The sequence below is a fragment of the Streptomyces triculaminicus genome, from assembly GCF_017349075.1.
Lineage (GTDB): Bacteria > Actinomycetota > Actinomycetes > Streptomycetales > Streptomycetaceae > Streptomyces > Streptomyces triculaminicus.
Window position 1 is genome coordinate 800,398 of the sequence record NZ_JAFMOF010000004.1, and the last position, 57,671, is coordinate 858,068.

The 57,671-nt window shown below is 73.0% G+C and carries 25 protein-coding genes and 1 pseudogene (1 of these 26 running past the window's edge); 8 read left to right on the top strand and 18 right to left on the bottom strand.

Features of this window, described 5'->3' with window-relative positions; translation table 11 throughout:
- Positions 1 to 45: 45 nt before the first annotated feature.
- On the top strand, positions 46 to 1,266 hold the full coding sequence (locus J1792_RS27160; RefSeq protein ID WP_207248390.1) for a cytochrome P450: 1,221 nt from the start codon (positions 46 to 48) through the stop codon (positions 1,264 to 1,266).
- 67 nt (positions 1,267 to 1,333) lie between these two features.
- Here the strand turns inward: J1792_RS27160 and J1792_RS27165 are convergent, their stop codons facing one another.
- The 4 genes from J1792_RS27165 to J1792_RS27180 form a co-directional block, all read right to left on the bottom strand.
- Positions 1,334 to 2,788, bottom strand: a complete 1,455-nt coding sequence (locus tag J1792_RS27165) for an MFS transporter (protein WP_207248391.1) — start codon at positions 2,786 to 2,788, stop codon at positions 1,334 to 1,336.
- A gap of 147 nt (positions 2,789 to 2,935) precedes the next feature.
- Positions 2,936 to 3,760: an SDR family NAD(P)-dependent oxidoreductase gene (locus J1792_RS27170; RefSeq protein WP_086568619.1), complete on the bottom strand. Its 825-nt coding sequence runs from the start codon at positions 3,758 to 3,760 to the stop codon at positions 2,936 to 2,938.
- A 75-nt stretch (positions 3,761 to 3,835) separates the two neighbouring features.
- Complete coding sequence (locus J1792_RS27175) at positions 3,836 to 4,480, bottom strand: antibiotic biosynthesis monooxygenase (RefSeq protein WP_086568621.1); 645 nt, start codon at positions 4,478 to 4,480, stop codon at positions 3,836 to 3,838.
- Positions 4,477 to 5,418 (bottom strand): MFS transporter, encoded by a 942-nt coding sequence (locus tag J1792_RS27180; protein ID WP_307843105.1) that lies wholly within the window; start codon positions 5,416 to 5,418, stop codon positions 4,477 to 4,479. The genes J1792_RS27175 and J1792_RS27180 overlap by 4 nt, the downstream gene beginning before the upstream one ends.
- A 307-nt stretch (positions 5,419 to 5,725) precedes the next feature.
- On the opposite strand from J1792_RS27180, the gene J1792_RS27185 reads away from it, so the two are divergent.
- From J1792_RS27185 to J1792_RS27195, 3 genes are all read left to right on the top strand, one after another.
- Positions 5,726 to 6,694 carry an NAD-dependent epimerase/dehydratase family protein gene (locus J1792_RS27185; RefSeq protein ID WP_207248392.1) on the top strand — a complete coding sequence of 323 codons (969 nt, stop codon included), beginning with the start codon at positions 5,726 to 5,728 and terminating at the stop codon, positions 6,692 to 6,694.
- Between the two features lie 99 nt (positions 6,695 to 6,793).
- Positions 6,794 to 7,783: a DUF1648 domain-containing protein gene (locus J1792_RS27190; RefSeq protein WP_207248393.1), complete on the top strand. Its 990-nt coding sequence runs from the start codon at positions 6,794 to 6,796 to the stop codon at positions 7,781 to 7,783.
- Positions 7,784 to 7,785: 2 nt separating this feature from the next.
- Positions 7,786 to 8,151 carry a GntR family transcriptional regulator gene (locus tag J1792_RS27195; RefSeq protein WP_086568643.1) on the top strand — a complete coding sequence of 122 codons (366 nt, stop codon included), beginning with the start codon at positions 7,786 to 7,788 and terminating at the stop codon, positions 8,149 to 8,151.
- Between the two features lie 27 nt (positions 8,152 to 8,178).
- On the opposite strand, the gene J1792_RS27200 is transcribed toward J1792_RS27195, so the two are convergent.
- Positions 8,179 to 8,856: a macro domain-containing protein gene (locus J1792_RS27200; RefSeq protein WP_207248394.1), complete on the bottom strand. Its 678-nt coding sequence runs from the start codon at positions 8,854 to 8,856 to the stop codon at positions 8,179 to 8,181.
- Between the two features lie 108 nt (positions 8,857 to 8,964).
- Here J1792_RS27200 and J1792_RS27205 point away from each other — a divergent pair, with 108 nt between their 5' ends.
- Positions 8,965 to 10,587, top strand: a complete 1,623-nt coding sequence (locus J1792_RS27205) for an ADP-ribosyltransferase domain-containing protein (protein WP_086568630.1) — start codon at positions 8,965 to 8,967, stop codon at positions 10,585 to 10,587.
- A 29-nt stretch (positions 10,588 to 10,616) separates the two neighbouring features.
- On the opposite strand, the gene J1792_RS27210 is transcribed toward J1792_RS27205, so the two are convergent.
- From J1792_RS27210 to J1792_RS27220, 3 genes are all read right to left on the bottom strand, one after another.
- On the bottom strand, positions 10,617 to 11,216 hold the full coding sequence (locus J1792_RS27210) for a 2'-5' RNA ligase family protein (protein ID WP_242705303.1): 600 nt from the start codon (positions 11,214 to 11,216) through the stop codon (positions 10,617 to 10,619).
- Between the two features lie 119 nt (positions 11,217 to 11,335).
- Complete coding sequence (locus J1792_RS27215) at positions 11,336 to 11,524, bottom strand: hypothetical protein (RefSeq protein ID WP_086568633.1); 189 nt, start codon at positions 11,522 to 11,524, stop codon at positions 11,336 to 11,338.
- A 212-nt stretch (positions 11,525 to 11,736) separates the two neighbouring features.
- The gene (locus J1792_RS27220; protein ID WP_086568635.1) at positions 11,737 to 12,573 is read right to left on the bottom strand and encodes an AfsR/SARP family transcriptional regulator; all 837 of its coding nucleotides are present in this window, start codon (positions 12,571 to 12,573) and stop codon (positions 11,737 to 11,739) included.
- A gap of 665 nt (positions 12,574 to 13,238) precedes the next feature.
- On the opposite strand from J1792_RS27220, the gene J1792_RS27225 reads away from it, so the two are divergent.
- Both J1792_RS27225 and rfbB read left to right on the top strand, forming a co-directional pair.
- Positions 13,239 to 14,306, top strand: a complete 1,068-nt coding sequence (locus J1792_RS27225) for a glucose-1-phosphate thymidylyltransferase (protein WP_086568639.1) — start codon at positions 13,239 to 13,241, stop codon at positions 14,304 to 14,306.
- A complete protein-coding gene (gene rfbB / locus J1792_RS27230) occupies positions 14,303 to 15,280 on the top strand; it encodes a dTDP-glucose 4,6-dehydratase (RefSeq protein WP_207248395.1) in 978 nt (325 codons plus the stop codon). The genes J1792_RS27225 and rfbB overlap by 4 nt, the downstream gene beginning before the upstream one ends.
- Before the next feature lie 100 nt (positions 15,281 to 15,380).
- Here rfbB and J1792_RS27235 read toward each other — a convergent pair whose 3' ends face one another.
- Positions 15,381 to 16,145 (bottom strand): thioesterase II family protein, encoded by a 765-nt coding sequence (locus J1792_RS27235; protein WP_207248396.1) that lies wholly within the window; start codon positions 16,143 to 16,145, stop codon positions 15,381 to 15,383.
- A 267-nt stretch (positions 16,146 to 16,412) separates the two neighbouring features.
- Between J1792_RS27235 and ccrA the strand changes: the two genes are divergently transcribed.
- Positions 16,413 to 17,759 (top strand): crotonyl-CoA carboxylase/reductase, encoded by a 1,347-nt coding sequence (gene ccrA / locus J1792_RS27240; protein WP_179198889.1) that lies wholly within the window; start codon positions 16,413 to 16,415, stop codon positions 17,757 to 17,759.
- 175 nt (positions 17,760 to 17,934) lie between these two features.
- On the opposite strand, the gene J1792_RS27245 is transcribed toward ccrA, so the two are convergent.
- The 9 genes and pseudogenes from J1792_RS27245 to J1792_RS27305 all read right to left on the bottom strand — a co-directional run.
- The gene (locus tag J1792_RS27245) at positions 17,935 to 18,318 is read right to left on the bottom strand and encodes a hypothetical protein (RefSeq protein ID WP_179198890.1); all 384 of its coding nucleotides are present in this window, start codon (positions 18,316 to 18,318) and stop codon (positions 17,935 to 17,937) included.
- A gap of 214 nt (positions 18,319 to 18,532) precedes the next feature.
- Positions 18,533 to 19,729 carry a cytochrome P450 gene (locus J1792_RS27250; RefSeq protein WP_179198891.1) on the bottom strand — a complete coding sequence of 399 codons (1,197 nt, stop codon included), beginning with the start codon at positions 19,727 to 19,729 and terminating at the stop codon, positions 18,533 to 18,535.
- Positions 19,713 to 20,999 (bottom strand): macrolide family glycosyltransferase, encoded by a 1,287-nt coding sequence (locus tag J1792_RS27255; RefSeq protein WP_207248397.1) that lies wholly within the window; start codon positions 20,997 to 20,999, stop codon positions 19,713 to 19,715. The genes J1792_RS27250 and J1792_RS27255 overlap by 17 nt, the downstream gene beginning before the upstream one ends.
- Position 21,000: 1 nt before the next feature.
- The gene (locus J1792_RS27260; RefSeq protein WP_086569986.1) at positions 21,001 to 21,735 is read right to left on the bottom strand and encodes a hypothetical protein; all 735 of its coding nucleotides are present in this window, start codon (positions 21,733 to 21,735) and stop codon (positions 21,001 to 21,003) included.
- Between the two features lie 56 nt (positions 21,736 to 21,791).
- Positions 21,792 to 22,715, bottom strand: coding sequence for an ABC transporter ATP-binding protein (locus J1792_RS27265; RefSeq protein ID WP_086569987.1), 924 nt, complete (start codon positions 22,713 to 22,715; stop codon positions 21,792 to 21,794).
- Between the two features lies 1 nt (position 22,716).
- Entirely contained in the window at positions 22,717 to 24,075 is a 1,359-nt protein-coding gene (locus J1792_RS36115) for a thioesterase domain-containing protein (protein ID WP_443742780.1), read from the bottom strand.
- Positions 24,076 to 24,159: 84 nt separating this feature from the next.
- Positions 24,160 to 40,349: pseudogene (locus J1792_RS36120) on the bottom strand (type I polyketide synthase); the annotation flags it as partial.
- A 54-nt stretch (positions 40,350 to 40,403) separates the two neighbouring features.
- Positions 40,404 to 51,158 (bottom strand): type I polyketide synthase, encoded by a 10,755-nt coding sequence (locus tag J1792_RS27300; protein ID WP_207248399.1) that lies wholly within the window; start codon positions 51,156 to 51,158, stop codon positions 40,404 to 40,406.
- Positions 51,158 to 57,671: the 3' portion of a type I polyketide synthase gene (locus J1792_RS27305; RefSeq protein WP_207248400.1), read on the bottom strand. It continues 3,008 nt past the right edge of the window; only the last 6,514 of its 9,522 coding nucleotides appear in the window; the start codon falls outside the window, past its right edge; its stop codon occupies positions 51,158 to 51,160. The genes J1792_RS27300 and J1792_RS27305 overlap by 1 nt, the downstream gene beginning before the upstream one ends.

A 57,671-nucleotide genomic window follows, 5' to 3' on the forward strand; every position in this document is an offset into this window, starting at 1 on the left:
TGGCAGACGGCCAACGGCCCGAATCGCCGAGGAGGCACGCAGCAGATGACCGCCCCACACCCCGGTACCTGCCCTTTCCACGCCGCGGATTTCTCCGCCGAACGCCTGGACATGGATCCGCGATACGCCCGGTTACGGCTGACGGAACCCGTGGCGAGGGTGACGATGCCCTACGGCGGCGACGCCTGGCTGGTCACCCGCCACGAGGACGCCCGGACCGTCCTCGCCGACCCCCGCTTCTCCCGCGCCGCCGCGGCGGGCCGGGACATTCCGCGCAGCACCCCGCTGCCCGACCAGCAGAACGCCTCGCTGCTGAGCCTGGACCCGCCGGAGCACAGCCGGCTGCGACGGATGGTGACCAAGGCCTTCACCCACCGCAGGGTGAGCGCCATGCGGCCGCGCGTCCAGGAGATCGTCGACGGCATGGTCGACCGGATGACCGAGACCGGGCCGCCCGCCGACCTGGTCTCCGCCCTCGCCTGGCCGCTGCCCCTCACCGTGATCTGCGAGATCCTCGGCGTCCCGGCGGAGGACCACGGGCTGTTCCGGGACTGGATCGACCGGTCGGTGGCCCTGTCCGCCGACGACCCGGAGACCATCAAGGAAGCCGACAACGCCCTCTTCTCCTACATCTCCGGCCTCGTCGAGCGGCGCCGGGCCGCCCCCGCCGACGACCTGCTGGGACAGCTGGTGGTCGCGCGGGACGAGGGCGACCGGCTCAGCGAGCTCGAGCTGGTCGTCTTCGGGGTCAACCTGCTCATCGCCGGGCAGGAGACCACCGCCAACGAGCTGGGGAACTTCCTGCACACCCTGCTGAGCCGCCGGGAGCACTGGGAGGCACTGACCGCCGACCCGTCCCTGATCCCCTCGGCCGTCGAGGAGTTGCTGCGTCACATCCCGCTGGAGGCGAGCGTCGGCGGGCTGGGGTTCCCCCGCGTCGCCCTCGAGGACGTCGGGCTCGGCGGCCGGACCGTCCGCGCGGGAGACACCGTCGTGGTTCCCAACGCCTCGGCGAACCGGGACGGAAGCGTCTTCGACCGGCCGGACGAGCTGGTGCTCGACCGGGAGCGCAACCCGCATCTGACCTTCGGGCACGGCGCCCACCACTGCCTCGGCGCCCCGCTGGCCCGGCTGGAGCTCCAGGTGGCCCTCGAGACGCTGGTCCGGCGCCTGCCGTCGCTGCGCCTGGACGTCCCGGCGGACGAGGTGGCGTGGAAGGCGAACCGGATGATGCGGGGGCCCGAGGCGCTTCCGGTGGTCTGGTAGCCCCCGCCACGGGCGCCGGACGGGCTCGGGGAGCCCGTCCGGCGTCACGCTCGCCATCGGGCGGGCCTCAGGCGGCGGTCCTCTCCCGCGGGGCCAGGGCCAGCGCCAGGATCGCGCAGACGACCAGCGCCGTGGCGGTCGCGGCGGCGATCACCGTGAAGGCCGACCGGTAGCCGCCGTCCAGCGCGGAGAAGAACACCGAGCCCATCACGGCCACGCCCAGCGACCCTCCGAACTGCTGGGTCGTGCTCCAGATGCCCGAGGCGGTGCCCACGTGCCGGGGCGGCACCGCGGAGGTGAACAGCGTCACCAGCGGCGGGATGATCAGGTTGAGCGCGGCGCCGAGCACGACCAGGCCGGGTACGAGCGACCAGGACGAGACCGTTCCGCCGGCCGCGCGGGCGGCGACGAGGACGCCGAGCGTGCCCAGGGCGAAGAGCAGGCAGCCTGCCATCACCACGCCCCGGCCGAAGCGGGCGGTCAGCCGGCCGGCGACCACGGCGGTGAACAGGCTCCCCACGCAGAAGGACACCGTGACCAGGCCGGCGCGCAGCGGGCTGTAGCCCTGCCCGTCCTGGAGCCAGAGGGTGAGCACGAGCAGGAAGCCGTTGTAGCTGGCGAAGGCGAGCAGCAGGACGGCGCGTCCTCCGCTGAAGGAGCGGTCGCGGAAGAGCCCGGCCGGCAGCAGGGGCGCGTTGCGCCGCCCTCCCCCGCGCTCCTCGGCCAGGGCCAGCGCCACGATGGCGACGACCCCGGCGGCCAGCGACAGCCAGCACCAGACGGGCCAGCCGTACTGGCGCCCCTCCATCAGCGGGAAGACGACGGCGACCAGGCCCACGGTGAGCACGGCGGCGGACAGCAGGTTGGGACGGGTGCCGCCGGGCACCTTCGTCTCGGGCACAAGCCAGATGCCGAAGGCGATCACCAGTGCGGCGACGGGCACGTTGACCAGGAACAGGGTGCGCCATCCGAGGTCGCCGACGTCGGCGGTGATGAGGACTCCGCCCACGACCAGGCCCAGCGCCTGTGCCATGCCGGCGACGATGCCGAACAGGCCGAAGACGGTGGCGCGTTCGCGCCCCTCGAAGGTGCTCTGCAGGGTGCTCATGACCTGCGGGGCGATGCCGGCGGCGGCCAGGCCCTGGACGACGCGGGCCACGATCAGCTCCGTCGGGCTGTCGGCGAAGCTGCACCAGAGGCTGGCCAGGCCGAAGAGGGCCACCGCGTAGAGGAAGATCCGTTTGCGGCCCCACACGTCCCCCAGCCGGGCCGTCGTGATCAGCGCGACGGCGAAGGCCAGCAGGTAGGAGGCGGAGATCCACTCCAGCTGGGTCGGACTGGCGTCCAACTCCCGCTGGATGGTGGGTAACGCGACGTTGACGATCGTGACGTCCAGCAGGTCCATCAGGAAGGCCACCGTCAGCACGGCCGCCGCCGCCCACCGGCGCGGGTACGGCCCCGCGGCTCCCGGCTCGGTCACGGCTTCGGCGGATACGGCGGGGGAGGCCGGTTCGACGCTCACAGCAGGTCTCCAACTCGGCTCGGTACACTGGAGTTGTCTGAACTAGTGGGTTCAATTTAGTGACCGAGCCGGTAGCCCGCAAGGCTGGTTGGAGGTCGTGCCGATGTCCAAGGTCGTTTCAGGACAGGCCCGTTGACGCGGGCGCCGTCAGCGCCCCAGCATCGTCTCGGTCGCCTCGTGCAGCCGGGCCGCGTCGCCCGGATCGAAGGACGGGTGCCCCAGTCCGATCGGCCGGCTCTCCGCGTACGCGCTCAGCCGCGCCGCGGGCGGAGCGTCGATGAGGGCGGCGATCGGCACGATGCCCTGCTCCACGGGCTTGCCGAACTTCTTCATCATCTCGATGTGGGCCGCGGTCTCGGCGTCGTAGTCACCGGAGAAGCTGGTCGACACGCTGCCCGGGTTGATCAGGACGTACCGGATCCGGCCGGTCGCGTGCCGCTCGGCGAAGGAGACGCCGAGCAGGTCGTTGGCCTTGCCGCCCTGGTTCAGGGCCTCGACGCCGTCGTAGCCCCGCGCGAGGCCGAAGTCGTCCCAGTGGACCCGGCCCATCGGGGTGCCGGGTCCGGCCACGTTCATGACGACGGGCCGCTCGGCCTTCTCCAGTTCCCCGGCGAGCCCGTGGCTCAGCAGGAAACGGCTCAGGTAGAAGAGCGCGAAAGTGCGCTCGAAACCTTCGGAGGTCTGCCGGCGGACGCTGCTGTAGTGCCGGGCGCACAGCACGAGCGCGTCCACCACGGGGAAGTTCTCCCTGATGTGCTCGATGACCCGCCTGTTCTCGGCGACAAGAGCGAGATCGGCCTTGAGGAAGAACGCCCGGTCGTCCGCTCCCATTTCCCGGGCGGAGTCCAGTAATGCCTTTCCTTTCTTCACGTCGCGGCCGAGGATCACCACCCTTTCACCGCGCCTCAGATAGGCGAGGGCGAGCGCCCTGCCCATCCCGTCGGTGCCGCCCTGAATCACCATGGTGCGCATCCGGAAAACCTCCCTGAACGGCGGCGAGAGAAGCTCAACTCGCCTTTGCCGACCCGGAGTTGGGCCGACTGCGCGTCAACGTACCACGCTACCGAAGAGGCGGTAGCGCTTGAATCCGATGGGCCGGACACCAGGGATGTCGTTGCTGGCGCGCAATGCCGAAGCCCGGCTCGCGCCGTCCAGGAATACGTCGTGCGCGGCGTCCGACGTCCATTCGGCGTAATTGAGCACGCGGGTGCCGTCCACGCTGGCGTGGAAATTGGCGGAGATCATGCCCGGGTGTTGTGCGAACGGCATGTTCTCGAGCGTGCCGACGAGCGAACCGATGACATGCTGCTGCCGTTCCGCGCCGTCGACGTCGAAGGTGGCGACGACCACGCAGGCCGTCTCCCGGGGCGCGGCATCGGGCACGACGGTCCGGTGCAGCCGGTATTCGACGGCGCCCGTCCGCGCGGCGGGGCCGAGCGAGCGCACGAAGGGCGCGTACGCCCCGGCGTCGTCGCACTGGGCATAGGTCAGCACGGTCTCGTCGTCGGCGCTGAGGAAACAGCTGAAGGACAGAATTCCCCGCGGCCACGGCGTGCCGCTCCACTGGTCGAGGAGTTCCCCGAGCACGGCGGTGCCGTGTTCGCGGCCGGGTACGTAGCGGTGGCTGACGAACACCGCCCCGGCGTCGGCACGGCGGACGTCCGGCAGGGCGGCGGTGGCGGGCGAGGTCATGGCGTCTCCTGGGCGTGGTGGTCGGGGGTTCCGGCGCCCGGGGCCGGTGCGCGCAGCCCGGCGACGGCCGTCACCAGGCCCACGGCCGAGACCGCGGTGAGCAGCGACAGGGCCGGCCGGTAGCCGTCGTGGGCCGTCAGCAGCGCACCGACCGCCGGCAGCGTCACGACGCCGCCGAGCTGGACCCCGGTCTGGTAGAGCGGCACCGCGCGGCCCCGTTGCGCCGCCGGGACGGTGGCGGTGGCCTGCATGTTGAGCGCCGCGAAGGCGAGGACGAAGCCCGCCTCGACCAGCAGCAGGACGGGCAGCATCCCCGTGGCGTACGGCCGTCCCTCCGGCCGCCACAGGTACAGCGCGCAGCCCGCGAAGGGCGTGAGCGCCCCGAGGGCGATGAGCCGGGCGGTGCCGTGGCGGGCGACCAGCCGGCCGGCGAACGGGACGGTCACCGCCAGCGGGACGCACGCGGGCAGCAGCGCCAGCGCGCACTTCCACGGCGCCCAGCCGAACCGCTCCTGGCACTGGAAGGTGACCAGCAGCAGCAGACCGGCATAGGTGCCGTTGAGGGAGGCGGCGCCCAGGGCCGAACGCCGCAGCCGGCCGTCGCGCAGCAGGCCGGGCCGGGGCCCGGCCGGGGCGCCGGCGGCCGGCGGGTCGGGCGGGAGCAGTCCCAGCCCGAGCAGCATCAGGGCCAGGGCCACCGGTGCCGGGAAGAGGAACGTCCAGCGCCAGCCGGCCTCCAGCAGCGCCCCGGACAGCAGCGCGCCCACGGTGAAGCCGGCGGCCCCGAAGAGGGAGTAGACCGACACCGCCCTGCGCTGGTCCGGCCCGTCGCGGAACGTCGTGCTGATGATGGCGAGCCCGGTGGGCGCGGTCAGCGCCGCGCAATCGTTGGCCGTGACAGCTACAGGGCGTGGCAGACACCGTCTGTCGGCCACCACGTGGCGGATTCATCCCCTCCGTTCAGTGGCTCGATCCTTGCCCGATACGGCCTGTTCAGCCCCCGGGCGGAACCCGGCCTCGGGACGGCGACGCCCGAGCGGGCCGCCGAAAAAACCGACCGCGCGTGACAACGGCCGCGGAACCGGTCACTCTGCGTCCGATCAATCACTTGAACACCCAGGTATTGAACTGAATGGTTCAACATCCTGGTACACACGGTAAGTCGGGATTGCCTCGACGGAGAAGCATGCGGCGCCCCGGCCATCCGGTATACGGACAGTTTGCGGTTCGTACTAGTGTGCGCGGGTGAGTCTTTATGTCGTCGTAGGATTCGGGCCCGCCGGAGCGGCCACCACTCGGCTGCTGGCCGAGCAGGGCCATTCGGTGCGCGTCGTCACCAGGTCGGGCCGCGCCCCGGAGCCCGGCACCGAGCACATCGAGCACGCCGAGCACGTCGAACACGTCGCGCTGGACGCGACGGACAGCGAGCGCCTGACCGAGGCCGCACGGGGCGCTGCCGCGATCTTCGGCTGCGCCGCGCCGCCCTACCACCGCTGGACCGAGGAATGGCCGCCGCTGGCCTCGTCGGCCTGCGCTGCGGCCGAGGCGACCGGGGCCGTCCTGGTCATGCTGGGCAACCTCTACGGCTACGGCCCGGTGGACGGCACCCTGACCGAGGACCTGCCGCTCGCGGCCACCGGCCCCAAGGGCCGGGTGCGCGCCGCCGCCTGGGAGCAGGCGCGGGCCCTGCACGAGCAGGGCCGGATCAGGGCGGTCGAGATGCGGGCCTCGGACTTCTTCGGGCCCGGCGTGACCGACGGCGGACACCTGGCCGCACGCGTCATGCCGCGACTGCTGCGCGGCAAGCCGGTCTCCACGCTCGGGGATCCGGACGCCCCGCACAGCTGGAGCTACCTCCCCGACGTGGCCAGGGCCCTGGTCGAGGTCGCGGGCGAGGAACGCGCCTGGGGACGGCCCTGGCACGTCCCGACGGAGCCCCCACTGTCCGTCAGGGAGATGGCCGGCCTCCTCGCCGCCCAGGCGGGAACGCGGCCGGTCGCCGTGCGCGGGATGCCGTCCGCCCTGTTGAGCGTCGCATCGGTCTTCTCCCCGCTGATCCGCGAACTGAAGGAGATCCGCTACCAGTTCGACCGTCCGTTCGTCGCCGACTCGAGCGCGTACGACGACGCGTTCACCGTACGCGCCACCCCGATCGACCAGCAGGTCAAGGCGACGGTGGACTGGTGGCGTGAGCGCCTGGCCACCACCGGGTGACACCGCTCCCGCCAGAACCGCGTTAAGAAGCAGGCAGTCACCTTCCCTCACGTGCACGCCGGTTGTTCTACTAGTGTGCAAACAAGTGGAGGTACTGTCATGCCGCACTCACGATCCGCGTCCCTCGACGCCCGTCGCATCGCCGTCGCCGTCGCGCCGGCCCTGATCGCCGCCGCCGTCGTCCTGTCGGTCTTCCTGTCCGTACAGGACCGGCTCCCCGGCCGCATGGCCGTCCACATCGGAGACGGAGGACGCGCCGACGGCTTCTCGGGCCAAGGCTCCTTCCTGGCCACCGCGTTGGGGGTGCTGGTGGGCGACGGCGTCGTCTTCGGCGGGCTCGCTCTCTGGATACGGCCGAACCCGGGCGTGCAGCGCGTCCTGGCCGCCATCGGCGGCGCCGTCGCGGTGCTGACCGGCTGGCTGGTCACCGCCGTGCTGCTGGCCAACACCGACGTCTCCGACGCCGCCACCGTCACCCTGCCCGGGACGCAGGCCGCACTCGCCTTCGGCGCGGCAGCCCTCTACGCGGCCGTGGGCTGGGCGGCCTGCGGCACGGCCCAGGAGACCGAGACCGTCTCCGGGCCCTCCGCCCAGGCCCCGCGCCTCACCCTCGGCGACGCCGAGACCGCCGGCTGGACACAGGTGACGGGCTCCCGGGTCCTTCCCGTCACCGGCGCCCTGATACTGGCCGCCGGCATCGTCGTCTGCGTCACCACCGGATGGGCGCCCGCACTGCCCCTGCTCCTCACCGGAACGCCCATGACCGTGCTGACCAGCGCCCGGGTCACCGCCGACCGGCGCGGGATCACCGTCACGCCCTCGCTCGTCCCCTGGCCGCGCCTGAACGTGCCTCTGGAGAGGATCACCGAAGCCGGCCACCGCACCGTCAACCCGCTGCGGGACTTCGGCGGCTGGGGATACCGGGCACGCCCCGGAGCCAGCGGCATCGTGCTGCGCACCGGCGACGCCATCAGCGCCCGTCTGACCACCGGCAGCGAGTTCGTCGTCACCGTCGACGACGCCGCCACCGCCGCCGCGCTGCTCAACACCCTCGCCGACCGCGAACGCCGCACGTCGGCCGGGGGGTGACCGTGCTCTTCCGTATCGACCCCTCCTCGCCCCTCCCCCTGGGCGACCAGATCGCCGCCTGCGTGCGCGGCGCCATCGCCGACGGCACCGTACACACCGGCGAACGCCTGCCCTCCGCCCGCGACCTCGCCGCGTCCCTCGGCGTCAACATGCACACCGTGCTCCGCGGCTACCAACGGCTGCGCGAGGAAGGCCTCCTCGAACTCCGTCGCGGCCGCGGGGCCGTCGTCACCGGAGGACCGTCCGCCGAGCGCGCCCGGCTCACCGAACAGGCTCGGCGCCTGGTCACCGACGCCCGCGCGCTCGGGCTCAGCGACAACGACGTGATCGACCTCGTCAGGAATTCCCTGACGGCCGACTGCCAATAGGCATGAGATGCGCCGGGAAAGCCTCGGTCAGCGGCGGGATATGGAGCGCTGGGGCGGCGCGATACGTACCCGCTTTTCCACAGGCGCGCTCTCGATGTCGTCGAGTTGCGCGACGATCGTGCTGCGCAGGTCGTCGTAGTCCTCGAAGTGGTAGTCGTTGAACAGCGTGTAGCCCGTCCACATCAGATTGGCGCACACCCGCGCCGGCACCCCGCCGGTCCGGGCGCCCATTCCGACCAGCGCCACCGACGTGATGCTGCCCGGCGCAATCTTGTTCTGCTGATGGATCGCCTGGAACGCGGCGGCGCACGCCAGGGCGACATTCAGGGTCTCGCTCACGTTCTGCGAGGACGATTCCATCGTCGGCGTGGAGATCAGGAACTTCGGATTGACGGCCCCGGACGGAACGCACACCGCGCTTCCTACTGGGAGCGTTCCGGCAAACCGGTCGCGGATCGCCCGCTGCACACGCAGCTGGATGCCCGCTCCCAGATGCCGCTTGATGGCCGCGTCGACGCCGCCGTCCATCCGGCCCCGGGAGTTGGTCGGAGTGACCCAGGTGTCGACCTTCTCATCGAGGATCGAGCCCTTGCGGATCTCGATCCCGGGGGTATCGGCGAACGCCGCCCGCCATGCCTCCACCACCTTCGCGTTGACGTCGGTCAGCACCACCTTGAGCGGCGCCTGCTCGCGGTTCACGGCCATAGTTCACTCCCATCGGGAACGGTCCTTCCAACGATCACGACGCTACCGCCCACCACTGACAACCGGTGGGGAGCTCCGTTGTCGTACCCCGTTGCTAGCCTCCGGGCCATGATCGATGCCAACACCCCTGCCCAGCCCGACGCGAACGACCCGCTGGCCCTTGCAGAACTGTTCAAGGGCGGCGGTGAACCCTGGCTTCCGCTGTTGAAGCCGGTCATCGAGGCTCAGCCGAACGCAGCCGCGTTCATCGGCTCGGGCCGCGGACAGGAAGTCGTCCCCGTCCGCGAACTGACCTTCCAGGCGCTCAAGCCCAATCCGCCGCACAAGTGGAAGGTCGTCGTATTCGGTCAGAACCCGTACCCGCGCCCGGAAAGCGCCACGGGCATCGCCATGTTCGACAACACCTTCCACGACTGGAAGGACAGTCAGTTCGGCAGGGTCGTGAGCATCCGCTGCATCATCAAGGCGGCGGCGATGTGGAAGTACGGCATACCCAAGAAGACCCCGATCGCCGACATCCGCGCGCTGTTGAAGAAGCAGGACACCGTCCAGCCGCCGGAATGGTTCCAGGCGATGCTCACGCAGGGCGTACTGCTGCTGAACGCGGCACTCACCGCTAGCAGTGACGGGGGGAGGGGCGCCGATGCCGACCGGCACACGGCATTCTGGCGTCCGGTCACCGAGCGGATCGTCGAGGAGGTCCTCAAGGCCAAGCAGAACGCCGACGAGGAAGACCGTGGTGTCGTCTTCGCGTGGTGGGGAGCTCACGCCCGCAACCTGAAGAAGGTCGTCCTCGAACTCCAGAAGAAGTACCCCGACGTCGACGTCCGGCACATCGACCACCCCAATCCCGCGGCGCAGGGCGACATCTTCTGCGAGGGCGACCATTTCGGAGTGGTGAACGACGCCCTCGCGTCGCTGGGCGCCGATCCGATCGACTGGCTGCCGAGCAAGGGGTGGAACGAGGGCGCGGCGGAGGCCGGCGGGACGGACGGCGGCATCGCCGAACGCATGGGCGCGTTCATCACGTCCACCATGGAGCTGCACCAGCTGTATCTCGAACGGCTCGCCAGCGTCAAGGACGAGGGTCTCGCCCTCCCCGCGATCACCGGTGTGTTCGACACCCCGCTCATGGACTTCCAGGACGCCGTCGCCCCGGTCGCCGAGCTGCTGTCCGGCCTCGGCCGGCACGTCAACCAGTCGCGCGAATTCGGCAAGAGGAGGGCGGACGAAGCGGCCGGCAGCCTCTCCGCCGACGCGATCGCCGCCCTCTATCTCTACACCTGCCAGTCCGCGTTCTACCGGGAGATCAACGCCGTCCTGCGTGCGCCGGACCGGGCCAAGGTCATCCCGTATCTCCCCTATCTGCGGCTGCTGTTCTCGGCGGTGTCGCAGCTTCCCGCCCGCAAGGAGCCGTTGTGGCGCGGCGTCTCGCTGGACCTGCGTGCGCAGTACCCGCTCGGCCGGACCGTGACCTGGTGGGGCGTTTCCTCGTGCACGCCCAATCTCAACGTGGCCCGGAACTTCCTCGGCAGCCGCGGCAGGCGGACGCTCTTCGAGGTGGTCCCCGCCCGGGCGGTGGGCATCAGCAGTTTCTCCGCGTTCGCCGGCGAGGAGGAATTCATCCTCTCGCCGGGCACACAGCTCAAGGTGACGGACGTGAAGACCGAGCGCGGCGGTCTGTGCACCGTGAAACTGACCGAACTGGAAGAGCAGACCCTCGTGTCCTGAGCCGGCGCCGCTACGATCCGTCGGACGCCCTAGGCGTCCGGCGGTCGGCGGACCTCGCCCGTGCCCAGCCTGATCACGGCCCGGGGCCGCATGGGCTCCTCACCGCGCCGCGAGAGCAGGACCACCTCCTCGACCACGGCCGTCAGCGTGCCGAGCCGGGCGGCGCACTCGGCGGCCAGACGCCGCGGGTCCTGGGTGCGGCCGAGCGACAGATGCGGGGTGAAGCGGCCGCCGCGCCCACGGCAGAGCGGGAACCGCAGCCCCAGCGCCCGATGGAGACCGGCCCACGGCGCCGGCCCCGCCGCGGCCGGATCGAGCCACACCGTCGCGGCCTGCCGGTGCCGGAAGTACCGCACGCCGGCCAGCCGCACCTCGAACGCCGCGCTCTCCGCCGCCCCGGCGGAGAGCAGCGGCACGGCCCGCCCGAACTCCTCCTCCGGAACGAAGCCGAACAGCACGTTCACATGCGGCGGCCACCGCCGCACCTGCGGATCGTGCTCCCAGCGGATGTCCTGGATCACCGGCCAGAGCTCCCCCGGCGGCAACCACGCCACCGCCGTCCGGGCCGTGGGCGCCACCTCGAGCACCTCCACCGGCTCGGCCCCACCGAACACCGGATCCTCGTCCACACCCCCATGATCCGCGCCCCGCCCGCACCGCACGAGTCGACCGCGGCGCCTGGCTGCATGCCGACGGGGCGAACACCGGGCATGCTGCATACACAGAATGGCGCTACTCCCCCCGGCCGTCAGTCGCCGGGAGTGGGGGTCTGGGCAAAGATCCGCCAGCGGCCGCTTGCCCGGGGGGTGGTACGCGTGTCGACGTTGACCACGCGGCTTTCGGCCTCGGACGTGGGCCCCGACCGGGCCTGCGCGGTGGCGTTCCCGGGGGCCAGGACCAGCAGGCCGGCCCCGGTAGCGATCGCGATACGTGTCACACGTGAATTCATGGGCAATCTCCCGGATCACGGAAGATCTGCCAATATCCGGAATACTCCCCCGCGGCGCCAGGTATACACCAAAGGTATTCTCGGCCAGTTGAAGGCTGCACTGCCGCGTCACGGGGCAGCACGGGGCAGACGTCGGCCACGCGGGTCCGGGTTCAGCACTGATCCGACGCGTCGCCATGCGCGGAACGCGCGACCGCTCGTCACCGCGCGATGATGAGCCACTCATCGCCGTCGGCCAGTGCGGGCGCGTGCGGCACGCCCTCCGGTTCGGCCCGCAGGATCGTCTGCTGGAGCCGCCGCAGTCCACCGGAGGGCTCCAGGCCGAGTTCGCGTATCAGGGCGCGGCGCAGGCGCTGGTAGGCCTCCAGGGCCTCGGTGCGCCGACCGGATCGGTGCAGCGCCAGCATGAACTGACCGTGCAGGGTCTCGTGGGTGGGATATCGGCTGACCAACACGGTCAGTTCGCCGAGTAACTCGCGGTGCCGCCCGAGTCGAAGGTCGGCCTCGATGCGCTGATCGAGGGCGCACAGCCGGGTCTCCTCCAGCCTCCGGGTCTCCACGGCGAGCTGCGCCCCGGTCTGGACGTCGGCGAGCGCGACGCCGTTCCACAGCGAGAGCGCCTTCTCCAACTGCCTTGCGGCGCCGGGAAGGTCGTTCGCGGCCATGGCCCGATAGCCCATGCCTGCGAGTCGCTCGAAGTCCCGGACATCGCTGCTGCCGCCGGAGCTGTTCAGCAGATAGCCGCCAGGCACGGTGACGAGCACGTCCTTGGCGGTACGGGGTTGGGCGCCCTCGGGGTCGCTCGCCAGGGCGGCGGTGATCAACTCGCGCAGCTGCAACACGTACTTCTGCAACGTGGCGCGCGCGCTGCGAGGCGGCTCCTGCCCCCAGAGCTCTTCGGTCAGCGCCGCCACGGACACGGTCTGGTCGGCGCGCAGGGCCAGCAACGCCAGCACCTGTCGCGGCTTGGGCGCCGACGGTGTGATCGAGACTCCGTTTTCCCGGACAGCCAGTCCGCCCAGCACAGAGATGTCCATAGCGCTCCCCCTACGCACGCAAGAGCGAGCAGGCTCCCCCGGCCCCAAGCAGGTCGGTCGGCTCTTCGCGCATGAGTGCATGTTAAAAGCAGTGCGAACGATCTTGTCAAGAATAAACCGTTCAACTGGTTTTTATTCAGTCAATGAAGAAGCCGACCTCACGCACTTTTATTTATTGCCAAATTGACCGAAAGTGCCCAACCGGGCATCCCGCCCGAGCGGCGTCAGCCAGCCGTGGCGTCTTAAAACCGACGCCTTAAAACCGGCGTCTCAAAATCATACGTTCAGTCCACTTTGGGGTAGCGCAGACGGACAGCAGGGCCATCAGGGTGTGCGTGGCGTCGACCAGCGCCCGCAGGCCGTCGTCGGCGACTTCCGCCGCGGCGGTCACCCGCGGGACGCGGGCCGCGGCCTCCGGGTCAGCGCGGCCCCGGCCGGAGGCCATGCCGTACAGGGGTCGCGAGGTGGGGGTGGTAGGGGTTTGCGCGAGGACGGGGGATGCGTAGCTTCCGAGGTGGCTCGTCGTGGTGCCGGCCTTCGAAGTCCCGCCCGGCGCCACGTGGAGCCTGGTTGATTGCCCGGGCCGCGCCATCCCCCCCGTCGCGGCCCGGGCATTCCTGTCCCGATATCCGTGGGGGCTGAGACAGGGCGAGGACATCACGCGTATGAAAGCACTCGTACTCGCAGGCGGTAAGGGCAGCAGATTGCTGCCCATCACCCACACCGCCCCGAAACAACTGGTTCCGGTGGCGAACAAGCCCGTGCTCTTCTACGGCATCGAGTCGCTGGTCGCCGCCGGAATCACGGACATCGGCATCATCGTGGGCTACACGGCGGACGAGATCCGCGAAGCCGTCGGGGACGGGAGCACCTTCGGCGCGGACGTCACGTACATCCAGCAGGGCAAACCCCTCGGTCTGGCTCATGCGGTTCTGGTGGCCCGTGACTATCTGGGCGACGACGACTTCGTCATGTACCTGGGCGACAACTTCATCGTCGGGGGCATCGAGAAACTGGTGGAAGGCTTCCGCGAGGAGCGGCCCGATGCCGACCTGATGCTGACGCGGGTGGAGGACCCCCGTGCGTTCGGCGTGGCCGAGCTGGACGACGACGGGCGGGTCGTACGCATCGAGGAGAAGCCCGCACATCCGGTCAGCGACCTGGCGGTGGCCGGGGTCTTCCTCTTCACGCCGGTGGTGCACGAGGCGGTCCGGGCCATCGAGCCGTCCGCGCGCGGGGAACTGGAGATCACCGATGCCGTGCAGTGGCTCATCGAGCAAGGCCGCAAGGTGCGGTCCACGCTGATCACCGGCTACTGGAAGGACACCGGGAACGTGTCCGACATGCTGGAGGTCAACCGGTCGGTGCTGGAGGGCCTGGAGCCGTGCATCGACGGGAAGGTGGACGCGGACAGCGAGATCATCGGCCGGGTGCGGGTGGAGCGAGGCGCCAGCGTCTCGGGCTCCCGGATCGTTGGGCCGGTCGTCATCGGCGCGGGGACCTCCGTCACCAACTCCTATGTGGGCCCCTCGACTTCGGTTGCCGAGAACTGTGTGATCAGCGGCAGCGAGGTCGAGTTCTCGATCATTCTGGAGGGGGCCTCCATCGAGGGCGTAGGCCGGATCGAGGCCTCGCTGATCGGAAGGCAGAGCCAGGTGACCCATGCCGGGCGGACACCCCGGGCCCACCGATTCGTCGTGGGCGACCACAGCAAGGTGCAGATCACGCCATGAGAATTCTCGTCACGGGTGGGGCCGGCTTCATCGGTTCGTGCTTCGTCCGCCTGCTGCTCGGTCCCGAGGCCCCGGTGCGGGTCACCGGCGTCACGGTGCTCGACTCCCTCACGTATGCCGGAAACCGGACCAATCTGGCACCGGTGGTGAACGATCCCCGGCTGACGTTCGTACACGCAGACATCCGTGACACAGCGTCGGCCGGGGCCGCCGTGGCGGAAGCGGACGCGGTGGTGCACTTCGCCGCGGAGTCGCATGTGGACCGGTCCATCGAGGGGGCCGCCGACTTCGTCTCGACGAACGTGCTCGGCACCCAGACGCTGCTCGACGCGGCTCTGCGACACGGGGGCCGGACCTTCCTGCACGTGTCCACCGACGAGGTCTACGGGTCGGTGTCGGAGGGGTCCTGGACCGAGCGGCATCCGCTGGCGCCGAACTCCCCCTATTCCGCCTCCAAGGCGTCCTCCGACTTGATCGCGCTCGCCTGCCACCGGACGCACGGGCTGGACGTACGGGTCACACGGTGTTCGAACAACTACGGACCGTACCAGTTCCCGGAGAAGGTCATCCCGCTGTTCACCACCCGACTGCTGGACGGGTACGACGTTCCGCTGTACGGGGACGGGCGCCACGTCCGGGACTGGCTGCACGTCGAGGACCACTGCCGGGCGCTGGCCGCCGTCCTGTGCGGCGGACGTGCGGGCGAGGTCTACAACATCGGCGGAGGAGCCGCGTTGACCAACCGCGAGTTGACGGAGCGTCTTCTCGACGCCTGCGGCGCGAGCTGGGACCGGGTGGTCCACGTGGCCGACCGCAAGGGGCACGACCTGCGGTACTCCGTGGACTCCCGGAAGATCCGGGAGGAGCTGGGGTGGACGCCCCGGCACTCGCTGGACAGCGGGCTCAAGGAGACCGTGGCCTGGTACCGGGACAACCGGGCGTGGTGGGAGCCGTTGCGGGCGGCCACCGTATAGCGCCGCATCGGGCAACGTCGTGGAGACGCCGAGGGCCGGTCCCCCCCTTGTCGCGGGGGGGCACCGGCCCTCGGCTTGTGGGGGAACCGTACGGCGCCGGTCAGGCGACGCCTACGTCGAGCAGGTGGTCCGAGATCATCTTGATGATCGCAGCACGGTGGTGCAGCAGGTAGAAGTGACCGCCGTCGAAGATGTGGAAGTCGAACGGCCCCTCCGTGTGGTCGCCCCAGGAGCGGGCCTCGTCCACCGTGACCTTGGGGTCGTTGTCGCCGACCAGGCCGATCACCGGGCAGCGCAGCTTCTCACCGGGCTCGTAGACGTACGTCTCCGCCGCCCGGTAGTCGGCGCGGATGGCGGGCAGCACCATCCGCAGGAGCTCCTCGTCGCCGAGCACGTGGGAGTCGGTTCCGCTCAGGGCCTTGATCTCGGCGATGAGGCCGTCGTCACCGAGACGGTGGACGGCTTCGTTCCGCGGCCGCGACGGGGCGCGGCGGCCCGAGGCGAACAGGGCGGCCGGAACGACGCCGTGCCGGCTCTCCAGACGGCGGGCCACCTCGAAGGCGAGGGTGGCCCCCATGCTGTGGCCGAACAGGGCCAGGGGCTGGTCGGTCCAGGGCTCCAGAGCCTTGGTGACCTCGTCGGCCAGGGCCTGGATGCTGGTGATGCCGGGTTCCCTACGGCGGTCCTGGCGGCCGGGGTACTGAACGGCTAGCACGTCGACGGGGTGCGGGACCGCACTTGCCATCGGGTAGTAGAAGCTCGCGGATCCGCCCGCGTGCGGCAGGCAGACAAGCCTGAGCTTACTGTCGTCGCGCGGATTGAACCGTCGTATCCACAGCTCGTTCTCCTCATTCTTGCCGGTCACGACAAGGGCCGTTCCTTCCTCGAAGCCGCCCCTTTTCAGGCGAGTGCACTAGGGCGACGGTAGGCGCGCACCGGGGCCGCTCCCACCCCTAGTCGCCCCTTGACTCCCCTGCCGCACAAGGGTGGTTGAGGGGTGGTCCGGGCTTTCTGGGGCGTACGGGGAGGGAGTAGGGGCTCCTTGCGCGGCGGGCCCGCTCTACGGTCGGGCGGATGCATGCCGAGCCGTACGCCGCTGCTCCCGCACCGGCGCCCCTCCGGAGGTCACCCCGTGAAAGAGATTCTGGACGCGATCCGGTCGGCGGACGCCACGTCCGCGGACTTCGCCGCCCTGGCGCTGCCCGAGTCCTACCGTGCCGTGACGGTGCGCAAGGACGAGTCCGCCATGTTCGAGGGCCTCGCCACCTGTGACAAGGACCCGCGCAAGTCCCTGCACGTCGAGGAGGTGCCGCTGCCCGAACTGGGGCCAGGTGAGGCGCTCGTAGCCGTCATGGCCAGTTCGGTCAACTACAACTCCGTATGGAGTTCGATCTTCGAGCCGCTCCCGACGTTCGGATTCCTGGAGCGGTACGGAAGGTTGTCGCCGCTCACCAAGCGGCACGACCTGCCGTACCACGTCATCGGCTCCGACCTGGCGGGCGTCGTGCTGCGCACCGGGCCCGGCGTGAACGTCTGGAAGGCAGGCGACGAGGTCGTCGCGCACTGCCTCTCGGTCGAGCTGGAGTCCTCGGACGGCCACAACGACACGATGCTCGACCCGGAGCAGCGCATCTGGGGCTTCGAGACGAACTTCGGCGGGCTCGCGGAGATCGCACTGGTCAAGTCCAACCAGCTCATGCCGAAGCCGGACCACTTGAGCTGGGAGGAGGCGGCCGCTCCCGGGCTGGTCAACTCGACCGCGTACCGGCAGCTGGTCTCCCGCAACGGTGCCGGCATGAAGCAGGGCGACAACGTGCTGATCTGGGGTGCGAGCGGCGGACTGGGCTCGTACGCCACACAGTTGGCGCTCGCGGGCGGAGCGAACCCGGTCTGTGTCGTCTCCAGCGAGCAGAAGGCCGGCATCTGCCGGGCCATGGGCGCCGAGGCGATCATCGACCGGAACGCCGAGGGCTACGCGTTCTGGAAGGACGAGGACACGCAGGACCCGCGGGAGTGGAAGCGGTTCGGTCAGCGCATCCGCGAGCTGACCGGCGGCGAGGACGTCGACATCGTCTTCGAACACCCGGGCCGGGAGACCTTCGGCGCGAGCGTGTACGTGACCCGCAAGGGCGGGACGATCGTCACCTGCGCGTCGACGTCCGGGTACAAGCACGAGTACGACAACCGCTACCTGTGGATGTCCCTCAAGAAGATCGTGGGCTCGCACTTCGCCAACTACCGCGAGGCCTGGGAGGCCAACCGCCTGGTCGTCAAGGGCAGGATCCACCCGACGCTCTCGCGGACGTACCGCCTGGAGGAGACCGGGCAGGCGGCGTACGACGTCCACCGCAACCTGCACCAGGGCAAGGTGGGGGTGCTGTGCCTGGCCCCCGAGGAGGGGCTCGGGATCCGGGACCCGGAGTTCCGCGAGAAGCACGTGACGGCGATCAACCGCTTCCGGCTGCCGCAGGAGGGCTGAGCCCGCCTCGGCCCTCCTGGCGTTCGGGCGTTCCGCCGTCCCGGGTCACCGGGCGCTCCCCGCGCCGTGCCCTTGCGACACGAGTGAGTGGCCGACCCCACGGGGGGCCGGCCACTCGTCCGGTTTGGAACGGTCCGTCAGACCGCTCCGGTCCGACTCAGCAGGTGAGTGCGGATCAGATGTTCACCGGGACCGAACCGCTGACCGGGCCGAGCGGGGTCTGGACGGTGTACTTGATGGTGGCCGGGCCGCCGGTGAACGGGCCGCCCGTCCAGGTGCCGTTGACGCTGCCGATGGCGCCGCCCTTGAGGGTGATCTTGCCGGAACCGTAACCGTTGGAGCCGAAGGTGCCGGAGAAGGTGGCGCCGAAGGAGCCGAACGGGGTGGAGACCGTGCAGCTGCCGTTGACCGTGTTGCCCGAGGTCGAGGCGTTGCAGGGGCTGGCGGCGGCCGCCGCCTGCGGAGCCTGCGCGGGGGCGGCGAACGCCGGGCCGGCCAGCATGGCGGCGGCAGCAGCGGCGCCGACGCCGGCGAGGGCGACGCGGGAAGCGATCTTCATTATGGATCCTCCGTTGCATTTCGCAGCGAATTCGCTGCGCCTTTCGCTTGCACGGGTAACTTTCGTCGAACGGCGGGGTGCTGACCACCCCTGTTCAAGGAATCCGGACCCCTATTGACGCTAGGGGGCGGGAAATAGAAAAACCGGCCCGATGCAGCCGGAATCCATCACCAATGAATTCCCGCCACATCGGCCGGTTCGCAAGGGGTAATTCCTACCTGTACAGCCGAATAGGGAGCTCCTTCAGGGTGCGCAGGTTGAAGTGCGGGTGGTAGAGGGGGGTGTCGGTGGCCAGTTCTATGCGGCTGTAGCGCTTCAGCAGTTCGGAGAAGAGCACGCCGACCTCCAGCAGGGCCAGGTGCTTGCCCATGCACTGGTGCGGGCCCGCGCTGAAGGCGAGGGACTTGACCCCGCGGCGGCCGAGGTCGAGCCGGTCGGGGTCGGGGTAGCGCTCCGGGTCCCGGCCGGCGGACTCGAAGGCGACGAACGCGGCGTCGCCGGCCGGGATGACCTTGTCGCCGAACTTCATGTCCTCGGTGAGGATACGGGCCACGTAGCGGGCGGACGGGTGGAAGCGCGAGAGCTCCTCGACGGCCGTGGGCATGAGGGAGGGATCGTCGCGCAGGGCCTGCAGCGCTTCCGGGCGCTGGAGGAGGGCCAGCAGTCCGTTACCGATGAGGTTGGAGGTGGTCTCGTACCCCGCGTTGTACAGAAGTGCGGCATTCGCGGCGATTTCGTCGTCCGAATAGTTTTCGTCGCAGTGGAGCATCATCGAGACGAGCGTGCTGGTGGGAGGCTCGTTGCGGGCCTTCTCGATCAGCTTGTAGAGATAGGCGCGGGCCTTGGGCTCGGCCTTGTTCATCGCGATCAGGTCCCGCGGCGGGATCGAGCGGTTGATCATCTGACCGACGGGTTCGGTCACACTGCGGAAGAAGTCACGGTCCTCGGGCGGGATGTCCATCAGTTCGCTGACGACGGTCACCGGCAGTGGCAGGGCCAGGGCGCTCATCGCGTCGATCTCCCCGCCGTCGGGGCCGATGCCGTCGAGGAGGTCGTCCACGATCTGCGGGATGCGGGTGCGGAGTCGGTCCAGCATCCGGGGCGTGAAGAGCTTGCCGACGCCGCGGCGCAGCCGGCGGTGGGCGTCGCCGTCCTTCATCAGCATCCAGTGGTCCGCGGACTTCATGACCGGACTGGTGGGGCCACCCCGAGTCGACGCCCACTGGGTGTTGGACGGAAAGTCGCTGGACGTGTCGGAACTGCGCAGGAGCGCGTCGGCATCGTCGTAGTTGAAAAGCATCCAGTACCCGTAAGGGGTCCAGTGGACGGGGTCCTCACGCCGAAATCGCCCGTAGTATTCCAGATAGTTGGTTTCCAACTGGGGGTGGGTGAAGTCAAAGTATTCCGTCATGCCGTCCCTGCCTACCGAATCCACGCGATGCGCGTGCCATATGACCTTCGAGTGCATCGGCGGCGGCCGTGTGGCCGCCGGCCTCCGCGATGTCCTGCTGCATTTTCGAAACACGTTTGCGTGTCATCTGGTCGGCTTTCACCTCGTCCACTGCGGCACGCAGCCGGTCCGGGCCGAGCGTGCCGGAGCGGATGACCCGGCCGAGGCCGAGTTCGGCCACCCGCTGCGCGTGTACCTCGTGCTCGGGCGTCGAGGGCACCAGGACCACGGGAGTCCCCATGGACAGGGCGCCGGTGATACTGCCGAGCCCGGCGTGCGAGACGAAGACCTCGGCATGGCGCAGCACGGCCAGCTGGGGCGCCCAGGTGTGCACCTCGACGTTGGGCGGCAGGGGGGCGAGGTCGGCGGGGGCGATGCCCTTGTGCACCGCCATGACGACGTGCCACGGGGTGTCACGGAACGTCTCGACACACATCCGGAAGAACTCCGGGTTCCGGTGGACGCTGGTGCCCAGCGAGATCAGGACGACGGGGCTGCCGTCGGCGGGCGGGGTCCACTGCTCGGCCGCCGCCGCGCCTTCGAGGCAGGGGCCGACGAAGTGGTAGCGGGCGGCGTCGAAAGTGGCGCCGGCCGGCTGGAAGGAGCGGGTGTAGAAGACGAGGTTGAGGTCCTCCTCGCGACCGACGAGCTCCTCCACGGAGGTGTCGCTCTGGCCGTACTGGGCGAGGAGGTCGTTCAGTTCACGCAGGAAGTCCTGGAGGGCGGGGTGACCGGGGCGTGCCCGGCCCATCTTCGCGATCAGCTTGTCCAGCAGCTTGAAGTGCTTGTTGGAGGCGAGCGCCGGGAAGGTCTCGGCGGCGGGCACGTCCCAGGCGCGGGAGAGGACGCGGGCCACGTGGTAGAGCGTCAGGTCGTAGACGATCAGGTCGGGACGGCGCTCCCCCAGGTGCTCCTCCAGGGTGCGCAGGGCGCGCTTGCCCTCCTGGAGATAGAGGGAGGGCATCCGGGCGGTGTCGTCGGCGGTGACCATCTCGGAGAGGTCGACCTCGTCGAGGACGGAGGGGTAGCCGAGGACGGTGGCGCCGGTGGCCGCGACCCGGTCCACGAGGTTGCAGCCGGTGACGTAGGTGACCTCGTGGCCGCGTCGTACCAGCTCGGCGGCGACGTCGAGGGTGGGGATCACGTGGCCGAGGCCGGAGTTGTTGAGGAAGACGACGTGACGGCGCGTCCCGTCGGGGCCGGTCGTGCCGGTGTCCGTGGTGTCGGTCATGTCAGTGGAACCGTCGGCCCTCGTCGGCCCGGTAGGCACGGGCGGCCAGGACGGCGAAGACGGCCGTCCACACCAGGAGCATCACCATCGAGACCGGGTTGACCCTGTGGTCGCCCACGGCGGCCCACACCAGCTCGGCCGGGCCGCGGGCCGGGGTGAACGGGGCGATCGTGGCGATGAAGCCGGAGTCGGCGGCCGGGTCCGCGAAGTAGCCGCCGAGGTAGGCGAGCACCATGGGCATGATGGTGGCCAGCACGTGGACGGTGTAGGGGTTGACCGAGTACCCGATGGTGAGGGTCAGCAGGGCGAACGGCACGACGGCCAGACCCAGCGCCAGCAGACCGAGCAGCAGCCGGCCGAGGGGCAGGGTGGCCTCGGTGCCGAACGCCGCGATGGCGATCATCGGGAGGCTGCCCATGACGGCCAGCAGGAGGCTCAGGACGATCATGGCGGTCATCTTCGGCACCGGCCCGCCGGGCAGCGTACGGACGAATCCGCCCCACGGCCGCATCCGCGCGTCCGCGATGCCGTTGCCGTACTGCGCCGAGCAGAGGATGAGGACGGTGAACAGGCACATCGAGGCGGTGCTCATGACCACGGTGCTGGGGTCCTGCACGGCGGGCAGGACGTAGAGCAGCATGCCCACGGAGGGCAGGAAGAGCATGGCGACGTAGACCATCGGTACGCGCAGCGCCTGGACCAGCTCGAACTTGATGTTGACGACGATCGCTTGCATGAGGGGGTCCCTAGGAAGATGGGGCGATCCGGGAGGGGGTCACACGGACGCGGGTGTCAGGCGGCTGTGGGGGCCGGGGCCTTGCTGGTGAGGGCCAGGAACGCGTCCTGGAGCGATCCCGACTGGACCTCCAGGTCGGTGAAAGCGACTCCGGACGCCACCAGTTCGCGTACGAGCTGGTCCGCGTCGGCGGTGACCATCCGGACCCGGTCGCCCTCACGCTCGACGCCCATCGCGCCGGCGAGGGGCGGCAGTTCGGAGGCGAGCACGCTGACCCGGCGCAGTCCGCTGATGCGGCGCAGCGCCTCGACGCTGTCGTCGGCCACGCAGCGGCCGCGGTCCACGACGACGACGCGCTGCGCGAGCTGTTCGACCTCTTCCAGGTAGTGGCTGGTCAGCACGACGGTGCCGCCCGTGCCGTGGAACTCTTTGATCGCGTCCCAGAGCGTCTGCCGGCCCTCGACGTCCAGTCCGGTGGTCGGTTCGTCCAGGAAGACCAGGTCGGGGCGGCCGACGAAGGCCAGGGCGACGGCGAGGCGCCGCTTCTGACCGCCGGAGAGCCCGCCGGTCTGCTTGCGCACCAGCTCACCGAGGCCGAACCGGTCCAGGATCTCCCCGCGCTTGAAGGGATGGGGGTAATGCGCGGCGACGAAGTCGACGACCTCTCCGACCCGTGCCATGTCCGGAAGTCCGGTCTCCTGGGGGGTGACGCCCATGCGCAGGCGGGCCTTCATGTCGCGGGGGTCGCGGCCGAAGAGCTCGACGCGTCCCTCGGTGGGGTGCCGCAGCCCGACGAACATGTTGATCAGCGTGCTCTTGCCCGCTCCGTTGGGGCCCAGCAGGCCCAGGAGCTGGCCGGCCGGGATGTCCAGGTCCACCTGGTCGACGGCGGTCATGTCGCCGTAGCGGCGGGTGACGCCGACCGCGCGGGCGAGGAACTCGCCGTTGCCGACTGCCTCTTCGCGGAGTTCGTCTGTCATGTCACAGCACCTCTGTCAGCCAGCGCTCGATGGCGAGCGCTGTGGTCTCGGCATGTTCTGCGGTCATCGTGAAGTGGTCACCCGGCACGTCCACCGTGGTGTGTGCGTGGGCCCAAGTGCTGCGCCAGTCCTGGCCGTCGGGGACTGCGCCGAGCGGTTCGGAGGCCCGCACCAGCAGCGTCGGGGCGGTGGTGGCGGTGCGCTCCCAGTCCTGGCAGACGGTTCCGTACCAGGCCATGGCGGTCAGGCGGATGTCGTCCATGGGGATGATCGCACGGTCCGGCGCGCCGCCCGCAGCGGGGTCCTCACGGACCACGCCCTCGGAGAGTTCGGCGTTCCAGGCGGTCATCATGGGGTGTTCGAACGGGTAGATGTCCGCCAGGATCAGCGCGGACGGCCCCGCCCCCATGGCCTCCAGGTGCTTGGCCAACGCGTGGGCGAGCACGGCTCCGCCGGAGTGCCCGTAGAGCACGAATCCGGCGCCGTCGGTCTCGCGCAGGATCGTCTCGGCCTGCCAGCCCATCGCCACGTCCAGGGTGGCGGGCAGCAGTTCGCCGCGCCCATAGCCCAGTGCCGGGATCCCGGCGACGTCGCGGCGGCCCCGGAGTGCCGTGGCGAGCCGCGCGAATTCGTGCGGGCCGCCGACGGCACTGGTGCCGCTGGTGCCGATCAGGAGAGGCCCGCGCTCGCCGCCCCGGCTCAGCCTGACCAGCGGGGCCGGGGTGGGCAGCTCTGAGTGCTTGCGCGCCTTGGGGCGGAACTCTGCTGCCATGGCGGTGAGTTCGAGGAACTCAGGGATCTTCCGCTCCAGGATCGCCTGCTGGTAGAGGGAGTTGAGCAGCCCGGCGGGGTCGAGGTCCGTGGGCGAGATGCCCAGGAGCGGGGCCGCGGGCACGGTGGTGGTGGCGCCGGGCACACCGGCTGCCGTCCGTAGTTCGGCGTCCAGGCGGTGGGCCAGCTCGAGCGGGGTGGGGTGCTCGAAGGTGAACGTGCCCGGCAGGTCGAGTCCGGTCCGGGTGCGGAGCGTGTCGCGCAGCTCCAGGGCGGTAAGGGAGTCGAAGCCGACCTCCAGGAAGGTGCCCTCCGTCTCGATCAGGTCCACGTTCCGGTGCCCGAGGACGCGGGCCGCGCTCTGCCGCACGAGGGTGAGCAGTTCACGGACGCGGTCTTCTTCGGGCAGGCCTGCCAGGCGGCCCCGCAGCTCGGGTGCCGAGGTGGCCGGTGGGCCGTACGCGACCACGTCCGCAGTGGCGTCTTCCGCGTCGGCGGTCACGGGGCCGACCGGTTCCTGGAGGGGCGGCAGCTGGGTGACGGGCTCGGGCCAGTAGCGCTCCCGCTGGAAGGCGTACGTGGGCAGCACCGCCGGAGCCCCACCCCAACCCTTGTAGACCTCCTGCCAGTCGACCCGTATGCCTCGTACGTGCAGCCGGGCGGCGGCCTCCAGGACCGCTTCGGTCTCGCCGCGGCCCCTGGGCAGCGACGCGACGGCGGCGATGTCCTGACCGGCGACGGTGGTGCGCCGGTCGAGGCAGTGTCGGGTCAGGGCCGAGAGGACGCCGCCCGGGCCGACTTCGAGGTACGTGGTGACGTCGCGGCCGTGCAGGCTGTCCACCCCGTCGGCGTACCGTACGGCCGAGCGCACCTGGCGCACCCAGTATGCGGGGGTCCGGATCTCGTCGGCGTCGGCGAGCCTTCCGGTGATGTTGGAGACGATCGGCAGTCGCGGCGCCCGGAAGTCCAGCTCCTTGGCCACGGTGGCGAATTCGTCGAGCATGCCGTCCATAAGGGGCGAGTGGAAACCGTGCGCGGCGGCAAGCCGCCGTACCCGGTGGCCTGCCTCCTGCGCCCGGGCGGCGAGCTCGTCGACCGCTTCCGGGTCGCCGGAGAGGACGACCGAGGCGGGGCCGTTGACCGCGGCGACACCGGCCCGGCCGTCGAGCCCGTCGAGCAGTGCGGCCGTCTCTTCCTCGCCCAGCCCCACGGCGAGCATGGCGCCCGCCGGGGTTCCCTCCATCAACCTGCCGCGGGCCGCGACCAGCGTGCAGGCGTCGTCGAGGGAAAGCACCCCGGCGACATGGGCCGCGGCGAGTTCTCCGACCGAGTGGCCGAGCAGCAGGTCCGGAACGATTCCCCAGGCCTCGTACAGCCGGAAGGTCGCCACCGAGAGCGCGAACAGGGCGGCCTGCGTGCAGTCGGTCCGGTCCAGCAGCACCGCGCCGGGCGTACCGGCGTCGGCGAACAGCACCTCGCGCAGCGGCGGGTCGACTGCGGCCACGGAATCGAACCGGGCGCAGATCGCGTCCAGTGCCTCCGCGAAGACCGGGAACGCGTCGTACAGCTCGCGGCCCGCGCCGGGCCGCTGCGCACCCTGGCCGGGGAACAGGAACGCCAGCCGTCCGCTGCCGGAGCCGCGCAGCACCGTAGCCGCTCCGTCCTCCGGACTCGTGCCCCGCGCGATTCCGTCGAGCGCGTCGAGGAACCCGTCGCGGTCGGCGGCGAGCACGGCGGCCCGGTGGCCGAGGACGGCCCGGGTGGTGGCCAGCGAGCGGCCGATGCCCGCCAGGTCGTCCCGGTCCGCCGCCACGTGGGCGTGCAGCCGGGCGGCCTGGGCGCGCAGCGCGTCCGCCGAGCGGGCCGAGAGGACCCAGGGCAGGACGGGCGGCCGCGGGCGGGCGGGTTCGTCGCGCACGGGCGCGGGCCGCTCGGCATCCGGCGCCTGCTCGATGATGACGTGCGCGTTGGTGCCGCTGATGCCGAACGAGGAGACGGCGGCCCTGCGCGGGCGGGCCCTGCGAGGCCACTCGCGCGCCTCGCGCAGCAGCTCGACCGCGCCGGCCGACCAGTCCACGTGCGGCGACGGCTCGTCCACGTGCAGGGTCTTCGGCAGAACACCGTGCTGAAGGGCCTGCACCATCTTGATGACCCCGGCGAGACCCGAAGCCGCCTGCGTGTGGCCGATGTTGGACTTCAGGGAGCCCAGCCACAGCGGGGCGTCCTGCGGCCGCTCCTGGCCGTACGTGGCGAGCAGGGCCTGCGCCTCGATCGGGTCGCCCAGTGTCGTGCCGGTGCCGTGGCCCTCGACGGCGTCCACGTCGGCCGCCCGGAGTCCGGCGTTGGCGAGCGCCTGCCGGATGACCTTCTGCTGGGCCGGGCCGTGCGGGGCGGTCAGCCCGTTGGAGGCGCCGTCCTGGTTGACGGCGCTGCCGCGCAGCACCGCGAGGACCTGGTGGCCGTTGCGGCGGGCGTCGGAGAGCCGCTCCAGCAGGACCATGCCGACGCCCTCGCCCCAGCCCGTGCCGTCCGCGCCGGCGGCGAAGGACTTGCAGCGGCCGTCGGCGGCGAGACCGTTCTGCCGGTCGAACTCCACGAAGGCCGCGGGCACGGCCATCACCGCGACGCCGCCGACCAGTGCCAGAGAGCACTCCCCCGCGCGCAGGGCCTGCGCGGCCAGGTGCAGGGCGACCAGCGACGACGAGCACGCGGTGTCGGTGGTGACCGACGGGCCCTCCAGGCCGAAGGCGTAGGACACCCGGCCGGAGAGGACGCTGTTGGCGCTGCCGGTGAGCGCGTGGCCCGCCGCCTCGGCGGGCAGCGGCAGCCCGGCCGAGCCGTAGCCCGACGCGGAGGCGCCGATGAAGACGCCGGTGTCGGAGCCGTGCAGGGTCCGCGGAGTGAGTCCGGCCCGTTCCACCAGTTCCCAGGCCGCCTCCAGCACGAGCCGCTGCTGCGGATCCATGGCGAGGGCCTCGCGCGGCGAGATGCCGAACAGGGCGGCGTCGAACTCCGGGGCGTTGTGGACGAATCCGCCCACCAGGTCCGGCAGGCTGCCGCCGAGAAGGGCCTCCCAGCCGCGGTCGACCGGGAACGGGGTCATGCCGTCGGCGCCGGCCGCGACGAGGTCCCACAGCCGCTCCGGGGAGTGGGCCCCGCCCGGGTAGCGGCAGCTCATGGACACGATCGCGATCGGGTCGTCGTCGGGTGCCGGGGTGCTGCGCGCCGGGGTGGTCTCCGCGGGAGCCTCGATGGCACCACCCCGTGTCAGCCGCTCCAGCACGTCGGCGGCCAGGGCCCGCGGGTTCGGGTGATCGAACAGCAGGGTCGTCGGCAGCCGCAGGCCGGTCGCGGTGGCGATCCGGTTGCGCACCTGGACCGCGGTGAGCGAGTCGATGCCGAAGTCCTTGAAGGGACGGTCGGCCTCGACGGCGTCCGCGTTGTCGTACCCGAGGACGTCGGCCGTCTCCCGGCGGACGAGTGCGAGCACGGTGTGCGGCCGCTCACCGGCGGGCAGCGCGGCCAGCCGGCCGGCGAGCGGGGTCTGCCCCTGCGCATCGACGGCGGTGCCGGCGTCGCCCGCCGCGAGGGCGGCACGGACCTCGGGCAGGTCACCGATGAGCGGGCTGGGCCGCGTCGAGGTGAACGCGGGGGCGAACGTCTCCCAGTCCATGTCCGCGACCGTCACGGCGGCGAGCCCCGCGTCCCGTGCGTCCGCGAGCGCCGACAGGCACGCGTCGGGCGTCATCTGCCGGATGCCGCGCCGCGCCAGGAACTCTCCCGCTCCGTCGCGGGTCGCCATGCCCCCCTTGGCCCAGGCACCCCAGGCCACCGAGGTGGCGGGCAGGCCGTCCGCCCGGCGCCGCTGGGCCAGGGCGTCCAGGTAGGCGTTGGCCGCCGCGTATCCGGACTGGCCGGCTCCGCCCCAGACGCCGGCGATCGAGGAGAACAGGACGAACAGTTCCAGTGGCCTGTCCGCGAGCAGTTCGTGCAGGTGAGCGGCGCCGATCACCTTGGCGCGCAGCTCCTGGGCGAGGCCGGGGCCGTCCAGCTCGGACACCGCCGCCGTGCGGGCGACACCCGCGGTGTGCACCACACCGGTGACCGGGTGCGCTTCGAGTACGGCGGCGAGCGCCTCGCGGTCCGCAACGTCGCAGGCCACGACGGTGGCCTCGGCGCCCAGCTCGGCCAGTTCCGCGACGAGTTCGGCGGCCCCCGGTGCGTCCTGGCCCCTGCGGCTGGTGAGGACCAGCCGCTCGGTGCCGTGCGCGGCGAGCCAGGTGGCGACCTCGGCACCGAGCGCTCCCGTACCGCCGGTGACCAGGACGGGGCCGGCGACGACCCGCGTCTCCCGGCGGGCGTGCGGTGCCGCGCCGATCCGGGCGGTGCGCCGCAGCCTGCGGGCGAACACCCCGCCCGCGCGGACCGCGACCTGGTCCTCCGCCGCCTGCGCCAGCGTCGCGACGACCCGCTCGCCGGTACGGGGGCCGAAGGCGTCGGGCAGGTCGATCAATCCGCCCCAGCGCTGCGGGAACTCCAGTGCGGCCGACCGGCCGAAGCCCCAGACCAGGGCCTGGGACGGGTCGGTGAGCAGGTCGGAGGGGCCGACGGAGACGGCGCCCCGGGTGGCGCACCACAGCGGCGCGGGGCAGTCCAGGTCCCCGAGGGCCTGGGTCAGGGCCACCGTGGCGGCCAGTGCGGTGGCGAGCCCGTCCGCCGTCGTGCCCTCGTCGAGGGCGAGCAGCGACAGGACTCCGGCGGCCTGTCCGGCGCCGGCGGCGAGCAGCCGCTCCGCGAGGTCCCGGCGGTCGGGCTCGCCGTCGGCGGCGACGACCTCGGTGACGTGGACACCGGCCCGGGTGAGCGCTGCGGCGACCGGGTGGTCCGCGTGTGCGGCCGAGCGCACGAGGATCCAGGTGCCGGTGGGGCGGACGGAGCCGAGTGCGCCGACCGGCTGCCAGGCGACCTCGTAGCCCAGCGCGGAGTCCGGTTGTGCCGCGGTGGCGGAGACGGCCGCGGGGCGTACCGGCTCGGGCCAGTAGTGACGGCGCTGGAAGGCGTACGTGGGCAGCGCCACCCGGCGTCCGCCGGCGGGCGCGAGCACCGCTCGCCAGTCCACGGGAAGGCCCTGGACGTACGCCTGGGCGAGTGCGGTCAGCCAGCGTTCGCCGCTGTCCTCGCCGCGTCGCAGGGTGGCGAGGACGGCGGCGCGGGCGGCGGCGTCCGAGACGGTCTCCTCGATCCCGACGGTCAGTACGGGGTGCGGGCTGACCTCGACGAACACCGAGCGTCCGGAGTCCAGCAGGCCGCGCGTGGCGCGCTCGAACTCGACGGTGCGGCGCAGGTTCTCGTACCAGTACTCGGCGTCGAGCCCGGCCGTGTCCAGCTCCTGCCCGGTCACCGCCGAGTGGAACGGCACCCTGGAGGTGCGGGGGCGCAGCTCCGCGAGTTCGGCAAGAAGCCGCTCCCGGATCTGTTCGACCTGCGCCGAGTGCGAGGCGTAGTCCACCGGGATCCGGCGGGCCCGCAGTTCGCGCTGCGCACATTCCTCCAGGAGCTCGTCCACGGCGTGGGCGGCGCCCGAGATCACCGTGGAGGAGGGGCCGTTGGCGGCGGCGACGGAGAGGGCCTCGCCCCAGGGGGCGATCAGTGCGGCGGCGTCGCCGCGGGCGACGCCCACGGAGACCATGCCGCCCTGCCCGGCCAGTATCTCGGCGATGGCGCGGCTGCGCAGGGCGACGACGCGGGCGCCGTCCTCGACGCTGAGCCCGCCCGCCACCACGGCAGCGGCGATCTCGCCCTGGGAGTGGCCGACGACCGCGACCGGGGCCACTCCGGCGGAACGCCACAGCGCGGCAAGGGAGACCATGACGGCCCACAGCACCGGCTGGACGACGTCGACCCGTTCCAGCAGCGCGCCGTCGGAGCGCAGCACGTCGAGCAGCGAGAAGTCGGCGAACGGGGCGAGCGCCCGCTCGCACTCCTCGACGCTCTCCCGGAACACGGGCGAGGTGTCGAGCAGTTCCCTTGCCATTCCAGCCCATTGCGCCCCCTGGCCGGGGAAGACGAAGACCGCGCCGCCCTGGCCGGTGTCGCCTTCGCGGCGCACCAGGGAGGGGGCCTGCTCGCCGCGTGCCAGCGTGTCGAGTCCGCGGCGGAGGGTCTCGGTGTCCGGGCCGAGGACCACGGCCCGGTGTTCCAGCGCCGCGCGGGAGGCGACCAGGGACACGGCCACGTCGGCCGGGTCCGGCACGGTCTCCGGGGCGCCCGTGAGCCAGGCGCCCAGGCGGCCCGCCTGGGCGGCCAAGGCCTCGGGGTGTCGCCCGAGACGACCCACGGGAGGGTGCCCGTCGTCCGGGCCCGGGCGCCGGGGGCCGGGGCGGTCGGGGGCGCCTCCTCGATGATGGTGTGCACGTTGGTGCCGCTGACGCCGAACGAGGAGATGCCCGCACGGCGCGGCCGGTCCTCCTGCCCGGGCCACGCCCGGGCCTCGGTGAGCAACTCGACCGCGCCGGAGCCCCACGCCACGTGGGGGGACGGTTCGTCGGCGTGCAGGGTCCTGGGCAGGGTGCCGTGGCGCATGGCCATGACCATCTTGATGATCCCGGCGACACCGGAGGCGGCCTGGGTGTGACCGATGTTGGACTTGACCGAGCCGAGCCACAGCGGCCGGTCGGCCGGGCGGTCCTGACCGTACGTGGCGAGCAGCGCCTGCGCCTCGATCGGGTCGCCCAGCTTCGTACCCGTACCATGCGCCTCGACGGCGTCGATGTCGGCAGTGGTCAGGCCCGAATTGGCGAGCGCTTGGCGGATGACGCGTTCCTGGGAGGGTCCGTTGGGGGCGGTGAGCCCGTTGGACGCGCCGTCCTGGTTGACGGCGGAGCCCCGCACGACCGCCAGGACCTCGTGACCGTTGCGCCGGGCGTCCGACAGGCGCTCCACGAGCAGCACGCCGACACCCTCGCCCCAGCCGGTCCCGTCCGCGCCCGCGCCGAACGCCTTGCAGCGCCCGTCCGGGGCGAGGCCCTGCTGGGCACTGAACTCGACGAAGATCCCCGGGTTGGCCATGACCGTCACCCCGCTCGCCAACGCGAGCGAGCACTCGCCGCCGCGCAGAGCCTGCACGGCGAGGTGCAGGGCGACGAGGGAGGAGGAGCACGCGGTGTCGACGGTCATGGCGGGGCCCTCGAGACCGAAGGCGTAACTGACGCGGCCCGACATCACGCTGGCCGCGTTGCCGGTACCTATGTGGCCCTCGACGTCGGCCGCCCGGCCGGCCAGCAGGGCGCCGTACGGCTGCCCGTTCGTACCGGCGAAGACGCCCGTGCGCGAACCGCGCACGGAGGCGGGGTCGATCCCGGCCCGCTCGAAGACTTCCCACGCGGTCTCCAGGAGGAGCCGCTGCTGCGGGTCCATGGCGAGGGCCTCGCGGGGCGAGATGCCGAAGAGCCCGGCGTCGAACTCCCCCGCGTCGTAGAGGAATCCGCCGACACGGGTGTACGAGGTGCCGGTGTGCTCCCGGTCGGGATGGAAAAGGGCGTCGAGGTCCCAGCCTCGGTTGGCGGGGAAATCGGACATGGCGTCCGTGCCGTCGGACAGCAGCTGCCACAGGTCCTCGGGAGAGCCGACGCCGCCGGGGAAGCGGCAGCTCATGCCGATGATGGCGATCGGTTCGTCGTCGGTGGCCGCGACGACGACCGGGGCGGTGGCGTCCGTGCGGGTCCCGCCGCCCAGTTCGCCGTCCAGGTACGCGGCGAGCTCCTGCGGTGTCGGGTGGTCGAAGACCAGCCCGGCGGGCAGGGAGAGGCCCGTGGCCGCGCCCAGCAGGTTGCGCAGTTCGAGGGCGGTCAGCGAGTCGAAGCCCAGATCGCGGAAGACGCGCCCGGCTCCGATCGCACCGGTGGAGCCGTGCCCGAGGACGAGTGCGGCGTGTTCGCGGACGACGTCGAGGAGGAGCTGGCGGCGCTCGTCGGGGGTACCGCCGTCGAGCCGCCGCTCCAGGGCGTTGCCCGGCGTGGCGTCCCGCGGCTCCGCGGGAGCGGCCTGTCGCAGTTCGGGAAGCGTGGAGAGGAGGGGGCTCGGCCGGGTGGCGGTGAACCGCGGCGCGAAGCGCGCCCAGTCCACGTCGGCCACCACGACGCACCCGTCGCCGCCCCGGTCCCCTTCGGCCAGCGTCCGGTCGAGTGCGGCGAGCGCCGACCGGGGCTCCATGGCGGGAATCCCGGCGCCTCGCATCCGCTGTGCCGCGGTCTCGTCGGCGGCCATGCCGGAACCGGCCCAGGCCCCCCAGGCGACGGAGGTGCCCGGCAGGCCGTGGGCGCGGCGGCGGGCCACAAGGGCGTCGAGGTGGGCGTTGGCGGCGGCGTACGCGCCCTGCCCGGAGCTGCCCAGGGTGCCCGCGACCGACGAGAACACGACGAACGCGTCCAGGTCGGGCCCGGTCAGCTCGTCCAGGTGCGCGGCGCCGAGCGCCTTCGCGTCGAGCACGGCGCGCAGCCGCTCGGGGGTGAGGGTCTCCAGGACTCCGTCGTCCAGGACACCGGCGGTGTGGAACACCGCGTCCACCGGGTGCTCGCACAGTACGGCGGCGAGCGCGTCACGGTCCGCGACATCGCACGCGTGGACGGTGGCCTCGGCACCCGATTCGGCCAGGGCGGTGATGAGTTCGGCCGCACCGGGTGCGGTGTCCCCCCGCCGGGAGAGCAGCACCAACCGGGCGGTGCCCCGCTCGGCCAGCCAGTGGGCGAGCTGTGCGCCGAGGGCACCGGTGCCGCCGGTGACGAGCGCCGACGCGGGGGCGGTCCAGGCAGGCTGGGAGTCGAGCGCGTCGGAGGAGGGGACGTGGTGCAGGCGGCGGCCGAACAGTCCGGCACCGCGCAACGCGACCTGATCCTCACCGAGTTCGCCCGACAGGAGCCGGGCGAGCCGGTCACCGGCCCGCTCGTCCAGCCGCTCCGGCAGGTCGACGAGTCCGCCCCAGCGCCGCGGGGACTCCAGGGCCGCGACCCGGCCCAGACCCCACAGGGCCGCCTGCTCCGGCTGCACGGGGCGGTCGGAACGTACCGCGGACACGGCACCGGAGGTGGCGCACCACAGGGGCGCGGCGAAACCCGTCTCGCCCAGCGCCCGCAGCAGGGTCACGGTGGAGGCGAGCCCTGCCGGGCCCCGAGTGACCGGCGGCACGGCGGCGGGCAGCGCAAGGACCCCGGCCGGCCCGTCATGTCCGGCCGCGGCGTCCCGCAGCCGCCGGGCCAGATCCGACGCGGTCTCTTCGGAGGAGACGGGCGCCAGCACGAGGGGGGTCGCGCCCGCGCGCCGGAGCGCGGCGGCCGTGTCGTCGGCCAGGGCGCTCGCGCCCTCGGCCAGCATCAGCCAGGTGCCGGAGAGCCGGGCGGTTCCCGACTCGGGAAGCGGCTCCCAACCGATCCGATAGCGCCAGGAATCCACGGTGGACCGCTCCCGGTGCTTCTTGCGCCAGGCCGACAGCGCGGGCAGTACGGAGTCGAGGCCGTGCCGGTCGTCCAGGCCGAGGGCGTCGGCGATCGCGTCCAGGTCCTCGGACTCCACAGCCGCCCAGAAGCGCTCTTCGGCCGGTTCGGCATGGGTGGGGACGGCGGGCGCGACGGAGCCGAACGACGGCCAGTAGCGTCGGCGTTGGAAGGCGTACGTGGGCAGCTCGACGGTCCGGCCCTGGTGCGGCGCGAGGACCGAGGCCCAGTCGACGGGGGTGCCATGGGTATGGGCCGTGGCAAGGGCGGTCAGGACCGTTTCGGTCTCGTCGCGGCCGCCGCGCAGGACGGGGACCGCGTGGAGGTCGGCGGTCTCCTGGGCCATGGCGGACAGCACACCGTCCGGGCCGAGCTCGACGAGCGTCGTCACCCCCTGATCGGTCAGATACCGGACACCATCGGCGAAACGCACCGCCTCACGGACGTGCCTCACCCAATAGGCAGGGGTCCGGATCTCCTCCGGGTCAGCGAGCGTGCCGCTCACATTGGAGACGACCGGAATCCGGGGAGCACGGAAATCCAGCCCCCCGGCCACCACGGCGAATTCGTCGAGCATCGCGTCCATGCGCGGCGAGTGGAACGCGTGCGACACGGTCAGCCGCTTGACCCGCCGGCCTTCGGCGCGCCACGCGGCCTCCAGCTCCGCGACGGCATCCGCGTCACCGGAGACCACGAGCGAGGTGGGCCCGTTGACGGCGGCGATACTGACGCGGTTCTCGTACGAGGACAGGACCTCGGCTATCTCTGACTCGATGCCCTCGACGGCGAGCATCGCCCCACCGGACGGCAACGCCTGCATCAGACGCCCCCGAGCGGCAACCAGGGTGCACGCGTCGTCCAGCGACAGCACCCCGGCGACGTGCGCGGCAGCCAACTCACCGATCGAATGACCCAGCAGGAAATCAGGAGTGACACCCCACGACTCCATGAGCCGGAACAGGGACACTTCCAGCGCAAAAAGCGCCGCCTGCGCGTAAACCGTCTGGTCGATCAGCTCCCCGTCACCGAAGAGGACCCCCCGGACCGGACGCTCCAGCTGCGAATCCAGCCGCTCCGCCACCGCGTCCAACGCCTCCGCGAACACCGGGAACGCCGCGTAAAGCTCCCGGCCCATCCCGGCCCGCTGCGCCCCCTGCCCCGTGAACAAGAACGCCGTCAGGCCGGATCCTGCCGTGCCCGTGACCAGTCCGGTCGCCGTGCGGCCCGCGTTCAGGGCGTCCAGTCCGGCCAGGAAGCCGTCCCGGTCCGAGGAGAGCAGGACCGCGCGGTGGTCGAGGTCGGCGCGGGTGGTGGCCAGGGAGAGCGCGATGTCGTTGAGGCGGAGATCCGCCTTCGCGAGGACCAGGGCGGCCAGCCGGGCGCCCTGCTCGGCCAGGCCCTCGGGCGAGCCGGCCGAGAGGAGCCAGGGCAGCAGGGTGCCCTCCGGAGCGGCGATCGGCTCGGCCTCTGACGTCGGCTCGTCGTCGACGTACTGCTCGATGATGGTGTGCGCGTTGGTGCCGCTGATGCCGAAGGAAGAGATGCCCGCGCGGCGCGGTCCGCCGGTCTCGGGCCACGGCCGGGTCTCGGTCAGCAGCTCCACGGCGCCGGCCGACCAGTCCACATGCGGCGACGGCGCGTCGACGTGCAGGGTCCGCGGCAGCTCGCCGTGGCGCATCGCCATGACCATCTTGATCACACCGGCCATGCCGGCCGCGGCCTGGGTGTGGCCGATGTTGGACTTGACCGAGCCGAGCAGCAGCGGCCGGTCGGCCGGGCGGTCCTGACCGTACGTGGCGAGGAGCGCCTGCGCCTCGATCGGGTCACCGAGGGTGGTGCCGGTGCCGTGCGCCTCGACGGCGTCGACGTCGGCGGTGGTCAGTCCCGCGCCGGCGAGGGCCTGGCGGATGACACGCTGCTGGGAGGGGCCGTTGGGGGCGGTCAGGCCGTTGGAGGCGCCGTCGGAGTTGATGGCGGAGCCGCGGACGACCGCCAGCACCCGGTGGCCGTTGCGGCGGGCGTCGGAGAGGCGCTCCACCAGGAGCACGCCGACGCCCTCGCCCCATCCGGCGCCGTCGGCGGCGGCGGCGAAGGACTTGCAGCGGCCGTCGGACGACATGCCACGCTGGCTGCTGAACTCGATGAAGATGCTGGGGCTGGACAGGACGCTCACGCCGCCCGCGAGCGCGAGGTCGCATTCGCCCTTGCGCAGCGCCTGCACGGCCAGGTGGAGGGCGACCAGGGAGGACGAGCAGGCGGTGTCGACGGTGACCGCGGGGCCTTCGAGGCCGAAGACGTACGACACCCGGCCCGAGACCACGCTCGGTGCGCCGCCGGTGGCGAGGTAGCCCTCGGTGGACTCGGAGGAGGCGGCGAGCAGGCTGATGTAGTCCTGGCCGCCGGTGCCGGCGAACACGGCGGTCTGGCTGCCGCGCAGGGCGCGTGGGTCCATTCCCGCCCGCTCGAAGACCTCCCAGGAGGCTTCCAGCAGGAGGCGCTGCTGCGGGTCCATGGCGAGCGCCTCGCGCGGCGAGATCCCGAACAGCCCGGCGTCAAACTCCGTCGCGTCGGGGATGAATCCGCCCTCGCGGGCGTAGCTGGTGCCGGGGTGGTCGGGGTCCGGGTGGTAGAGCCCGTCGAGGTCCCAGCCGCGGTCGTCGGGGAGCGGGGTCAGCGCGTCGGTGCCGCTGCGGACCAGCTGCCACAGGTCTTCCGGCGAGCGGACTCCGCCGGGGAAGCGGCAGCTCATGCCGATGATCGCGATGGGTTCGTCGTCGGGGACGGCTGGACGGACCTGGGCGGCCGGGCCGCTCTGCCCGGCCGGCCCGGTCCGCTCGGTGAGCTGTTCGCCGAGGTAGCGGGCGAGTTCGAGGCACGTCGGGTAGTCGAAGACGACCGTGGCGGGGGCGCGCAGGCCGGTCGTCAGGGCGATGCGGTTGCGCAGTTCCACGGAGCCCGCCGAGGACAGGCCGAGGTTCTGGAAGGGCCGGCCTGGCTCGATCTCGTCGACCGACTCGTGGCCCAGCACCTGCCGCAGCTGGTCGCGGACGAGGGCGAGCAGGGTGCGGCTGCGTTCGGCCTGTGAGGCCTCCCGCAGGGTCCGCAGCAACGGCGGGGCGTCGTCCTGCGGCTCCTCGTCCGGTACGTGCGCGGGGCTCGGGGCCGCCGGGCGGGCGGCGGTGTCCAGGGCGTCGAGGAGGTGGGTGGAGGTGGTGGCGGTGAAGAAGTAGGAGAAGGTCGGCCAGTCGATGTCCGCGACGGCGACGGTGACGTCGTCGTGGTCCAGGGCCTGTTGGAGGCCCTCGATGCCCAGCTCCGGGGCCATGCGCGGGATGCCGTGGCGTGACATGGCGTCACCGATGTCGCCCGCGGCCATCCCGGCGCCTGCCCACGACCCCCAGGCGATGGAGGTCGCGGGCAGGCCCTCGGCGCGGCGGTGCTGGGCCAGGGCGTCGAGGTAGGCGTTGCCCGGGCCGTAGTTGCCCTCGCCCGCGGCGCCGAAGACGGCGGCGAGCGAGGAGAACAGGACGAACGCCGACAGGTCCAGGTCCCGGGTCAGTTCGTGCAGGTTCTGCGCGACCTGGAGCTTGGGGCGCAGGGCGGTGGCCATGCGGTCGGAGGTGAGAGAGTCGAGGATGCTCGAGTCGACCACGCCGGCGGCGTGGAAGACCGCCGTCAGCGGGTGCTCCTCGGGGATCGCGTCGAGCAGGTCCGCCAGGACCTCGCGGTCGGCCGGGTCGGCGGCGGCCATGGTGACCTCGACGCCCATGCCGGTGAGTTCGGCGAGGAGGTCCTCGGCGCCGGGCGCGGCGGTGCCGCGGCGGCTGATGAGGAGCAGGTGGTCGGCGCCGTTCCGGGCGAGCCAGCGGGCGACGTGGGAGCCGATGCCACCGGTGGCGCCGGTGACCAGGACGGTGCCGGTCGGCTTCCAGTCGCGTACGGCGGGGGTGTCGGCGGTGGCCGCGCGGACGAGGCGTGGGACGTACGCGCCGGAGGCGCGCAGCGCGACCTGGTCCTCGCCGGTGTCCTTGGCGAGGACCCCGGACAGCCAGGAGAGCGCCTGCCGGGTGTCCGTGCCTCCCGCGAGGTCCACGAGGCCGCCCCAGCGGGGGTATTCGTGGGCGGCGATGCGGCCCAGTCCCCAGACCAGGGCCTGGAGGGGGTGGGTGATCGGGTCGTCGTCGCCGGTGGTGACGGCGCCCCGGGTGACGCACCACAAGGGGGTGTCTCTGCGTGCCCCGTGCAGGGCCTGGAGCAGGGTGAGGGAGTCGGCGAGCGCGGCGGGGACGTCCGGTTCGGCCGGGTGGGGGTCCTCGTTGAGAGCCAGCAGCGAGAGGACGCCGGACAGCTCTCCGGTGTCGGTCAGTTCGCCGATCTTCGCCGCGAGGGTGAGCCGGTCGTGTCCTCCGGCGGGCAGTTCCAGGGGGAGCACGGTGGCTCCGGCGGCCTCCAGGGTTTCGCGTACGGCGACCACGAGCGCGTCGTCGCCGAGGCCGGCCGGGACCGGCAGCAGCCATGTCCCGGACAGGGAGCCCTGGTCGAGCGGGGAGGCGTGCCAGTCGGTGCGGTATCGCCAGGAGTCCGGCGCGGTGTTCTCGTACGCGGCGGGCAGGGGCGCGGTGCGCAGGGGCTCCAGCCAGTAGCGCTTGCGCTGGAAGGCGTACGTGGGCAGCTCGACGCGGCGGCCGCCGTGCGGGGCGAGGACGGTGGTCCAGTCCACGGTCGCGCCGTGGACGTGGGCGTCGGCCAGGGCGGTGAGCCAGCGGCGCGCGCCGCCTTCGCCGCGGCGCAGGGTGCCCAGGACGGCGGCGCGCGCGCCCGCGTCCTCGACGGTCTCGCTGATGCCGTTGACGAGCACCGGGTGCGGGCTCATCTCCAGGAACAGCGAGTGGCCCTCGGTGAGGAGCTGCCGGGTGGCCTGCTCGAAGCCGACGGTGCGGCGCAGGTTCTCGTACCAGTACTCGGCGTCCAGGTCCGCCGTGTCCATCGGCCGGCCCGTCACCGTCGAGTGGAACGGCACGTCGCAGGAGCGCGGGCGGATGGGGGCGAGTTCGTCGAGGAGCCGCTCGCGGAGCCGCTCGACGTGGGCGGAGTGGGAGGCGTAGTCGACGGCGATGCGGCGGGCGCGTACGCCGGTCCGCTCGCAGTGGGCGAGGAGTTCGTTCAGGGCGCCGGCGTCACCCGAGACGACGGTCGACAGCGGGCCGTTGACAGCAGCCACCGACAGGGCTTCGCCCCAGGGGGCGACGAGTGCGTCGGATGCGGTGCGGCCGAGCATCAGGGAGACCATGCCGCCCCGCCCGGCCAGGACGGCGGCGATGGCGCGGCTGCGCAGGGCGACGACGCGGGCGCCGTCCGCGACGCTCAGCGCGCCCGCGACGACGGCGGCGGCGATCTCGCCCTGCGAGTGCCCGATGACCACCGACGGCTGGACGCCTGCCGAGCGCCAGAGTCCGGCGAGGGAGACCATGACGGCCCACAGCACGGGCTGGACGACGTCGACGCGGTCGAGGAGGGCCTGCCCCTCGTCGCCTTCGGCGCGCAGTACGTCGGTCAGCGACCAGTCCACGAACGGGGCCAGCGCCTGCTCGCACTCCGCGATCCGCTCCCGGAACACCGCGGAGGAGTCCAGCAGTCCGGCCGCCATGCCGACCCACTGGGAGCCCTGGCCCGGGAAGACGAAGACGGGGGCACCCCGGCCCGTGTCGCCGGTGCGGCGGACGACGCCGGGCGTCTCCTCGCCGCGGGCGAGTGCTTCCAGGCCGCGGCGGAAGTCGTCCTGGTCCTCGCCCAGTACCACCGCGCGGTGGTCGAGCGTGGCCCGCGAGGTGACCAGGGAGAGGCCCACGTCGGACGGGCCGGCCTGCGGGACGTCGTCCAGCCACTTCAGGAGGCGGGCCGCCTGGCCCGCCAGCGCGGCGGGGGTCTTGCCCGACACCGGCCACGGCAGCGGTCCGGACGCGGGGGTCACGGTGCCGGGGGGTTCTTCCGGCGCCTCGTCCGGGGCCTGTTCGATGATGGTGTGCGCGTTGGTGCCGCTCACGCCGAACGACGAGACGCCCACCCGGCGCGGTCCGCCGGTCTCGGGCCACGGGCGGGATTCGGTGAGGAGTTCCACCGCGCCCGCCGACCAGTCGATGTGCGGCGACGGCTCGTCGGCGTGCAGCGTTCTGGGCAGGACTCCGTGACGTATCGCCAGCACGGACTTGATGACGCCGCCGACACCGGCCGCCGCCTGGGTGTGGCCGATGTTCGACTTCAGGGAGCCCAGGAAGAGGGGCCTGCCCCCGGCGCGCTCCTGACCGTACGTGGCGAGGAGCGCCTGCGCCTCGATCGGGTCGCCCAGCGTCGTGCCGGTGCCGTGGGCCTCGACGGCGTCGATGTCGGCGGCGGACAGGCGGGCGTTGGCGAGGGCCTGGCGGATGACGCGCTGCTGTGAGGGGCCGTTGGGGGCGGTGAGCCCGCTGGACGCACCGTCCTGGTTGACCGCCGACCCCCGTACGACCGCGAGCACCCGGTGGCCGTTGCGGCGGGCGTCGGAGAGCCGCTCCACCAGGAGCATGCCGACGCCCTCGGCCCAGCCCGCACCGTCGGCGTCCGCGCCGAACGCCTTGCAGCGGCCGTCCGGCGACTGGCCGCCGGACATCGCGAAGTCGACGAACGTGTTCGGGGTGACCATCACCGCGACGCCGCCGGCCAGGGCGAGCGAGCACTCGCCGGCGCGCAGCGCCTGGGCGGCCAGGTGCAGGGCCACCAGGGAGGACGAGCAGGCCGTGTCGACGGTGACCGCCGGGCCCTCCAGGCCGAGGGTGTACGACACCCGGCCGGTGACGACGCTGGGCGCGCTGCCGGTGCCCAGGTAGGTGGCCACACCCTCCGGGATGTCCAGGGCGCGGGCGGCGTACTCGTTGTACATCACGCCCGCGAAGACGCCGGTGCGGCTGCCGCGCAGTGAGGTCGGGTCGATGCCCGCCCGCTCCACGGCCTCCCAGGAGGTCTCCAGCATCAGGCGCTGCTGGGGGTCCATGCCGAGGGCCTCGCGCGGCGAGATCCCGAACAGGGAAGGGTCGAAGTCCGCGACGTCGCGCAGGAATCCGCCCTTCCGCTGGAAGGTGCCGCCCGCGGCGTCGGCGGCGTCGAAGAAGCCCAGGTCCCAGCCGCGGTCCTCGGGGAACGCGGAGATCGCGTCGGTGTCCCGGGACACCAGCCGCCAGAGCGCCTCGGGGCTGTCGACGCCACCGGGGAACCGGCAGGCCATACCCACGATGGCGATCGGCTCGTGGTTCGCGGCCTCCACGGCACGCAGCCGCTGCCGGATCTGGGTCAGGTCGGTGGTAGCCCGCTTGAGGTATTCGCGGAGCTTTGTCTCATTCGCCATCGGAGCCTCCCCGGGTCTGCGCGCCGGGGGCGACGGCGGTCGACGACGTGTTCACTGCTGTGTCCCCAGGTTGTTGTCGATCAACGCGAACATCTGCTCATCACTGGCCTCTCCGAGGTCCACCGTGTCGATGGCGGCGTCGGCGGCGTGCGTGTCGTACTTGGCGAGCAGGACCTGCAGTCGCAGCAGGACCCTCTCCCGTGTCTCTTCGTCGTCCTGCGCGGCGGCGAGGCCGGATTCCAGCGCCGCGAGGCTCTGGAGCACCAGGGGCTCGCCCGCCGGACCGTCGACCACCAGCTGTGCGTACAGGTGGTTGGTCAGCTCGCTCGCCGTCGGGTAGTCGAAGATCAGCGTGGTCGGCAGCCGCAGCCCGGTGGCGGAGGCCAGCCGGTTGCGCATCTCAATGGCGGTCAGTGAGCTGAAGCCCAGCTCGCTGAAGCCCCGTTCGGGGTCGACGGCGTCGGCGCTCCCGTATCCGAGCACGCCCGCGACCTGGCCCCGGACGAGTTCCAGGAGCGTCCGGCGCCGTTCGGCCTCGGACAGCCCGGTCAGCTTCTGGCGCAGTACGGACGCGTCCTCGCCGTCCGCCGCCCGGCGTACCGGGACCGGCACCAGGCCACGCAGTACGGCCGGTACGGGGTGGGTCGCCACGCCGGCCCGCAGCGCGGGCAGGTCGAGGCGGGCCGCGACGAGGTGGGCGGGAGCGGTACCGCCCGCGCCGTGGGCGGCGTCGAGCAGGGCCATGCCCTCCTCGGCCGACAGAGCGGCGCCGCCGCCGGCCGCCTTGGCCAGGTCCGCGGCGTCCAGGTGCTTGGTCATGCCGCTGGCCGGCGCCCACAGACCCCAACCGATCGACACGGCGGGCAGGCCCCGGGCGCGCCGGTGGGCGGCGAGGGCGTCCAGGAAGGCGTTGGCCGCGGCGTAGTTGCCCTGTCCCGGGGTTCCCGTGGTGGCGGCCGCCGAGGAGAACAGGACGAACATGTCGAGGTCGCTGTCGCGGGTCAGCTCGTGCAGGTTGACGGCCCCGTCGGCCTTGGGCCGCAGCACCGTGTCGACCTGTGCCGCGGTCAGGGTTCCGATGACGCCGTCGTCGAGGGCTCCGGCGGCGTGCACGACGCCGGTGACAGGGTGCGCGGCGAGGACCGCGGCGAGCCGGTCGCGGTCGGCGGCGTCACAGGTGACGACTTCCGCACGCGCCCCCAACTCCGCAAGCTCCGCCACGAGTTCGGCCGCTCCCTCCGCCTTCGCACCGCTCCGGCTGAGCAGCAGCAGCTCGCGCACTCCGTGCTCGGCGGCCAGATGCCGGGCGACGATCCCGCCCAGGACGCCGGTGCCGCCGGTGATCAGGACTCGGGCGTCGTCGCGAGTGGCCGGCACGGTGGGTGCGGTCGTGGTGCGGGCGAGGCGGGGGACGAGCGCCTTCCCGGCGCGCAGCGCCAGTTGGGGTTCGTCGGCGTCCAGGAGACGCGGCAGCCGGAGCGGGGACGCCTCGGCGCCTTCGCCGTCGAGGTCGCCGTCGAGGTCCACGAGCACGATCCGGCCCGGGTTCTCGCTCTGCGCGGAGCGCACCAGGCCCCGTGCGGCGGCGGCTGCGACGTCGGTGAGGTCCTCGGTGGCGTAGACGGTCACGGCGCCCCGGGTGGCGACCACCAGGGTGGCCTGCTCGAGGCGGGGGTCATCGAGGAACTCCTGGAGGACGGCGAGGGTGCCCGTGGTGGCGGTACGGGCAGCGGCGGCGAGGCCGCCGCTCGTACGGGGCACCGACCAGACGATGACGTCCGGCGCGGGGCGGCCCGCGTCGACGGCTTCGGTCAGGGCGGCGAGGTCCGGGTGCCAGTCGAGCAGGGCGACCTGGTCGGCCAGCCGTTCGGCGAGCCCCGCCTCGTCGTCCCCGACGACCGCCCAGACCTGCGGGTCCACGGCTGCCAGGGGCGCCTTGGACTCCGTCCAGTCCAGCTGGAACAGGCAGTCGCGGGCGGTGTCCTCGGCCGTGCGCAGCTCCGCGGGGGCCACGCTCCTGGTCGCCAGCGCCTCGGCGGCCAGTACGGGGCGGCCCGCGGTGTCGGCCGCCCGGAGGGTGACCGTGTCGGCCCCGTCGGCGGTGAGCCGTACGCGCAGGGCGAGCGCCCCGGTGGCGTACAGGCTGACGCCGGTCCAGGAGAACGGCAGCCGGATGCGGCCGGTGTCGGGCAGCAGCCCGGCGGCGCCGATCGCGTGCAGGGCGGCGTCGAACAGGGCGGGGTGGACGGCGAACCGTTCGGCGGCGCTGTGCAGTTGCTCGTCGAGGACGACTTCCGCGAACACCTCGTCGCCGCACCGCCAGGCGGCACGCAGCCCGCGGAAGCCGGGGCCGTAACCGTAGCCGGCGGCGGCCGCGCCGTCGTACCAGCCGTCCACCGGGACGGGCTCGGCACCCGTCGGAGGCCATACTCCGAGGTCGAACGCCTCGGCGGGAACCTCGTCGCCGAGGGTGCCCGTCGCGTGCGTTGTCCACGACGCGGTCGGCTCGGCGGTCTCCGGCCGCGCGTACACGGTGAACGCGCACGTGCCGTCGTCGCCCGGGGCGCTCACCGCGACCTGGAGGTGCAGGCCCTCCCGCGGCGGTACGACGAGGGGCGCCTGGAGCACCAGTTCCTCCAGGCGGGGGCGGCCCGCCGCCTCTCCGGCCCGCAGCGCCACCTCCACCAGGGCGGTGCCGGGCAGCAGGACGGTGCCGAGGACGGCGTGGTCGGCCAGCCACGGCTGTCCGGCCAGGGAGAGCCGGCCGGTGTACAGGACGCTGCCGTCCCCGGCCACGGACACGGCGGCGGCCAGCAGCGGGTGGTGGGCGGCACCGAGCCCGGCGGCGCCGACCGCGCCCACCTGCGGGACGGTCTCGGGCCAGAACCGGGCGCGCTGGAACGCGTACGTGGGCAGTTCGACGCGGCGGCCGCCGTGCCCCTCCAGGGCCGTGCCCCAGTGGACGTCGACCCCGTGGACGTACGCCTCGGCGAGGGCCTGGAGCCAGCGCCGCGGACCGCCCTCGCCGCGCCGCAGGGTGGCGAGGACGGCGGCGCGGGCGCCCGCGTCCTCGACCGTCTCCGCGACGGCGCCCGCCATGACCGGGTGCGGGCTCATCTCGATGAACAGGGACCGCCCCTCGGCCAGCAGGTGGCGGACGGTCTCCTCGAACAGGACCTCCTGGCGCATGTTGTCGTACCAGTACGCGGCGTCCAGTGACACGGCCGCGGCGTCGTCCCCGCGGTGTCCGCGCACGGTCGAGTGGAAGGGGACCCGGGGCTTCAACGGGGTGACCGGCGCAAGCAGTTCCAGGAGTCCCTCCCGCATGACCTCCGCCTGCGGCGAGTGCGATGCGAAGGCTGCCGGGATGTCGCGGGCCCGTGTCCCACGCTCCTTGCAGAGCTCCAGCAGGCCCCGCAGTGCGGCGGTGGTACCGGAGACGATGGTGGTCAGGGGACTGTTGACGCCGCCCACGGCCAGTTCGTCGCCCCACGGCCCGATCAGTGCGGCCGTTTCCGCGCGCGGCAGTGCGACGGCGACCATGCCGCCTCGGCCGGCGAGGATCTCGACGGCGAGGGCGCTGCGCAGCGCGACGACGCGAGCGCCGTCCGCGATGCTCAGCGCGCCCGACACCACGGCGGCGGCGATCTCGCCCTGCGAATTGCCCACCACCGCGGCGGGCACCACTCCGGCCGAGCGCCACAGTTCGGCGATCGACACCATGACGGCCCACAGCACGGGCTGGAGGACGTCGACCCGGTCGAGCCAGGCCTGGCCCTGCTCGCCGTCGGCGCGCAGCACCTCGGTCAGCGACCAGTCCACGAACGGGGCCAGCGCCTGCTCGCACTCCGCGATCCGCTCCCGGAACACCGCGGAGGAGTCCAGCAGTCCGGCCGCCATGCCGACCCACTGGGAGCCCTGGCCGGGGAAGACGAACACCACGCCGTCGCGGCCCGCGTCGCCGGTGCGGCGGACGACGCCGAGGGTGTCGACGCCCGCGGCGAGTGCGGCCAGGCCGGTGGTCAGTTCGTCGGTGCCCCGGGCGAGGACCACGGAGCGATGCTCCAGCGAGGCCCGCGTTTCGACGAGCGACCTGGCCACGTCGGCCGGTGCGGCCTCGCCGTCCTTGACCGCGGCGAGCAGCCGGGCCGCCTGCTCGCGCAGGGCGTCCTCGCTCTTCGCGGAGAGCACGAAGGGCAGGGTGCCGGTCTCCTCGGGGGCGGTCTCGGGCTGCGGTGCGGGGAGCCGCTCGGGCTCCTCCAGGATGACGTGCGCGTTCGTGCCGCTCACGCCGAACGAGGAGACGCCCACGCGGCGCGGCCTGCCGGTCTCGGGCCACGGCCGGGCCTCGGTCAGCAGTTCCACCTCACCGGCGGACCAGTCGACCTCGCCGGTCGGCTCCGTCACGTGCAGCGTCCTGGGCAGTACGCCGTGGTGCATGGCCATGACCATCTTGATCACGCCGCCGGCGCCGGCCGCGGCCTGCATGTGGCCGACGTTCGACTTGAGGGAGCCCAGGAACAGCGGCTGCCCCTCGGGGCGGTCCTGGCCGTATGTGGCGAGGATCGCCTGTGCCTCGATCGGGTCGCCGAGGCGGGTGCCGGTGGCGTGGGCCTCGACGGCGTCCACGTCGGTGGTACGCAGCCCGGCGTCGGCGAGGGCCTGGTGGATGACCCGCTCCTGCGAGGGGCCGTTGGGGGCGGTGAGCCCGTTGGACGCACCGTCCTGGTTGACCGCGGAGCCGCGTACGACCGCGAGGACGGGGTGGCCCTTGCGGCGGGCGTCGGAGAGCCGCTCCACGAGGAGCACGCCGATTCCCTCGGCCCAGCTGGTGCCGTCCGCGGTGGCGGAGAAGGACTTGGCACGGCCGTCGGGGGCCAGGCCCTGCTGCTGGCTGAAGTCGACGAACACGGCGGGGGTGGACAGGACGGTGACGCCGCCGGCGAGCGCCATGTCGCACTCGCCGTTGCGGATGGCCTGGGCGGCCAGGTGGAGGGCCACCAGGGAGGAGGAGCAGGCGGTGTCGACGGTCACCGACGGGCCTTCGAGGCCGAAGGTGTAGGAGACGCGGCCCGACAGGACGCTGCCGGAGGTGCCGGTGGTGAGGAAGGCCTCGGTGCCCTCGGGGAGGGTCGACATGGTTCCGGCGTAGTCGTGGTACATCAGGCCGGCGAAGACGCCGGTGCGGCTGCCGTGCAGCGAGGTCGGGTCGATGCCGGCCCGCTCGAACGCCTCCCAGCTGGCCTCCAGCATGAGCCGCTGCTGCGGGTCCATGGCGAGGGCCTCGCGCGGTGAGATGCCGAAGGGTGCCGGGTCGAAGGTGTCCGCGTCGTGGACGAAGCCGCCCTCGCGGACGTACATCTTGCCGCTCCTGCCGGGCTCCGGGTCGTAGAGCGCGTCGATCGGCCAGCCCCGGTTGCCGGGCAGCGGGCCGATCGCGTCGGTGCCCTCCTCGACGAGCCGCCACAGGTCTTCCGGGCTCTGCACGCCGCCGGGGAAGCGGCAGCTCATCGCGACGATCGCCAGGCGGTCGTCCTCGGTGTCCGGGGTGCGGGCGGCGCGCTGGGCGGCCACCGCCGGTGCGGTGGTGAGGCCCAGCAGTCGCGGCCGCAGGTGGGCGGCGAGCGCGGTGGAGTTGGGGTGGTCGAAGACCAGGGTGGACGACAGGCGCAGGCCGGTCAGGGAGGTGAGGTGGTTGCGCAGTTCGACGGCGGTCAGCGAGTCGAAGCCGAGCTCCGCGAAGGGGCGCCGGGGGGCGATCGGCGCGCCCGAGGAGTGCCCGAGGACGGCCGCGGCGGCCCCGCGCACCAGCTCGGTCAGTTCCCGCAGCTGGTCCGCCTCGTCCAACCGGGCAAGCCGGCCGACGAGTTCGGAGCGTCCGGCGGCCGGGGCACCCGCGGCCGCCGCTCGGGCGGTGCGGCGGGTACGGGGGCGGGAGTCGTCCCGCAGCAGCGGGTGCGGGGCCTCGGCCGCCGCCCGGAACACCGCGGGGTCGAGCCGCAGCGCCACCAGGTGGGGGTGTCCGGAGAAAAGGGCCGCGTCGAGGAGGGCGAGGCCCTCCTCGGTGCCGAGGGCGTCTCCGGCCCGGGTGATGCGCGCCCGGTCGGCGGCGGTGAGGTGCCCGGTGACACCGCTGGCCTCGGCCCACAGGCCCCATCCGACGGAGGTGGCGGGCAGGCCGTGCGTGACGCGGTGCTGGGCGAGGCCGTCGAGGAAGGCGTTGGCGGCGGCGTAGTTGCCCTGTCCGGGGGTGCCGAAGGTGGCGGAGGCCGAGGAGAAGAGGACGAACATGCCGAGGTCGCCGCCCCGGGTCAGCTCGTGGAGGTTGACCGCCGCGGCGACCTTCGGGGCGAGGACGGCGTCGAGCTGCTCGGGCGTCAGCGAGGTGATGGTGGCGTCGGCCACGAGGCCCGCCGCGTGCACCACACCGGTGAGCGGGCGGTCCGCCGCGATGCCGGCGAGGACGGCGGCAAGCGCGTCGCGGTCCGCCGCGTCGCACGCGACGACGTCGGCCCGCGCGCCCGAATCGGCGAGTTCCGCGACGAGTTCGGCGGCTCCCGGCGCCGCGGCGCCGCTCCTGCTGAGCAGCGTCAGGTGCCGTACGCCGTGCTCGGCGACCAGGTGGCGGGCGACGTGTCCGCCGAGGACGCCGGTGCCGCCGGTGACGAGGACGGTGCCGGAGGGGTCGAGGGCGGGGGCCCCTTCCGGCCGTCCGCCGGTGGCGCGCGTCAGCCTCGGGGTCAGGAACTCGCCGTCCCGGAGGGCGAGCTGGGGCTCGCCCAGGGCCAGGGCGGCGGCCTCCCAGCCGTCCGGTTCCGCACCCTCGTCGAGGTCCACCAGGACGAACCGGTCCGGGTGCTCCGACTGGGCCGCCCGTACGAGGCCCCAGACCGCGGCGGCGGCGGGGTCGACGGGAACGCCCCCGGCGGGAACGGCACGGCGGGTGCGTACCACCAGCTTGGCGTCACCGGAGGTGTTGCCGGTGTCGTCGCTCAGCCAGGCGCGCAGCACGGCCAGCGTCTCGTCGAGGACGGCGCGGGTCCGGCCCGCCATGCCGTCGGCGGACTCGGCGGACTCCTCGGGGTCGATGGGCAGGGTGATGCACTCCCCCGCCTCTTCGGTGGCTTCACCGCTGGGCCGGGCGGGCGTCCACGCCACCTGGAACAGGCTGTCGCGCGGTGCGGTGGCGGGCAGCTGCCCGGCCGTCGTCGGGCGCAGGACCAGTGAGTCGACGGTGGCGACGGGGGCACCCGTGCCGTCGGCGAGGGTCAGGGCGAGCGCATGCGGGCCGGTGAGCGCCAGACGCACCCGCAGGAAGGACGCACCCACCGCGTGCAGCGTGACGCCGGTCCAGGAGAACGGGAGCCGGACGCCGTCGGACTCCGGCAGCATCCCGGAGACGCCCACGGCGTGCAATGCCGCGTCGAACAGGGCCGGGTGCAGGCCGAATCCGGCGGCCTCGGCCCGGTCCTGCCCGGCCGCCTCGACCTCGGCGTACACCGCTTCGTCGGTGCGCCAGGCGGCGCGCAGGCCGCGGAAGGCGGGCCCGTACGCGAGTCCGGCCGCGGCCGCGCCCTCGTACCAGCCGTCGACGGACAGCGGCCGGGCGCCGGCCGGAGGCCACTGGACGAGGTCGTCGGCCGCGGGGGCGTCGTCCGGCGAGACGGTGCCCTCGGCGTGCCAGGTCCACTCGTCGTCGCCGTCGCGGCGTGCGTACACGCCGACCGTGCGGCGGCCGTCCTCGGCCGGGGCGCCCACGCGCAGTTGAAGCTGCGCGCCGCCCTGTTCGGGCAGGGCGAGGGGGGTGCGCAGGGTCAGTTCGTCGAGACGGGGGCAGTCGACCTGCTCACCGGCGCACAGCGCCAGCTCGACGAGGGCGGTGCCGGGGACGAGCGTGGAGCCCAGGACGACGTGATCGGCGAGCCAGGGGTGGGTGGCGGTGGAGAGGTGGCCGGTCAGCACGGCTCCGGCGCCGTCGGCCAGCGAGACCATGGCTCCGAGCAGGGGGTGTCCGGCGCTGCCCAGGCCGGCGGCGGCGAGGTTCTTGACCGCGGCGGGCGCGGGCCAGTACCGCTCCCGCTGGAAGGGATACGTGGGCAGCTCGACCGGGGCGCCGCCCCAGCCCTCGAAGAGCGCGGCCCAGTCGGGTTCGGCGCCCGCGGCGTGCAGGGTGGCGACGGCCCGCAGCAGTTGCCCGGCCTCTTCGCGCCCGGCGCGGGAAGCGGCGGCGATGCAGGCGGGTTCGGAACCCTCGGGGAGGCAGTTCTCGGCCATGGCGGTGAGGACGCCGTCGGGGCCGACTTCCAGGAAGCGGGAGACGCCCTGGGCGTGGAGGGTGGTGATCCCGTCCGCGAAGCGGACCGCCTCGCGGACGTGGCGCACCCAGTAGCCGGGGGTCTGGATCTCCTGCGGGTCGGCGAGCCTGCCGGTGACGTTGGAGACGATCGGCAGCTGTGGGGCGCCGAAGCTCACCTTCCCCGCCACGGACGCGAATGCGTCGAGCATGGCGTCCATGCGCGGCGAGTGGAAGGCGTGCGAGACGGTCAGCCGCTTGACCCGGCGGCCTTCGGCGCGCCAGGCCTTCTCCAGCTCCTCGACGGCGTCGGCGTCACCGGAGATCACCACGGAGGTGGGCCCGTTGATCGCGGCGATGCCGAGGCGGTTCCCGTGCGGGGAAAGGGCTTCGGCGATCTCGGACTCCTCGCCCTCGACGGCGAGCATCGCGCCACCCGTCGGCAGCGCCTGCATCAGACGGCCGCGCGCGCCGACCAGGGCGCACGCGTCGTCCAGCGACAGCACGCCCGCCACGTGGGCGGCGGCCAGCTCGCCGATGGAGTGCCCCAGCAGGAAGTCCGGGCGCACGCCCCACGCATCGAGCAGCCGGAAGAGGGAAACCTCCAGCGCGAACAGCCCCGCCTGGGTGTAGGCGGTCTGGTCGATCAACTCACCCTCACCGAAGAGGACTTCGCGCAACGGGCGATCCAGCTGAGCGTCCAGCCGCTCCGCCACCGCGTCCAGCGCCTCCGCGAACACCGGGAAGGTCTCGTACAGCTCCCGGCCCATTCCGGCCCGCTGCGCCCCCTGCCCGGAGAACAGGAACGCCGTCAGTCCCGGCGTCGCCGTGCCCCGTACGACCTCGGCGGCCGTCCGGTCCTCGCGCAGCGCGTCCAGGCCGGCCAGGAAGCCGTCCCGGTCGGCGGCGAGGACCACGGCACGGTGTTCGAAGGATCCCCGGGTCGTCGCCAGCGAACGACCGAGGCCGGCCACGTCGGCGGTCCCGTCCGCGCGGAGGCGCTCCGCCAGTCGCTCCGCCTGCGCCCGCAGCGCCTCGCCCGTCCGGGCGGAGACCGGCAGCGGCACGACCGGCGGCAGCGGCCGCGTGCGTACCGGAGCCTGCTGATCCGTCCGCGGTGCCTCCTCCACGATGAGGTGGGCGTTGGTACCGCTGATGCCGAACGAGGACACCCCGATACGGCGCGGCTGCCCGGTCTCCGGCAGGGGCCTGGCCTCGGTGAGGAGTTCCACCGCGCCGGACGTCCAGTCGACGTGCGGGGAGGGCTCGTCGACGTGCAGGGTGCGCGGGAGGGTGGCGTGGCGCAGCGACAGGACGGCCTTGATGACTCCGGCGACTCCGGCGGCGGCCTGGGTGTGGCCGATGTTGGACTTCAGGGAGCCGAGCCACAGCGGGCGGTTCGCGGGGCGGTCCTGGCCGTACGTGGCGAGCAGCGCCTGGGCCTCGATCGGGTCACCGAGGGTGGTGCCGGTGCCGTGCGCCTCGACGGCGTCGATCTGCTCCGGCGAGAGCCGGGCGTTGTGCAGCGCCTGGCGGATGACCCGCTCCTGGGAGGGGCCGTTGGGGGCGGTGAGGCCGTTTGAGCCGCCGTCCTGGTTGACGGCGGAGCCGCGGATCAGGGCGAGGACCGGGTAGCCGTTGCGCTCGGCGTGGGAACGGGTGGTCACCAGGACCATCGCCGCGCCCTCGGCCATACCCATGCCGTCGGCGGCGGCGGAGAACGCCTTGCAGCGGCCGTCGGAGGCGAGGCCCCGCTGGCGGTCGAACTCGTAGAAGCCGATGGGGTGCGGCATCACGGTGACGCCGCCGACGAGCGCCATGGTGCAGTCGCCGTTGCGCAGCGCCTGGCCGGCCATGTGCAGGGCGGTCAGCGAGGACGAGCAGGCGCTGTCGACGGTGACGGCGGGGCCTTCGAGGCCGAGGGTGTAGGCGATGCGGCCCGAGACGACGGAGGTGGCGCCGCCGGTCAGGAGGTAGCCCTCCGTACCGGGGTTGTCGCCGGCCTGCATGGCGGCGTCGTAGCCCTGGCCGTTGGCGCCGATGAAGGTGCCGGTACGGCTTCCCCGCAGCGCCGCCGGGTGGATTCCGGCCCGCTCGACGGCCTCCCAGGCGATCTCCAGGGCGAGCCGCTGCTGCGGGTCCATGGCGAGCGCCTCGCGCGGGTTGATCCCGAAGAAGCCGGGATCGAAGTCGGCGGCGTCGTGCACGAATCCGCCGCGTGCCGACGTCTCGCCGCTGTCCGTCCGCGTACCGTCGCGGCCGTCCCCGTCGCCGGGCAGGGCGGAGCCCCAGCCCCGGTCGGTGGGGAAGGAGGTGATGGCGTCGCCGCCGTCGGTGAGCAGCTGCCACAGGTCGTCGGGGCTGAGCACGCCGCCGGGGAGGTGGCAGCTCATCGACACGATGGCGAGGGGTTCGGACTCGGCCGACTCGGCGGCGTGCAGCTGCTGCCGGGTCCTGTGGAGTTCGGCGACCACGCGGCCGAGGTAGTCCCTGAGTTTCGTCTCGTCTGCCATCACTGGACTCCCAGGTCTCGGTCCACGAATGCGAACAGTTCGTCGTTGGTGGCGGTACCGAGCCGGGCCAGGAGTTCCTCCTGGGCCCCCGGCCCGTCACCGGCGGCTTCCTTGCGCTGATTGGCCAGCAGCGTTTCCAGCCGCATGACGATGCGCATCTTGGCGATGTCGTCGGCCGGCAGCGCGGTGAGCGCCGCTTCCAGCCGGTCCAGTTCGGCCGCGGTGGGCAGCTGCTCGCCGGCTGCCTCCGGGAGGAGTTCGGCCAGCAGGTGGCGTACCAGCGCGGCGGGGGTGGGCTGGTCGAAGACCAGCGTGGCGGGCAGTTTCAGGCCGGTGGCCCGGGAGAGCCGGTTGCGGAGCCCGACCGCCGTCAGCGAGTCGAAGCCGAAGCCGCGGAACGGCTGGTCGACGGTGATCGCCTCGCGATCGCCGTGGCCGAGGACCAGGGCGGCGTGGTCGCGGACCAGGTCGAGCAGTGCGCGTTCGCGCTCGGGCTCGGACAGGGCGGTGAGCCGTTGCCGGAACTCGGCCGCCGCGCCGTCCTGCGGGGCGGCCGCGGCATCCGGGGACGCCGTGTCGGTGAGGATGCGGCGGGCCTCGGGCAGGTCGGCGATGAGCGGGCTCGGGCGCATCGAGGTGAAGGCCGGGACGAACTGCTCCCAGTCGACCTCTGCGGCGGCCACGAACGTGTCGTCGTGGTCGAGTGCCCGCTGGAGGGCCAGCATCGCCGGCTGGGGGGTGATGAGCGGGACGCCCCGGCGCAGCATCGGTTCGACCTCGGCGGCGGGGACCATGCCGCCGCCGTCCCAGGGGCCCCAGGCCACGGAAAGGGCGGGGACGCCGTCGGCCCTGCGGTGCCGGGCAAGGGCGTCGAGGTAGGCGTTGCCCGCCGCGTAGGCGCCGTGGCGGCCGACTCCCCAGACTCCGGAGATGGAGGAGAAGTGGACGACCGCGTCCAGCCGGCCGGGGTCCAGGAGCTCGTCCAGGTGCCGGGCGCCGGCCACCTTGGCGGCGGTGGCGTGCGCCAGTTCGGCGACGCTGGTGTCCTCGAGGCGGGTGAGCACTCCGGTGCCCGCGGTGTGCAGGACGGTGCGGAGGGTGACGCCGTCCTCGTCGAGTCGGGCGAGCATGGCCGCCACCGCTTCCCGGTCGGTCAGGTCGCAGGAGAGGACCGTCACCCGGGTGCCGAGGCCGGTGAGCTCGGCCGTCAGCTCGGCTGCTCCAGGGGCGAGCTCGCCGCGCCTGCTGACCAGGACGAGGTGTGCGGCGCCGTTCGAGGCCAGCCAGCGGGCGACGTGGCCGCCGATCGCTCCGGTGCCGCCGGTGATGAGGGTGGTGCCCTCGGGCCGCCAGGTGCGGACGGGCTCGGTGCCCTCGACCGAGGCCCGTACGAGCCTGCGGGCGAACAGCCCCGAGGGCCGGACGGCGATCTGGTCCTCGGCGTCGGAGCGGGCGAGCACCCCGGCGAGGGCGGCCGTCGCCGTGGCGTCGGGGGTGGCGGGCAGGTCGATCAGGCCGCCCCAGTGGCGGGGGTGTTCGAGGGCCGCGACCCGGCCGAGGCCCCAGGTCTGGGCCTGGAGCGGTCCGGCGAGCGGGTCGGTGTCCGCGACGGACACCGCGCCGGTGGTGACGGACCACAGCGGGGCTTCGAGGCCGGTCTCCGTCACCGCCTGGAGCAGGGTCAGCGTTCCTGCCAGCCCGGCTGTCAGGGTGGGGTGTCCGGGGTGCGGGCTCTCGTCCGCGGGAAGCAGCGAGAGGATGCCGGCGACCGGTGCCCCGACGCCCTGGAGCTCCCGCAGCCGGGCCGTGAAGAACGCGGTGTCGGCGTCGGGGTGGGCGAGCAGGAGCTCGGGCTCCGCCAGGTGGTCCCGCAGGGCGGCGACGGTGCGCAGGACGAGGTCCGTGTCGGCGTGCGCCGCCGGTGCGACGACCAGCCAGCGTCCCGACAGGACCGGTGAGGCGCTCGGTTCGATCGCCGTCCAGTGCTCGCGGTAGCGCCAGCGGTCGACGGCCGCCTTGTCGCTCACGCCCCGGTGCCACTCCGCGAGGGCGGGCAGCGCCTGGGTGAGGGAGTCCAGCTGGGCGTCGTCGGCGTGCGCCGCCAGCGTCCGGGCGAGTGCCTCCGCGTCCTGCTGGTCCACCGCCGTCCAGAACCGGTCCTGCTCGGCCGGTACGGGTGCGGCCGGGTCCGCGGCGGGGGCGAGGGCTTCGTCCTGGCGCGCCCAGTAGCGGGTGCGCTGGAAGGGGTACGTGGGCAGGGCGACGGTCCGGGCGCCGGTTCCGTCGAACATGCCCTCCCACTCGACCCGGGCCCCGCACACGTATGCCTCGGCCAGGCTGGTCAGCAGGCGTCGGCGGCCCGCGTCGTCGCGGCGCAGGGAGCCGATCACCTGGACACTGGAAAGGGCGCTGCCGACCGCGTCGATGGTCTCCTCGATCGCCGCGGTCAGCACGGGGTGCGGGCTGACCTCGATGAACAGGCGGTGGCCGTCGCGCAGCAGGGCGCGGGTGGCGTCCTCGAAGCGGACGGTCCGGCGCAGGTTGGTAAACCAGTAGTCGCCGTCCATGGTGGTGGTGTCGATGGGCTCGCCGGTGACGGTGGAGTAGCAGGGCACCTCGCCCGGGTGGGCGGTGATGCCCGCCAGGTCCTCGGCGAGCCGGGCCTGGAGGGCGTCGACCTGGGCGGAGTGGGAGGCGTAGTCGACGGGGATGAGCTTGGCGCGCACCCCGTCGGCGGTCAGGCGGGTGAGGAGGGCGTCGAGGGCGTCGGTGGTGCCGGAGACCACCACCGACCCGGGGCCGTTGACGGCGGCGACCGACAGGTGCGCGGCGTCCTCGGTGACGTATCCCTCGGCCCGGGCGAGCGGCAGGGACACCGACATCATTCCGCCGTGTCCGGCGAGTGCGGCGATGGCCCGGCTGCGCAGGGCGACGACCTTCGCGCCGTCCTCGAGGGACAGTGCGCCGCTGACGACGGCCGCGGCGATCTCGCCCTGGGAGTGGCCGACGACGGCGTCCGGCTCGATGCCGTGCGAGCGCCAGACGGCGGCGAGGGAGACCATGACGGCGAACAGCAGCGGCTGGACGACGTCGACGCGGTCGAGTGCGGGCGCGCCGGGCGTCCCGCGCAGGACGTCGAGCGGGTCGAAGTCGACGTGGGCGGCGAGGGCGTCGGAGCACATCGCGAACCGCCGGCGGAACACCGCGGAGGAGTCGAGGAGTTCCAGGGCCATGCCGGCCCACTGCGAGCCCTGGCCGGGGAAGACGAACACGACCTTGCCGGCGCTGCCGCTGCCGGTGACGACGTTGGGTGCGGGCCGGTCCTGCGCGAGGTCCTCCAGTGCGTGCAGCAGCGCGTCCCGGTCGGCGTCGAGGAGCACGGCCCGGTGGGCGAGCCGGGAGCGGGTGGTGACCAGCGAGTGGCCGATGTCCGTGGGCTCGGCGTCCGGGTGGGCGAGGACGTGCCGGCGCAGCTCCAGCGCCTGGGCGCGCAGGGCCTGTTCGGAGCGGGCCGACAGGACCCACGGCACCAGGGCCGGGGCGGTCCTGGTGGTGGCGGGGCTGGTCTCGGGCTCGGGGGCCTGTTCCAGGATGGTGTGGGCGTTGGTGCCGCTCATACCGAACGAGGACACCGCGGCCCGGCGGACGCGGCCGGTCTCGGGCCAGACCCGCTGCTCGGTCAGCAGTTCGACGGCGCCGGACGACCAGTCGGCGTGCGGCGACGGCGCGTCGACATGGAGCGTCCGGGGCAGGACACCGTGCCGCATGGCCTGCACCATTTTGATGACGCCCGCGACACCGGAAGCGGCCTGGGTGTGGCCGATGTTGGACTTGAGCGAGCCGAGCCACAGCGGCCGGTCCGCGTCGCGGTCCCGGCCGTACACCGACAGCAGGGCGCCGGCCTCGATCGGGTCACCGAGGGTGGTGCCGGTGCCGTGGCCCTCGACGGCGTCCACGTCCGCGGGAGCGAGGCCGGCGGCGACGAGCGCCTGCCGGATCACCCGCTCCTGCGAGGGGCCGTTGGGGGCGGTGAGGCCCTGCGAGGCGCCGTCCTGGTTGACGGCGGAGCCTCGGATGACGGCGAGGACCTCGTGGCCGTTGCGCCGGGCGTCGGAGAGGCGCTCGACGAGGAGCACGGCGGCGCCCTCGCCCCAGCTGGTGCCGTCGGCGGCGGCGGCGAAGGACTTGCAGCGGCCGTCGGAGGCGAGGCCGTTCTGTTGGTCGAAGGCCGCGAAGACGGCCGGTGAGGGGATCACCGTGACGCCGCCCGCCATCGCCATGGAGCACTCCCCCGCCCGGATCGCCTGGACGGCCAGGTGCAGGGCGACCAGGGAGGAGGAACAGGCGGTGTCGACGGTGACGGCGGGGCCTTCGAGGCCGAGCGCGTAGGAGACGCGGCCGGAGATGACGCTGTTGGCGCTGCCGGTGAGAGCGTGGCCGAGCGATTCGGCGGGGAGCTCGACGCCACCGGCGTAGGCGGAGTTGGAGGCGCCGACGAAGACGCCGATCCGGCTGCCGCGCACGGAGTCCGGCGGGGTGCCGTTGCGCTCCAGGACCTCCCAGCAGGCTTCGAGCATCATCCGCTGCTGCGGGTCCATGGCGAGGGCCTCGTGCGGGGAGATCCCGAAGAAGGCGGCGTCGAAGCCGGTGGCGTCGTAGACGAAGCCGCCCTCGCGGGCGTACCGGGCGCCGGAGCCGTCCAGGCCCCAGCCACGGTCGGTGGGGAAGGCGGAGATGGCGTCGGTGCCGGAGGCGACCAGGTCCCAGAGCGCTTCGGGGGAGACGGCGCCGCCGGGCAGCCGACAGCTCATGGCGACGATCGCGACGGGATCGTCGGAGACGACCGTTGTGGTCGGCGCGGCCTGCTCGGTGGGTACGTCGACGAGCCGGCCCAGCAGGTGGCGGCCGAGCGCCTCGCAGGTCGGGTAGTCGAAGACGAGCCCGGCGTGCAGCGGCAGGCCGGTGGCGGACGCGAGCCGTTCCTTGAGTTCGACCGCCGTGAGCGAGTCGATGCCGAGGTCCTTCAGCGGGCGGTCGAGTGCGATGGCATCGGTGGAGCGGTAGCCGAGCACGGCCGCCGCCTCGGACCGTACGAGGTCGAGGAGGACGCCCGCGCGCCGGGCTGGGGGCAGGGAGGTCAGCCGCTCCGTCCAGGCGGCCGCGACGGTGTTCCGGCCGCCGCCCGTGGCGCCCGCGGGGCGGAGGACCTCGGCGGCCTCGGGTATCCCGCGGAGCAGGGGGGCGGGCCGGGAGGTGCTGAACACGGGTGCGAAGCGGGCCCAGTTGACGTGGGCGACGGTCAGGCAGGTCTCACGTGCGTCGAGGGCCTGGGCGAGGGCGGAGATGCCCAGCTCGGGGTCCATCGGGGCGAGGCCGAACCGGGAGAGGTGCTCCTGGAGTTCGCTGTCGGCGGCCATGCCGCCGCCGCCCCACGGGCCCCAGGCGACGGCCGTGGCCGGGCGGCCCTGGGCCCTGCGGCGCTCCGCGAGGGCGTCGAGGTGGGCGTTGGCGGCGGAGTACCCGGCGGCGCGGCCGTCGCCCCAGATCCCGGCGATGGAGGAGAACATCACGAACGCGTCGAGCGGGGTGTCGGCCAGGAGGGCGTCGAGGTTCTCGGCGCCGTCGACCTTGCTGCGGACGACGTCCCCGAGTTCGGCCACGCTGATCTCGGACGGCGCACCGGACTCCGCGATGCCCGCCGCGTGGAACACGGCCGTCACCGGGTGCTCCTCGAGGAGCGCGGCGAGCGCGGCGCGGTCGGCCACGTCGCAGGCAACAACGGTCGCCTCGGCGCCCGACGCCCGGAGTTCCGCGACGAGTTCGGCGGCGCCGGGGGTGTCCGGGCCTCGGCGGCCGGTGAGCACGAGGCTCCGGGCGCCGCGGGTGACGAGCCAGCGGGCGACGCGACCCCCGAGGGCGCCGGTGCCGCCGGTGATCAGGACGGTTCCGGTGGGCTGCCAGGCGGGCGCGGCGGTGCCGGTCCAGGGTGCGCGTACCATGCGGCGGGCGAGGACGCCCGTGGCGCGCACCGCGACCTGGTCCTCGTCATGGCCACCGGTCAGTACGGAGGCCAGGTCGGCGACGGCGCGGTCGTCCAGCTGCTCGGGCAGGTCGACGAGCCCGCCCCAGCGGCCCGGGTACTCCAGGGCGGCGACCCGGCCGAAGCCCCACACCTGCGCCTGGGCGGGGTGCGGTGCGCGGTCGGTGCGCCCGGCCGGGACGGCCTGCCGGGTCGCGCACCACAGCGGGGCGTCGATGCCGGCGTCACCGAGAGCCTGGACGAGCAGCAGGGTGAGCGCGAGTCCGGTGGTGACCTGTGGGTACTCGGCGTGCGGTGCCTCGGCGGTGCCGACCAGCGACAGGACGCCGGTGACGTCGCCGCACGCGGTGGCCTGCTCCAGCAGGTCCCCGGCGAGGGTCCAGCGGTCGGTCTCGGCGGGGGCGACGGGCACCGTGACGACGTCGGCGCCGTGGGCGCGCAGGCCCTCGGCGACGGCGGTGGCCCGCGGGTCG

Excerpts from the sequence above, each read along its gene's own strand:
- J1792_RS27170 (WP_086568619.1), bottom strand. The coding sequence starts at position 3,760 with ATGCGCACCATGGTGATTCAGGGCGGCACCGACGGGATGGGCAGGGCG.
- J1792_RS27220 (WP_086568635.1), bottom strand. The coding sequence starts at position 12,573 with ATGGACATCTCTGTGCTGGGCGGACTGGCTGTCCGGGAAAACGGAGTC.
- J1792_RS27175 (WP_086568621.1), bottom strand. The coding sequence starts at position 4,480 with ATGACCTCGCCCGCCACCGCCGCCCTGCCGGACGTCCGCCGTGCCGAC.
- J1792_RS27200 (WP_207248394.1), bottom strand. The coding sequence starts at position 8,856 with ATGGCCGTGAACCGCGAGCAGGCGCCGCTCAAGGTGGTGCTGACCGAC.
- rfbB (WP_207248395.1), top strand. The coding sequence starts at position 14,303 with ATGAGAATTCTCGTCACGGGTGGGGCCGGCTTCATCGGTTCGTGCTTC.
- J1792_RS27245 (WP_179198890.1), bottom strand. The coding sequence starts at position 18,318 with ATGAAGATCGCTTCCCGCGTCGCCCTCGCCGGCGTCGGCGCCGCTGCT.
- J1792_RS27255 (WP_207248397.1), bottom strand. The coding sequence starts at position 20,999 with ATGACCGACACCACGGACACCGGCACGACCGGCCCCGACGGGACGCGC.
- J1792_RS27225 (WP_086568639.1), top strand. The coding sequence starts at position 13,239 with ATGAAAGCACTCGTACTCGCAGGCGGTAAGGGCAGCAGATTGCTGCCC.
- J1792_RS27250 (WP_179198891.1), bottom strand. The coding sequence starts at position 19,729 with ATGACGGAATACTTTGACTTCACCCACCCCCAGTTGGAAACCAACTAT.
- J1792_RS27160 (WP_207248390.1), top strand. The coding sequence starts at position 46 with ATGACCGCCCCACACCCCGGTACCTGCCCTTTCCACGCCGCGGATTTC.
- J1792_RS27265 (WP_086569987.1), bottom strand. The coding sequence starts at position 22,715 with ATGACAGACGAACTCCGCGAAGAGGCAGTCGGCAACGGCGAGTTCCTC.
- J1792_RS27205 (WP_086568630.1), top strand. The coding sequence starts at position 8,965 with ATGATCGATGCCAACACCCCTGCCCAGCCCGACGCGAACGACCCGCTG.
- J1792_RS27190 (WP_207248393.1), top strand. The coding sequence starts at position 6,794 with ATGCCGCACTCACGATCCGCGTCCCTCGACGCCCGTCGCATCGCCGTC.
- J1792_RS27260 (WP_086569986.1), bottom strand. The coding sequence starts at position 21,735 with ATGCAAGCGATCGTCGTCAACATCAAGTTCGAGCTGGTCCAGGCGCTG.
- J1792_RS27300 (WP_207248399.1), bottom strand. The coding sequence starts at position 51,158 with ATGGCAGACGAGACGAAACTCAGGGACTACCTCGGCCGCGTGGTCGCC.